General features: G+C 63.0%; 51 protein-coding genes and 1 pseudogene. 23 read left to right on the forward strand and 29 right to left on the reverse strand.

Features of this window, described 5'->3' with window-relative positions:
• Positions 1-107 precede the first annotated feature (107 nt).
• Together C477_RS03880 and fer are read left to right on the forward strand one after the other, a co-directional pair.
• Complete coding sequence (locus C477_RS03880) at positions 108-1292, forward strand: inorganic phosphate transporter (RefSeq protein WP_008893133.1); 1185 nt, start codon at positions 108-110, stop codon at positions 1290-1292.
• A gap of 297 nt (positions 1293-1589) precedes the next feature.
• Positions 1590-1979: a ferredoxin Fer gene (fer, locus tag C477_RS03885; RefSeq protein WP_008893134.1), complete on the forward strand. Its 390-nt coding sequence runs from the start codon at positions 1590-1592 to the stop codon at positions 1977-1979.
• 175 nt (positions 1980-2154) lie between these two features.
• Here fer and C477_RS03890 read toward each other — a convergent pair whose 3' ends face one another.
• From C477_RS03890 to C477_RS24995, 4 genes are all read right to left on the reverse strand, one after another.
• Positions 2155-2676, reverse strand: a complete 522-nt coding sequence (locus C477_RS03890) for a DUF7342 family protein (protein ID WP_049914222.1) — start codon at positions 2674-2676, stop codon at positions 2155-2157.
• A 922-nt stretch (positions 2677-3598) separates the two neighbouring features.
• Positions 3599-4576 carry a hypothetical protein gene (locus C477_RS03895; protein WP_049914224.1) on the reverse strand — a complete coding sequence of 326 codons (978 nt, stop codon included), beginning with the start codon at positions 4574-4576 and terminating at the stop codon, positions 3599-3601.
• Between the two features lie 239 nt (positions 4577-4815).
• Positions 4816-5229 (reverse strand): DUF7344 domain-containing protein, encoded by a 414-nt coding sequence (locus C477_RS03900; RefSeq protein WP_049914226.1) that lies wholly within the window; start codon positions 5227-5229, stop codon positions 4816-4818.
• Between the two features lie 66 nt (positions 5230-5295).
• A complete protein-coding gene (locus tag C477_RS24995) occupies positions 5296-5658 on the reverse strand; it encodes a DUF7344 domain-containing protein (RefSeq protein WP_449404391.1) in 363 nt (120 codons plus the stop codon).
• Positions 5659-6677: 1019 nt separating this feature from the next.
• Between C477_RS24995 and C477_RS03905 the strand changes: the two genes are divergently transcribed.
• The 3 genes from C477_RS03905 (at position 6678) to C477_RS23375 (ending at position 8689) form a co-directional block, all read left to right on the forward strand.
• Positions 6678-7100 (forward strand): hypothetical protein, encoded by a 423-nt coding sequence (locus tag C477_RS03905; RefSeq protein WP_152423259.1) that lies wholly within the window; start codon positions 6678-6680, stop codon positions 7098-7100.
• Positions 7097-8197 (forward strand): phage integrase SAM-like domain-containing protein, encoded by a 1101-nt coding sequence (locus C477_RS03910; protein WP_008893139.1) that lies wholly within the window; start codon positions 7097-7099, stop codon positions 8195-8197. Before C477_RS03905 ends, C477_RS03910 begins: the two co-directional genes overlap by 4 nt.
• Positions 8198-8335: 138 nt before the next feature.
• Positions 8336-8689: a hypothetical protein gene (locus tag C477_RS23375; protein ID WP_152423260.1), complete on the forward strand. Its 354-nt coding sequence runs from the start codon at positions 8336-8338 to the stop codon at positions 8687-8689.
• Between the two features lie 58 nt (positions 8690-8747).
• On the opposite strand, the gene C477_RS03915 is transcribed toward C477_RS23375, so the two are convergent.
• The 3 genes from C477_RS03915 to C477_RS03925 are packed head-to-tail and all read right to left on the reverse strand — an operon-like array spanning position 8748 to position 11055.
• Positions 8748-9320 carry an SLATT domain-containing protein gene (locus tag C477_RS03915; RefSeq protein WP_008893140.1) on the reverse strand — a complete coding sequence of 191 codons (573 nt, stop codon included), beginning with the start codon at positions 9318-9320 and terminating at the stop codon, positions 8748-8750.
• On the reverse strand, positions 9317-10279 hold the full coding sequence (locus C477_RS03920; RefSeq protein WP_008893141.1) for a CBASS oligonucleotide cyclase: 963 nt from the start codon (positions 10277-10279) through the stop codon (positions 9317-9319). Before C477_RS03920 ends, C477_RS03915 begins: the two co-directional genes overlap by 4 nt.
• Before the next feature lie 2 nt (positions 10280-10281).
• A complete protein-coding gene (locus C477_RS03925) occupies positions 10282-11055 on the reverse strand; it encodes a hypothetical protein (protein WP_152423261.1) in 774 nt (257 codons plus the stop codon).
• Between the two features lie 190 nt (positions 11056-11245).
• Between C477_RS03925 and C477_RS03930 the strand changes: the two genes are divergently transcribed.
• The 3 genes from C477_RS03930 (at position 11246) to C477_RS23380 (ending at position 13411) form a co-directional block, all read left to right on the forward strand.
• Positions 11246-11986, forward strand: coding sequence for a TrmB family transcriptional regulator (locus C477_RS03930; protein WP_008893143.1), 741 nt, complete (start codon positions 11246-11248; stop codon positions 11984-11986).
• On the forward strand, positions 11979-12434 hold the full coding sequence (locus C477_RS03935; RefSeq protein WP_008893144.1) for a type II toxin-antitoxin system antitoxin SocA domain-containing protein: 456 nt from the start codon (positions 11979-11981) through the stop codon (positions 12432-12434). Before C477_RS03930 ends, C477_RS03935 begins: the two co-directional genes overlap by 8 nt.
• A 200-nt stretch (positions 12435-12634) precedes the next feature.
• The gene (locus C477_RS23380) at positions 12635-13411 is read left to right on the forward strand and encodes a hypothetical protein (protein ID WP_152423262.1); all 777 of its coding nucleotides are present in this window, start codon (positions 12635-12637) and stop codon (positions 13409-13411) included.
• A gap of 54 nt (positions 13412-13465) precedes the next feature.
• Here the strand turns inward: C477_RS23380 and C477_RS03950 are convergent, their stop codons facing one another.
• The 7 genes from C477_RS03950 to C477_RS03975 all read right to left on the reverse strand — a co-directional run bounded on the left by C477_RS03950 (position 13466) and on the right by C477_RS03975 (position 23210).
• On the reverse strand, positions 13466-16492 hold the full coding sequence (locus C477_RS03950; protein ID WP_008893147.1) for a type I restriction endonuclease subunit R: 3027 nt from the start codon (positions 16490-16492) through the stop codon (positions 13466-13468).
• Positions 16479-17876 (reverse strand): restriction endonuclease subunit S, encoded by a 1398-nt coding sequence (locus tag C477_RS03955; protein WP_008893148.1) that lies wholly within the window; start codon positions 17874-17876, stop codon positions 16479-16481. The genes C477_RS03950 and C477_RS03955 overlap by 14 nt, the downstream gene beginning before the upstream one ends.
• The gene (locus C477_RS03960; protein ID WP_008893149.1) at positions 17869-19386 is read right to left on the reverse strand and encodes a type I restriction-modification system subunit M; all 1518 of its coding nucleotides are present in this window, start codon (positions 19384-19386) and stop codon (positions 17869-17871) included. The genes C477_RS03955 and C477_RS03960 overlap by 8 nt, the downstream gene beginning before the upstream one ends.
• A gap of 3 nt (positions 19387-19389) precedes the next feature.
• Entirely contained in the window at positions 19390-20076 is a 687-nt protein-coding gene (locus C477_RS03965) for a hypothetical protein (protein ID WP_239641840.1), read from the reverse strand.
• A gap of 364 nt (positions 20077-20440) precedes the next feature.
• Positions 20441-21331, reverse strand: coding sequence for a tyrosine-type recombinase/integrase (locus C477_RS22775; RefSeq protein ID WP_204366221.1), 891 nt, complete (start codon positions 21329-21331; stop codon positions 20441-20443).
• A gap of 158 nt (positions 21332-21489) precedes the next feature.
• Positions 21490-22176: a hypothetical protein gene (locus tag C477_RS22780; protein WP_083870239.1), complete on the reverse strand. Its 687-nt coding sequence runs from the start codon at positions 22174-22176 to the stop codon at positions 21490-21492.
• A 338-nt stretch (positions 22177-22514) separates the two neighbouring features.
• The gene (locus C477_RS03975) at positions 22515-23210 is read right to left on the reverse strand and encodes a hypothetical protein (protein WP_008893152.1); all 696 of its coding nucleotides are present in this window, start codon (positions 23208-23210) and stop codon (positions 22515-22517) included.
• A 173-nt stretch (positions 23211-23383) separates the two neighbouring features.
• Here C477_RS03975 and C477_RS03980 point away from each other — a divergent pair, with 173 nt between their 5' ends.
• Positions 23384-23677, forward strand: coding sequence for a hypothetical protein (locus C477_RS03980; protein ID WP_008893153.1), 294 nt, complete (start codon positions 23384-23386; stop codon positions 23675-23677).
• 105 nt (positions 23678-23782) lie between these two features.
• Positions 23783-24817 (forward strand): A24 family peptidase, encoded by a 1035-nt coding sequence (locus C477_RS03985; RefSeq protein WP_008893154.1) that lies wholly within the window; start codon positions 23783-23785, stop codon positions 24815-24817.
• A 554-nt stretch (positions 24818-25371) separates the two neighbouring features.
• Here the strand turns inward: C477_RS03985 and C477_RS03990 are convergent.
• The gene (locus tag C477_RS03990) at positions 25372-25605 is read right to left on the reverse strand and encodes a hypothetical protein (RefSeq protein ID WP_008893155.1); all 234 of its coding nucleotides are present in this window, start codon (positions 25603-25605) and stop codon (positions 25372-25374) included.
• 117 nt (positions 25606-25722) lie between these two features.
• On the reverse strand, positions 25723-26142 hold the full coding sequence (locus C477_RS03995; RefSeq protein ID WP_008893156.1) for an HIT family protein: 420 nt from the start codon (positions 26140-26142) through the stop codon (positions 25723-25725).
• Positions 26143-26752: 610 nt separating this feature from the next.
• Here C477_RS03995 and C477_RS04000 point away from each other — a divergent pair.
• From C477_RS04000 to C477_RS04010, 3 genes are all read left to right on the forward strand, one after another.
• Positions 26753-27739, forward strand: a complete 987-nt coding sequence (locus C477_RS04000) for a hypothetical protein (protein ID WP_008893157.1) — start codon at positions 26753-26755, stop codon at positions 27737-27739.
• A complete protein-coding gene (locus C477_RS04005; RefSeq protein WP_008893158.1) occupies positions 27727-28407 on the forward strand; it encodes an NTP transferase domain-containing protein in 681 nt (226 codons plus the stop codon). The genes C477_RS04000 and C477_RS04005 overlap by 13 nt, the downstream gene beginning before the upstream one ends.
• Before the next feature lie 127 nt (positions 28408-28534).
• Positions 28535-29236, forward strand: a complete 702-nt coding sequence (locus tag C477_RS04010) for a glycerophosphodiester phosphodiesterase (protein ID WP_008893159.1) — start codon at positions 28535-28537, stop codon at positions 29234-29236.
• An 84-nt stretch (positions 29237-29320) separates the two neighbouring features.
• Here C477_RS04010 and C477_RS04015 read toward each other — a convergent pair whose 3' ends face one another.
• Positions 29321-29989, reverse strand: a complete 669-nt coding sequence (locus tag C477_RS04015; protein ID WP_193366252.1) for a uracil-DNA glycosylase — start codon at positions 29987-29989, stop codon at positions 29321-29323.
• 86 nt (positions 29990-30075) lie between these two features.
• On the opposite strand from C477_RS04015, the gene C477_RS04020 reads away from it, so the two are divergent.
• The 3 genes from C477_RS04020 to C477_RS04035 all read left to right on the forward strand — a co-directional run bounded on the left by C477_RS04020 (position 30076) and on the right by C477_RS04035 (position 36697).
• Positions 30076-30318, forward strand: a complete 243-nt coding sequence (locus C477_RS04020) for a hypothetical protein (RefSeq protein WP_008893161.1) — start codon at positions 30076-30078, stop codon at positions 30316-30318.
• Between the two features lie 122 nt (positions 30319-30440).
• Positions 30441-33707, forward strand: coding sequence for an isoleucine--tRNA ligase (gene ileS, locus C477_RS04025; RefSeq protein WP_008893162.1), 3267 nt, complete (start codon positions 30441-30443; stop codon positions 33705-33707).
• Positions 33708-34600: 893 nt separating this feature from the next.
• Positions 34601-36697: a hypothetical protein gene (locus tag C477_RS04035; RefSeq protein ID WP_008893164.1), complete on the forward strand. Its 2097-nt coding sequence runs from the start codon at positions 34601-34603 to the stop codon at positions 36695-36697.
• Between the two features lie 104 nt (positions 36698-36801).
• On the opposite strand, the gene C477_RS04040 is transcribed toward C477_RS04035, so the two are convergent.
• From C477_RS04040 to C477_RS04050, 3 genes are all read right to left on the reverse strand, one after another.
• Positions 36802-37656, reverse strand: coding sequence for a ribose-phosphate diphosphokinase (locus C477_RS04040; protein ID WP_049914233.1), 855 nt, complete (start codon positions 37654-37656; stop codon positions 36802-36804).
• 89 nt (positions 37657-37745) lie between these two features.
• Complete coding sequence (locus C477_RS04045; RefSeq protein WP_008893166.1) at positions 37746-38255, reverse strand: hypothetical protein; 510 nt, start codon at positions 38253-38255, stop codon at positions 37746-37748.
• A gap of 82 nt (positions 38256-38337) precedes the next feature.
• Positions 38338-39225 (reverse strand): HVO_0234 family beta-propeller protein, encoded by an 888-nt coding sequence (locus C477_RS04050; protein WP_008893167.1) that lies wholly within the window; start codon positions 39223-39225, stop codon positions 38338-38340.
• 82 nt (positions 39226-39307) lie between these two features.
• Here C477_RS04050 and glmM point away from each other — a divergent pair, with 82 nt between their 5' ends.
• From glmM to C477_RS04065, 3 genes are all read left to right on the forward strand, one after another.
• Positions 39308-40672 carry a phosphoglucosamine mutase gene (gene glmM, locus C477_RS04055; protein ID WP_008893168.1) on the forward strand — a complete coding sequence of 455 codons (1365 nt, stop codon included), beginning with the start codon at positions 39308-39310 and terminating at the stop codon, positions 40670-40672.
• Between the two features lie 321 nt (positions 40673-40993).
• Complete coding sequence (locus C477_RS04060) at positions 40994-41482, forward strand: calcium-binding protein (protein WP_193366251.1); 489 nt, start codon at positions 40994-40996, stop codon at positions 41480-41482.
• Positions 41483-41484: 2 nt separating this feature from the next.
• Positions 41485-41814: a hypothetical protein gene (locus tag C477_RS04065; RefSeq protein ID WP_008893170.1), complete on the forward strand. Its 330-nt coding sequence runs from the start codon at positions 41485-41487 to the stop codon at positions 41812-41814.
• Positions 41815-41847: 33 nt separating this feature from the next.
• Here the strand turns inward: C477_RS04065 and C477_RS04070 are convergent, their stop codons facing one another.
• The 3 genes from C477_RS04070 to C477_RS04080 form a co-directional block, all read right to left on the reverse strand.
• The gene (locus tag C477_RS04070) at positions 41848-43704 is read right to left on the reverse strand and encodes a site-2 protease family protein (protein ID WP_008893171.1); all 1857 of its coding nucleotides are present in this window, start codon (positions 43702-43704) and stop codon (positions 41848-41850) included.
• Positions 43705-43875: 171 nt separating this feature from the next.
• A complete protein-coding gene (locus C477_RS04075; RefSeq protein WP_008893172.1) occupies positions 43876-44385 on the reverse strand; it encodes an HPP family protein in 510 nt (169 codons plus the stop codon).
• A 155-nt stretch (positions 44386-44540) separates the two neighbouring features.
• Positions 44541-44954 (reverse strand): universal stress protein, encoded by a 414-nt coding sequence (locus C477_RS04080; RefSeq protein ID WP_049914237.1) that lies wholly within the window; start codon positions 44952-44954, stop codon positions 44541-44543.
• A gap of 168 nt (positions 44955-45122) precedes the next feature.
• Here C477_RS04080 and C477_RS04085 point away from each other — a divergent pair, with 168 nt between their 5' ends.
• Positions 45123-46187 (forward strand): hypothetical protein, encoded by a 1065-nt coding sequence (locus tag C477_RS04085; RefSeq protein ID WP_049914239.1) that lies wholly within the window; start codon positions 45123-45125, stop codon positions 46185-46187.
• A 143-nt stretch (positions 46188-46330) separates the two neighbouring features.
• Here C477_RS04085 and C477_RS04090 read toward each other — a convergent pair whose 3' ends face one another.
• The 3 genes from C477_RS04090 to C477_RS04100 all read right to left on the reverse strand — a co-directional run bounded on the left by C477_RS04090 (position 46331) and on the right by C477_RS04100 (position 49259).
• A complete protein-coding gene (locus C477_RS04090; RefSeq protein ID WP_008893175.1) occupies positions 46331-47506 on the reverse strand; it encodes a DUF7118 family protein in 1176 nt (391 codons plus the stop codon).
• A 6-nt stretch (positions 47507-47512) separates the two neighbouring features.
• The gene (gene hisI / locus C477_RS04095; protein WP_008893176.1) at positions 47513-47887 is read right to left on the reverse strand and encodes a phosphoribosyl-AMP cyclohydrolase; all 375 of its coding nucleotides are present in this window, start codon (positions 47885-47887) and stop codon (positions 47513-47515) included.
• A gap of 265 nt (positions 47888-48152) precedes the next feature.
• On the reverse strand, positions 48153-49259 hold the full coding sequence (locus C477_RS04100) for a CARDB domain-containing protein (RefSeq protein WP_239641841.1): 1107 nt from the start codon (positions 49257-49259) through the stop codon (positions 48153-48155).
• Positions 49260-49594: 335 nt separating this feature from the next.
• Between C477_RS04100 and C477_RS25000 the strand changes: the two genes are divergently transcribed.
• On the forward strand, positions 49595-49723 hold the full coding sequence (locus C477_RS25000; RefSeq protein ID WP_449404392.1) for a DUF7577 domain-containing protein: 129 nt from the start codon (positions 49595-49597) through the stop codon (positions 49721-49723).
• 32 nt (positions 49724-49755) lie between these two features.
• On the opposite strand, the gene serA is transcribed toward C477_RS25000, so the two are convergent.
• Positions 49756-51342, reverse strand: a complete 1587-nt coding sequence (gene serA / locus C477_RS04105) for a phosphoglycerate dehydrogenase (protein WP_008893178.1) — start codon at positions 51340-51342, stop codon at positions 49756-49758.
• Positions 51343-51435: 93 nt separating this feature from the next.
• Positions 51436-52917: a hypothetical protein gene (locus C477_RS04110; RefSeq protein ID WP_008893179.1), complete on the reverse strand. Its 1482-nt coding sequence runs from the start codon at positions 52915-52917 to the stop codon at positions 51436-51438.
• Positions 52918-53136: 219 nt separating this feature from the next.
• Between C477_RS04110 and C477_RS04115 the strand changes: the two genes are divergently transcribed.
• Both C477_RS04115 and C477_RS04120 read left to right on the forward strand, forming a co-directional pair.
• A complete protein-coding gene (locus C477_RS04115; RefSeq protein ID WP_008893181.1) occupies positions 53137-53640 on the forward strand; it encodes a hypothetical protein in 504 nt (167 codons plus the stop codon).
• A 137-nt stretch (positions 53641-53777) separates the two neighbouring features.
• Complete coding sequence (locus C477_RS04120; RefSeq protein WP_049914244.1) at positions 53778-54608, forward strand: MOSC domain-containing protein; 831 nt, start codon at positions 53778-53780, stop codon at positions 54606-54608.
• A gap of 117 nt (positions 54609-54725) precedes the next feature.
• Here the strand turns inward: C477_RS04120 and C477_RS23780 are convergent.
• Positions 54726-55180: pseudogene (locus tag C477_RS23780) on the reverse strand (DUF6498-containing protein); the annotation flags it as partial.

Below are 55180 nucleotides of genomic sequence, written 5' to 3' on the forward strand. Positions count from 1 at the left end.
GGTCGTCGACTGCACTCGGTCGTCGCGTCTCGTTCGACTCGAGGTCGTCTCGGCAAGGGAATCGTGAATGGGCGCGTTTTTAGTATCGGATCGTATGACTACGGGACGTGAACGCGGAACCGCTGCTTATCGTCGGAATCCTCACCGCAATTTTCGTCGGCTATAACATCGGCGGCTCGACGACGGGGCCAGCGTTCGGTCCGGCCGTCGGCGCGAACGTCATCACGAAGGTGATGGCCGCCGGGCTGATGTCGATTTTCTTCTTTATCGGGGCCTACACCATCGGTCCGCAGGTCGTCACCACGCTCGGCGAGGAGCTCGTCACCGATACCTCGATCTTCACGCTGCGCTCGAACGTCGCCGTCCTCTTCTTCATCGGCGGCGCGCTGTTCGTCGGCAACTACGCCGGCGTCCCGGCCTCGACGTCGATGACCGCCGTCGGCGCCATCGCCGCGCTCGGGCTGGCGACCGGCGAACTCGACTGGTCGGTGCTGGGCGAGATCGTCGTCTGGTGGATCGTCGCGCCGATCATCGGCTTCTGGGTGGCCGGCGTCGTCGGCCGCTACTTCTACCCGCGGATCAACGCCTGGGTCGCCATCGAGGGGAGCAAGGGTGGCGAGCCGATGATCTCGGTCGATCGATCGAGCGCCGTGCCGCGGCTCCAGTTCGGGGCCGACGGCGACCGGCGGGAGATCACCGGCGCGTTCGTCGTCATCGGTATCGGCTGTCTGATGGGCTTTTCCTCGGGCACGAGCAACATCGCCAACGCGATCGCCCCGATCTACGGTACCGGCGACGTCGACATGGTACCGCTGATCCTGATCGGGTCCGCGGCCGTCGCCGTCGGCTGTTTCACCATCGCCCGCCGGACGCTCGACACGCTGGGCAACGACATCACGAACCTGCCGCTGACGGCCGCGATCGTCGTCGCCGTCATCAGTTCGACCATCGTCGTCGGCCTCTCCGCGATCGGTATCCCCGCGAGTTTCGTCGTCATCGCGACGATGAGCATCGTCGGGTTAGGCTGGGGTCGGGCAACGCGGACAACGACGCTGTCGGGCGTCAGAGCGGGCGAAGAGACCCGCGTCTCCGTCGGCGCGCTGACCGCCGAACAGGAGGGCGAACAGTCGCCCGATATCGGCGAGGAGGAGCCCGAAGACATCCCGAAGGCGTCGGACCTCTTCGACCCCTCGACGACCGCCCGCGTCATCCTCATGCAAAACGTCGTCCCGATCATCTCGACCGTCGGCGCGTTCATCACGTTCCGGTTCGTGCCGATATTCGGCTTCTAGTCGAGACGTTCGACGATCGATCGCAACCGGCACCCTCGAGTCGACGACGCTCCGGCAGCGATCGGATTCGACGACGGCTCGCCGTTCGACCCGTTCAGTGTGGTAGCAGACGGAAAAAGCGGCAATCGATGCAGGAACTGGGTGCGTTGGTTGAAACGTTTCTTTTTCTCTCCCACTTTGTAGACTAGTAGTTGCTAAATATGGACATTCTTCCCTTCGAACTTCCAAATTCCGATTCAAAGACAATTTAGGACTGAACAGCAAGCTATACCAGTGCGGGACGTGAATCACCGAGTGATGCCCACGGTAGAATACCTCAACTACGAAGTACTGGACGACCAGGGCTGGGACATGGACGACGACGACCTCTTCGAGCAGGCCGCCGACGCTGGCCTCGACGATGAGGACTACGGCACCCTCGACGTCGCCGAGGGCGAGTACATCCTCGAGGCCGCCGAGGCTCAGGGCTACGACTGGCCCTTCTCGTGTCGCGCAGGCGCCTGCGCGAACTGCGCAGCCATCGTCTTCGAGGGCGAGATCGACATGGACATGCAGCAGATCCTCTCGGACGAGGAGGTCGAGGAGAAGAACGTCCGCCTGACCTGCATCGGTTCCGCCGAGACCGACGAGGTCAAGATCGTGTACAACGCGAAGCACCTCGACTACCTGCAGAACCGCGTCATCTAATTAACAGCGTAAAACGCTCGTTAAACAGACGCGCCGTTTCCCGGAAGCAAATCGAATTCAATTCCGGGATTTTCGCACTCCCAAGAGTCTCTACTGCTGAATCTCTTTTCATTTAGGAACTGGATTCAGAACCTTTCCAGCTCTTCACGCTGTAACATACTCTCCACACCCATCGCTATGCAGATTCGATCTCGTCGCGGCTATAGGTTCTGTAGTTTTTGATAGTCTCCTCTACTATGCTGAGTCGGTACAGAACGTGTTTCCAGTCGCTCACAGTTTTAGCTATGTTGCTGGTTGCTTCGGCGCGGTCTGTCTCAACAACACATGCGTAGAGTTCATCGGGAGAATCGACCTCGTACTTGTTCTGCCAAGTGTCGATTTGTTCTTGTAACCCCGTCTTCAACTCGATGAGTTCATCGTAATCGTGTTCATTGAGTAGCTCCCGTATCGCTTGCATTCGGGTGTGGAGCGGGTCCGGTGCGTACCGTGTTGTGCCATCTACGTCGTATTTTAGCAGGACATTCAGATCGGCTAACCGTTCGAGTTGCGTTCTCGCAGTGTTCTCAGCGACGTGGGCTTCGGAGGCGATATAGGATGCTGGGCGTGGCTGGTTGACGGTGAGAGCAATTGCCTGTACTCTATCGAATGTGCTGGTGTGTGCTTTCCACGTTTCGACACTCGATGGGTCATCTGTCATAATTTGGCTAGTACAGTCTCTTAGTAAGCATAGTCTGGGATAGAATAGTCGAGCTAACCCGAATCGCTCTACGAGCAAATATGGTGTTCACTTAGTAGATGTCCAAGGTGGATTGGTTCTCTCTAATTTCGTTCGCTCTTTCTAACGAGATCTCTTCAGCTTCAAGCAAGAATGGGACCGTACACTGTGGCCCAGGGCACCCCTTCGGGCCCCGGTGAAGTTTTTCTGCTTCATCATTGTAGAGCCACGTAACCGTTGTACCGCAGGAGGGGCATTCGAGATTGATTTCTACTGGCATTGGTCTTGGGTGGGTTTCACAAGAAGATATGTCCCTGGGGTGGTGGGAACCGAGTGCGAGAGCGACATGTCTCCCGGAGCACTAAACCAGCCTGCGTGATTGCCGGAGATGTTCTCACCTCGCAGGTCGCTGGGTTTGCTCTCCTCCGGACACGCAATGAGTGTGTAGCTGCCTGGAGGATAGAGGTCTCCCATCACAATTCCTCCATCCTCTTTACGGATCAACCAACTGATGACGCGACCTTCGACGGGCAATTCTGGCTGGTCAGAGTCGCCTGTCTCACCCGATGTTTTGACCGTATTCGGCGTCACTGATCCCTCCCGAGAAAATTCTTGATCTGTTCCGTTGGACAACTGTTCGTGTTTTGCTCCCTGATTGTGATCTGCCACAGTAACCGCAAGGGAGAGTGTCCACATCAACAATGGCCGATTGTATGGTCTTAGGCGGATAGTCCGATACTTTGTCTTCACAGGGCTGTACTTACAGATCATCTCGGGCATACGCAATGAGCGATTGCAGGCAGAGAATCAGTACCAGTCGATTCTATGTGTACATTCGGTACAATCCGATAGCCATGATTGATGGAACGTCGCTTTCTCCGCCCTTTGACTTCTGGAGCCGATCTCAGTTCAGCGACCGCCGCTCATCGTAACACATCTCGTTGACTGCGATCATTGTTTCCATAATCGTCTCGAACGCATCTTTTAATTCCTTGATGTCGATATCAGCCACCGAATCACTCGGATCGACATGGATAATTCCGTTGTTCCGAGTACCACGAAGGTTGTAGAGGTCCTGATAGAGACTGGGATGCTGTGTTGGGAAGTGCTTTGATGTCACCGTTTTCAGCCCGTCCTTACACCGTTCCTCCCACGTCCAATTTCGCTCAAGGAAGTCTGTTATCGGGTTGTCGGTCCATCCGCCGGCCCGGAGTGTCCGAGATAGCTCCCGGCTAAGAAGGTTCTCGAACGCAGAGAACAGGAGCGAGAAGGTAGCAAGTCCTTGTCCGCGATGATAGTGTGTGATAGCGTCAGCAAGCAGCGTTACCCACGGCGGTTGCGGAACCTCGGAACGATGGATCAACACATTATAGGCTACCGTGACGGTGGACGAGGAACTGTTCAGGTCCGAGGCGATGAATCCGATCTCAGTGTCGCTTGACTGGGCAATATCTACGATCACGCCATTGATCTCCTGCGGACCGGGGTACCATTCAAGCGTGACGCCCTGTAACTGTCGTATTGTCTGCCCGGGCGGCTGGTTCGTTTCGGCTAGGAGGGCTAGATCGATATCAAGCGCTCCGCCACCGATCAGGCTCTCCTCCACGGTCTTGCCCACATCCAGTTCCTTTGTTCCGACAGTGGCAAATCCGCCGACACGAACAGGTCTCCCTGAGAGCTCCGCTGTAGGTGCAGCGCGAAAGTACGCGAATAGGGCATCCTCTGGATGGATGGCATCACCACAGCTGGGGCATGCGAAATCGTCCGCAAAAGAATTGTAATCGCTCTTGTCGAAGGATCGCATGTCGCCCTTGTTGAACTGATCATCACATTTCGGACAGACAAGATTGGGCCTGTCCTGGGGGATCGATTGTGTGCTCATACCGATGTGGATGCTTGGGCTTATGTTAATAGGTTTGTTTAAAAAACCCGGATTCTGTGGTTCGGAGGAAACTACATGACTTTGATCGCCAAGTAACAAGAAATCCTATAGGGTGGTAGCAGCAAATTGATCAGAGTGATGACGCACAAGGTTCGGCTTCTCAAACAAGATGGCGTCGACTCGATCTAGGTCGCCATTGAGCTGTTCAACAAGCCGAGAGAGGGTGGCGACCTCTCTTGTCAGGCCGTCATGTTATCGGCATTTGCAGATAACAGGAGCAGGTGGAGGAACACTCGACCCACCTCCGGTAAGCGAGCACCAGGTGCGATTCGTGTCTGCTTAGCATCGTGCTCGATAACACCGGCATCGGCGAGCGTCTTGAGATGCGTATGCCGGAGTGACTCACGGATATTTCTGTAGTCTGCTCCGGTAGCCTCTTCGAGAGAGTACCCTTGCTTGACAGCCGTGACCCATCGTGCAATCTCTTCCATTGAGATCCACTCATCCTCGTCGCAACCGAGTAGGTAGAGGATCACGAGTTGACGACGACGATTCGCCAGCAGAGCGCACATCGTGATCACCACCTCCTGATTCGCCTCTGCCGCCACAAAGGCAGAAATCGAAGCAAGCCACGGCGGTGAGCTGTTACTCATTTCTCACCTTACTGGCTCTAATTCTGCTCGCGGAGATGACACCCTTCTCAGTGGACGAGTCGGTCGTCATGCATCACCTCGTGTGGACTGGCAGTTCCGCTTCAATTGCTGGATGTAACTGGCGAGAGGTTGTGTTTCATCTGTCGCAGTCACTTGTTTCGTCCGGTCGTTGAATTCGATGACACCGAGGTCATCGAGAAGGCCCAAATGTGACTGAATGAGACCGATGTAGACCCTCGAACGTTGTTCTCCTGTGACCTGATCCGGGTCGATCTCATTCTCTAGGGCTGCGATTTCGCGTGCGAGCCCCCTGGCTGAGACTGCGTTCTCAGACTGAGAGAGTGAGAGTATTATCTGCCGACGCCGACTGTTTGACAGGGCTCTGAACGCGTCATCTGGTGTCAGATGGATCGTCTGGGACTCCAACATCGTCAGAGTCCCCCCTGTGCAAGAGACTCTCCTGTCAGCGTCAGCAAGACGATGCAACAGTCTTCGTCTTCGATTAGGTGGACGAAGTTGGCGTTGTCAAGTTGGGCAAGGAGTTGATTTACCGTCTGGAGGTCCCAGCCGCTTTTAATAGCAATATCTTTGCATGTGGTCGAACCACTAGTTTCGTTTGCGTAGCGGACGATTCGCCCGAGTCGTGGGTCACATTCTGGAGTTTGGGCACTCTCACCGTCACCATCCGTGTGACGGACAGAGTTATCACTCCGTGACCGAGTAGTATCTGGTGCTGTCATACCGGCAGCGTTGGTGCCCGGTGTTCCTGCACCGGGGGCCGCTTTCAGGCCACGTAGCCGTTGCTCACCTACTTAAAAATAGATTTGTATTCTCACTCACGGACTGCATGATGTACCAGCGATGATCTGGTTGGAAGTCATCGCTTGTCGGTCTACGTAAATAACACTCCAAAAGCGTGGTACTCGCTGGTCACTCCAGTTTCTAATTGTTCGTGTACCTATTCTCGCGGTCAGTCCGCCGCACAGGCAGCTAGCTGTTCCTCATCATTGCGTAATTTGCGTCTCTAAGATCCTAATACACGAAATCCAAGGGTTTAATATGGTATACTGTCAGACTGGGTATCCTGCTGACAGCACGACCATACTACAGGGCCTATAACACCACTTTTCGGCGCTTTACGTTATGACATTATCCTTATTCCTACGCCGAGGTTTTATACGTCTCTATCTAGAACTCTAATGTGTGGATCTGAAACGGCTATGTGGATACGGTAGCAGGCTTGTGCCGTGCGAATCGGCACAGAGCTATGCGAAAACCGGGACCAACATTAGCCTGATAAGCATGATAATGCCTGTATCATCGTGCCATCCACCCCGAAGGAGTCATGCGATTCATTCATCCCCCTCATTCAGTAATCCTGCAAAATTCATACTTCATCCTCCGCAGTACGGACTTTACCGGACTCTCTCAGAAGAACCGCCTAATAGATGCATAATAACAATACCAGACTTACAACACCAAAACAAATGATAGGACCAAACGCAGACCCGGACCCAGACGGGAATGGTGAGCAGGTGAAGCTCACTCTCTCGATGTACGGCTACCAGCGCGAGTGGATCGAAGAACGCGCCGAGGAACGCGATATGAATCTCAGCGAGTACATGCGCACAATGGCAACCGCCGGCGAACGCCAGCTGGTCGCCATCGAAAGCCTCGCTGATGAGGACGGTCGCGGAGAGATCGAGGCTGACATCGTTGAACGACTCCCGAACGACGAAGCCAACGCACTTGATCCCGACGAACTCCTCGAAGGCATCCTCACGCCGATTCGAGATACCGTCTATACGATCCTGAAGACGAACAGTCAGATCGAGTACAGCCCACAACACGAGGGGTACTACCTCGAATGACAGAGTTCGCAAACGGAGTTGACCCTGAACGACAGGGCTACCAGGACTTGACCAACCGTGACGATGAGATCGCCGCCTACATGAGGAACCGAAAGTCATCTGTGCGCACAAAGACCTGGCGGCAACACGGTACTGCGCTCCGACACTTCCGAGACTTCATCGACGAACGTAATTTGAGCCCGGGCGATCTCGTCGACGATGATGCTGACGACCTCGTGAACTGGTTCAAAGCCAAAGATGCCATCAATGACCAGACTGCGAAGGCATACCTCGGCCGGATCTCGCACATGTACGACTACGCGATTCGACGTCGCCGCAGTAACGAGTTTTCCGACATCGACTACAACCCCATCGCCATCGTCATCGAAGATGAATCGTTCGAGGAAGATGGAACCAGTGAACGCCGCGAGATTGGACACAAGGTGATGCGAGAAGCTGTGCAATCGATACACCATCCGTTGCTGCTATGTATGGTCGTCCTGCTGCTGAAAACCGGGATCCGAGCTGGCGAACTCGTGAACATCGATATGCGTGATGTCCACCTTGATCACCACTGGGCGAAAGAACACTTCCCCGAGTGCCGCGAGAATCTTGAAAAACGACCGGACACGCTGTACATTGCTCCACGTTCCGAGATGGAAGTTGGTAACGTCGTGAACGGCGAAGAGCGAAAAGATCCGAACAAGCGCAAGCGCGGAACCTACATCCCAATCGACAAAGAATTGAAAAGTGTAATGCTGCTGTGGCTGGCGATCCGCCCGCCCTCTCGATCACCCGCTGAACCGTTCTTCACACTCACGACCGGTGGGAGGACCACGATCCCTGGCGACCGACTTCGATCAGACTACGTGTGGTCGAAGATCACCGATTGGGCTCAAGAACAGGGCTGGTGGTCATCCGATGCAACGCTTGAATCCAACGTCTCGCCACACTACTTCCGCCACTACTTCCGAACAATCTTTGGCAGAAAGTCCGGCGACGAACTGCTGGTGAAGTACCTGCGCGGTGACAAGGGCGAGGCGATGGATGACTATATGCACTATTGGGGCGATAACGTCCGAGAGCCCTATCTACAGTCGATCTACAAACTCTTCTGACGTTCAAAGCGTATGATAGAATATGGGTATTCGGCGTCCCCATTTTACTTAGCTTTATAAATATCATCGAGAAACCATTCATATGACCGAAACGTCTGACCGGATAGATTGCGAGCAAGGTCCTTTAGGAGGGTCAAGATGACGTCGTCTAATGACGGAGATTGGGAAAAGGCCGATTCGCTCCCGACAAGGCCACTCCTCATAGAAGAACTCACACACATCGAGTCCCAATACGGTGCTAAGGCAACGACTTGGATCGAAGTTAACATTGGGGAAACGAAGCGACAACTCGGTCTCGACGATACTGACGATGAAATAATAATAAATTTCGTCATTATCACGGATAAGACTCGATACCAGTACCGATTCAATGGTGATTTGTGGGTGACTAAGGGTCCCTTCTCAAATGAATCCGGTCGAGAAACATGGATTTCCGAGGCTGGAAGCCTCTGGACTACGATAGAGAAATTAAAAAATAAAATACACGTATAGAACCAACAGATGAACCAAGTAAATACTATTAAGTTCAACCTTTGAAGCGATCTACAACTTAGTCTTTTGCCGCTTCAAAAGCCTTACCGGTAATCGCCTCTCGCATCTCTTTCGTCGTCGAAATCTGCTCTAACAGCTTTTCTTCCCCCCGTACGTACTTGATCCAATAATACCAGAGACTGCTCGCATCTGGACTGTCCATGTTCAACTCGCGGCGCCGTTCCGCCAGCTCGTCAAACCGATCCTGCACCTCATCGTCCGAACACGACCCGTCCGGCAGCCTCACCATCAGGAAGTCACGTAACTCGTCGAACAACGCATGATGGCGATTCGCTGACTTCCGGAACCGTTCTGACCGCTGATCCGGCTTCGCCGCACGCCGATACCCCGTGATGATGGCCATCACTCCCGGTATGGCGAACGTCGTCCACGCCGGCCACACCGTCCACAGGGCCTGCGACACCAGCAACAGACTCGCCGCGAACAGCACCGTGTCGAGAAACCGGTTCAGCCACCGGTAGAAGTTCGCCGCCAGGAAATGCTGGTTATACGTGTGGTTCAGCGAGTCGGCCTTGATCAACGCACTCCGCTCGATCCGATCCCGGACCGAGGCCGGTTCGTGGTCGCTCATTCGTCCACCTCATCGCCGACCGCCTCACTGTACGCCTCGTCCGCCGCGTCCGTGTTGCCTTGTCGGCGAAGCCGCTGTGCCCGCCGCACGTGTTTCCGTGCCTTTCGCGCCGCCTCGATGGCGTCACGCCGCTCCTGCGAGTCCATGTGCTCGTCCACCCGCTGGCCGTTCACGGGTTCGCGCGTCCCGTTCGAAATCCGGCGCGGCAGCTGCTCGAAGAAGCCCTCGACCAATTCTTCCGTCGACGCCTCCTTGTCTGGATGTGTGCGGACGTAGTGGTACGCCATCACCTCCGCGTGATAGGAGGACACCGGGGAGCCGTTGTTGTCGTTGAACTTCTTGGCGACCCGGGCCACCTTCTGCAGCCGCCCGCCACGCGCCTGGTCGACGGCATCGAACTGGTTCTTGTACTGCCGGGGATTCGTCTGCACCCACGACCGGCCCTCGCTGTACGAGTCCGGGATCACGTAGCCGTCACCGCTCCGGAACGCCGGCGCCACCTCGGCCGTGAAATCGTGGAACTTGATGGCGACCACGTTTCGGTCGATACTGACATCGGAATTCGGATACCGCTTCTCCAATGCCCGCTTCACCGCTTGCAGACAGTTCCGCGCCCCGTTCTCGTCCCGTCGCCACTGTCCGTGCTCGTTCTCGTCAAGCACGACCATGATGTCCGTGTCCGAGTCCTCGTCCAGCGGCCCGACCATGGTTCCCCGCGTATGCGACCCGAACTGGTGGCTGTCCTCGACCGCCAGCTCCTCGTCCAGCACGTCATCGAGGCGTTGCCGCCGCTCATCGATCACCTCGCCTTGCCGGTCCGTGATTCCGGCCTCGTCGGCGTAGTCGTCGATGGACGTCTGCTCCTCGTCCTGCTCCGCTGCGGACGATCCGGCACCGCCACTGCCGCCGCCGGGACCGGTGCCGCGGGACCGGGAGCGCGGCGAAATACCGCTGCCCATGGTTACGACCACCCCCGGACCGGGAAGTAGGCGTCAAGCGGTGCTTGTCCGATGCTGAGCGCGGACCGGACCGCGGCCGCCCACTGCTCGTACTGCCGGACGACCACCGCGGCCGGTTCCGATCCGACGTCAGTAGCACGGAGCCAGCGTTGTCCGGCAGCGCCCGACACGGCCGGCGGCAGCCGTGGCAGCAGGTTCTCTGACTGCAGGCCGATCATCAGGATATCGTCGGGGTCGTATTCGACCGCGATCTCCTGGATTCGTTCCAGCAGCGCCGGGAACCGGTACCCGTACGAGAAGTACTGCACGCCGTAGTAGGCGACCCGGTCGACGTCGTGGTAGTCGAACACCTCGTAGCAGATGTCGCGTTCGTACGGGGATTCGCCTTTCACCAACGGGATGGGTTCGATGCCGTGGTCACGGAGCCGTGGGATCGCGTTGGCCAGGTTCGCCGCGTAGTCACGAACCGTTTCGACGCGGAGCGTCCGCGGATCATCGCGGTAGACCGGGGTGTCGCACGGGACGATGGCGGTGGCGCCGTACTCCGTGGCGACCGAGACCTCCCGGTCCGGGAACCACAGTTCGAGCTCTTCGTCGTCGAACGTCGACGTGAGAATGACGTCGGCCCCGAGCTCGTCGGGTGTCCACCCGTTCTGCTGGAAGCGGTCGACGTACCGCTCGTCGATCATGACGGTCGGGATGGACGAGGTCTGTTGCGCCACAGCGACCTGTGCGGGTTTCGGTTCGAGCCGGGGAATGGGACCAGTAGCCTCCATCTACTGATCCACCTGCCAGGAAGCAAATCGGTCGAAAATCGGGGGGTGATGAGGCCTCAGCATGTGTTTTCTCGTGAGGTGCTTGCATATACGGGGGTAGGGGATATGAAAGACTAGCAGAACAACTGTACGTGGTAAGATAGCGTTTCAACTCCAAAGATTTACGGCACAACAATGTGAGTTGTTGTTAATGGCTGACCTCGACGATATTCTGCAGGACGTGATGGAGTGGGGTCAGTATCACGCGGCGGTGTACCAGACGCTGGTGGAACGCGGGGCGCTCGAACCGACCGACGTTTCCACTTGGTCGGACGTCCCGCAGGGTCGGGTCTACGATATCCTCGACGACCTGTACCGGGAAGGCGCGGTCAAGAAGCAGAGCGTCAATCCCACGGTCTACGTGGCCCAGCACCCCGAGAAGATCATCGACCGGAAAGAGGAGGAGTTCGTCGAGAAAGCGACCGAAGCCAAGCAACAACTGTTCCAGACGTACGAAGTCAACTTCAACGAAGATCTCGGGCGGAACCCTGCCTGGGTCGTGGCCGGTCGGTCCGGGGTCGTCGACCAAGTCCGGGAACAGCTCGAACTGGCTGAATCACGAATCGATGCACTCGAACGCGAACCCTGGTATGGAGACGACGATATCGATCTCCTGCACTCATGCGCGTCCCATGGATGTGACGTCCGGGTCGTCGGCAGGTCCGGCGCCGAAGGCGACCTCGAACCGCTGGCGGACTCCGAGGTCAATGTCCGGCACTCGACAGACGTGAAAACGTCGTTCTATCTCATCGATGACGACCGCGTGATCCTGAACATCGGCCGTGGCGACACCGGGGTGATGTTCCGGGATACAACCATAGCAACAGTTTTGGCGACGGAATTCGAGGATATATATAAGACGGCGACTGAGGTGACTGATCCCGATGCATAGAAAATTGCTCCCGCTGGCGTTGATGTACGCCAACGACGGTGAGCCGATTGAGGGACGCACGCGACTGCAGAAGATGGTGTTCCTGATGCAGAAGGAACTCAAGCAGCGCGATCAGTCGGGGGTCGTCGGGCTGGAATACGATTTCATCCCCTACGACTACGGGCCGTTCTCCAAGGAGCTCTACGACGACCTGGATGCCATGATCGACCAGGAGTTCGTGGAGGACACGGAGGAGCCATTGCATTCGGGGAAGGTGAAGTATATCTACGAGATCGAGGACGACGGCGAAGATCTGGTCGACTCAGAGGCTGAAACGTGGGATGACGTAGACGCGATTATGCAACTAGCGCAGGAGATCAAAGAAAAGTACAACGATGTGCTGCTCTCGGAGCTTATCGAGTACGTGTACTCGGAGTATCCGGAATACGCCGAGAAAAGCGTGTACTAACCAGTCCTGGGTCTCGAACGATCAGACACAGCTACGGTAACGAGGCGAGTTTTATGTATCTGTAATAGGGAGGAATCGATAATGGTGGAGCAAGCGGAATCGTTAGATAATGACCGTATTTGTATTATCTCACTCTTTGATGGGCCTGTTGTTGCGAATATTATGAGCCGAAGCCAGTCTGCAGGAGGGTTCTAAGCAATATGGAGGAACCGATTGGGATCAGTGCCGGCCGTCAAAAGGCCCTGCAAGCCCTCAGGGAAAAAGATTCTCTTGAACCGGTCGACAGCCCATCTTGTCTCCAGGACCTGACCGACGCCGTCAACGAGATTTCTGTCCCCGGAGTACTCTCCCCTCCCCGGGACATGGTAGAACGGCTTGAAGAGATACATAACGAGCTGTCGGACGACGCGAAGCCACACTATATCGGTGACACTCGATTACTCCGTCGGATCAACGCAGCCCGTCGCCAATGTAACGACTGGATGAGCAAACGGAAGCGGATGGCGGAGATGCCGTCTCCGACGGAGACCGGCCGTGCGAAATACCCAATGCGGCGAGCACAGAAATGCAGCCGACGCGAAAACGAGGCCCGCGAGGAGTTAGAGGCGAAACTAGACGGTGTCCAATCGACGGCCTGCGGTGCCCGGCAACGCGCACTCAACGCCATCGGATCGTCAGTCGCCGAGCAGACCGAACAGCAACGCGAACAGCAACGAAACGAGCTGTACGACCAGTTGACCGAGGGCGCCATCGTCAAATTCCGCAACCCCGAGCTACGGGCGGGCCGGGTCGTCCGGGTGAACAAGAAAAGCGTCCGTGTCCGGTATCCGAACCCGCGGGCTGGTTCGACGTGCCCGATCACCGGGGAAGAAGAACCCGACGAACGGGAGGACCGCATCCAACTGGACTCAGAGTACCTGGAGCAACTGGATGTTAGAACAATCGACGATGCCGCGGACGTACTCGACAGTCTATAGATCCGGGAACAACGGCAGGGAACCGGCACTACCGGTCACACGAGAAAACGTAAGTCAGGCGTCCGGATGGTTCTCGATCAGGTACTCGCGGGCGTCCTCAAGGAACCGGTCGTCCTTGCAGAGATCCGGCTTCTCAGCCTCGATTGCGACGACCTCCAACAGCAGTTTCTGGATGTCCTCACGAGTCCGCGTACTCGTTTTCCAGTCAGTGTAGGACGTGTCGACGCGTTCCGCGAGCTCTTCGTCGACGCGCTCCGCAATGAAGTCTGCCTCGTCCTCGTCGTCGATGTACTCCGCGAATCCCTCGTCATTGTCGTCCATCAACGCCGCGAACAGGGCGTGGCCAGATGGTGACAGTCCGCGTTCCTCGGCCTCGTCTTCGATCGACAGGATCTCTTCCTCCAGTTCGATCAGTTCCTCATATGCGCGGTCGGCAGTCACCTCGTCGCTCTCCCACTTATCGACGACCTCGTGGACGCGTTCACTCAGCCGCCGGTACCGCGGGTGGTGTTCGGACCGGTCGTCAAGATAATCGTCGGCGGCGCCGGCAACTTCGGTGATCCCCTGCTCCGCCTCCATATCTCGGACGCGTTCCAGGTGGTCGGCATCGAACTCGACAACCTCGAACTTCTCGTCAAGCCAGTCGGCATTGACCTCGACGTTGTTTTCAACGATTTCTTTCGTCTTCTCCCGCAACCGCTTCTCGGGTTCGCTCTCGCGGTTCATGCTGCGCTGGTACGCGAGGTACACCTGCGTCAGCCAGCCGTATTTCTGCGGGCGGCCGGTGTTCTCGTCTTCGAGTTCGCCCATCGGCGCGAGCGTATCGTACAGGTTTTCGACGTCCCGGTACAGTTCCTTGAACCGGCGGCGGGCCTCGGCGTCCTTCCGCAGGTACGTCAGGCACTCGACCACCGTCTCCGGGTTGTCGTCGACGTCGATGTGGTCGAATAGCGCGACCGCTTCATCGAGCTTCTCGTCGAACTCGCCCAGGAGTTCGTTGATGTCCTCTGCTGCCGCTTGCCGGACCTCGGGCGGATAGTAGTTCAACGCCTCCTCGACGTTCCCCTCCGCGAACACGCCGGCAAAGTCGACGATCTCGCCGTTCTCTTTCCCGTCGTCTGGCCGGTTCGTCCGGGCGATCGCCTGCAGCAGGTTGTGGTTCGTCAGCGGCCGGTCGAGATAGATCGTCTTGAGGATCGGGGCGTCGAACCCGGTGAGTAGCATGCTGCAGACGACCAGGATTTTCGGGTCGCCATCCTCGTCCTTGAACTCCTCAACGATGCGCTCGCGTTCGCTCTTCGAGGTGTGGTACGTGCGAGTGATCGGGTCGGATTTCCCGGCTGACGAGATCACGACCCTCACTTCCTCCGGGTCCAAATGCTTCTGCAGTTCCTCGCCGTAGAGTGCGGCTGCCTTCCGGGACGGGGTGACGACCATGCCCTTCCAGCCGCTGGGCGCCAGCTTTGTCCGGTAGTGGTCGACGATCTCCTCGGCGATGCTCTCGACGCGCGGACGGAGCTCGGCGAGCGTTTGTTGGTTGATCGTCTCCCTGATGAGCCGGTCCCGTTCCTCGTAGTCGAGGTCGCCTGTCGCGGCCTCGTGGGCTTTGTCCATCACGTCGTCGTTGATCTCCCAATCGCGGTTCCCGTGCCGAAGTTGGAAGTGTACCGGCAGGATCACGTCGTCGTTGATACCGTCCTCCATCGAGTAGTGGTGGAGGTACCCGTCTTCGTCTCGCGGCTCCGAGTAGTGCTGGAAGGTATTCCGGCCGGCCTCGGTGCTCTCGTTCACCGGTGTTCCGGTGAACCCGAAGTGGTAGTAGCTGTGGAGAGCGTTATCGAGTTTGCTGCCCAGTTTCGCTTCCATGAACCGGTGGGCCTCATCGGAGAGGACGACGGTTTCGTCGTTCTCCTGAATGTTCTCGTCGACGTCCTGGAACAGCTGGATGGTGGTGACGACGACTTGGCTCTGGCCCTCCTCGATCAGTGACTGCAGCTGGTCGGCACCGTCTGTGACGATCTCGTAGTGCTCGAAGTCGATGAGCTTCCCGAGGTCGTCCGACATCTGGTCCCGCAGGTTCTGACGGTCCACTAGGATTAGCACCTGCGGCGTCTTGATGATGTCCGGCCGGTACAGCAGGTTGCGCGCGGTGAAGAACATGGTGAACGACTTCCCGCTGCCCTGCGTGTGCCAGATCAGTCCATTCTCGAACCGGCCGCGACTGACTCGCTGCAGGATGGCGTTCGTCCCGTGATACTGCATATGCCGCGGGATAATCTTCGCGTTGCCGCCCGGCTGCCGCTGGTAGAACACGAAGTGCTTCACGATGTCCAGCAGTGCTCCCGGCGTCAGCAGCGAGTGCGCCATCTCTTTGAGTTCGCTGTGGGTGCCGATTGGGTCGTCGGGCTGCCACGGGTTGTAGTGCGTCTCGGGGGCATCGATGGCACCGTACCGTGCGTGTTCGTGGTCTGCGGCGACGTTGAACAGGACTGGGGCGAAGAGCCGAGGTGCGTCCTCCTCGTAGGTATGGAGGTCGTCGATCGCGTCGGCAACTGTGCTGTCCTGGGTAAGCGACTTGAGCTCTGTTACGACGAGTGGGATGCCGTTGACGAACAAGACAACATCCGGGATCACCAGTTCGTGCTGGCGGACGCGGAACTGGTTGGCTGCGATCAGCGAGTTGTTCTCCGGCGTCTCGTAGTCGACAAGGTCGACGATCACCTTCTCCGAGGTGCCGTCCGATTTGGAGAGATTCACCTGCCGTCCCTTCTGCAAACGTTCCTGGACGTTGCGGTTGGCTTCGAGCAGGCTGTCGCCGGTGAAGTCGCGGCGGAGCGACGTGATCACGTCGTCGACGTTGTGATCGGTGACCGGCTCGTTAACCGCGATCAGTTGCTCGCGCAGCAGCTCCCAGTAGATGACCTCGCTCTTATCGTCGCGGTCGTATTTCGCGTCGAGCTGTACGCCGCCGTCCGGTTCGTCGGGGCCGCCGTAGGTGTCCCAGCCGGCGTCGGCCAGCCAGTCGAGCAGCGCGTACTCGACCTTCTGCTCGTTGAATTCGGGGAAGCTATTCTGGCTCATAGTTTTTTACCTCGTCGGGGATGTCGATCTCTTTCCCTGCGGTGCGGACATCTCCCGAGAGTAGGTCCTGTTGCAGACCCTTTTTCAGACGTTTGAGACCGACGAGCTGTTCTTTGTTAGCGATGACGACGTCATCGACCGATTCGATCGCGTCCACGATCTTCTGCTGCTCGTCGAGGCTAGGGAGCGGGATCTCCAGATCAGAGAAGAAATGGAGCTGGATCTTATCGTGCGTACTTCCCGCTGACAGCCGTTCGAGCTGTGGAGTGGCGAACTCGAAGAGGTACATCAGGTACCGCGGAAGCACGACGCTTTCGTCGCACTCGAACGTCACCTGATCTTGGTCGGTCGCCATCTCCTTGCCGAGGATCGCCGTTTCTCCGATCGCGCCCGTACGGCAGAGGACGAGCGTTTCCTCCGGCAGGAGCTTGGCGCCCGAGTTCTCCAGTCCTTCTTCCGTGATCGTGTCGTCGGTCGTCTCGATGACGGTCTTCTCTAACTGCGTCAGGTCGTGGATGTCCACCCACGAGATATCGCCGTCCCAATATTCGTCGACAGACGTCGACGGCGTGTGACCCGTCTTGATGTCGGCGATTTCATCTGATTGACGAATCTCCCACTCTGCAGGAACCCTATCGGCCCGCGTCATCACGTATGCGTCCTGTTTATCGACCTCCTGCCACTCGGTGTGGTCGTAGTAGCCCTCGGAGTAGAACTCCTGAATGAGTCCCTTCTTTACTCTCTTCGCCTGCGAAACAACATCTTCCGTCGTTTCCAAAGCCTGATCGACGGTGTGGAGGACTCCCGCGATTTTACGCTGTTCATCCGGTGACGGAAGTGGTGTGCTGAACTTTTCGATCGAACTGATGCCCAGATTGTGGTTTCCTGCGGAGGTACTGATCCAGCCTGCCATCTCCTTTCTACCGAAATGGCAGTTCAGAAATTCCTTGACGAACACAGGATTGACCTCGTCTCTGTCCACTCGGATTCTGATTAAATAGGACGCGAATATCGCATCCTCCAGTTCTCCTGAAAATACGGCTGACTGGCCGACATAGTTGGGATTTCCGTTTGTCCTTATCAGGAGTATATCACCTTCCGCCAATTTCAGACGCTCGAACTCTTTGTCGTCTACCGGGGTGTACTTGAGATCCTCCGTTGTGATCTTACCACCGACTATGTTGGGGATCCGTAGTGTTGGATAGCCGTTGTTTTCTGTGTTCGATTTCGTATCAGTACCGTAACGGACATCGGAAATCAACGTCTGGAAGTTGACTACCCCCCATTCGTTTGGGTAATCAACATCGCTTACTGTGCTCTCCTCGGATTTGCTTTCGCTCGAATCACCAGCGAACTGGTCCAGCGTTATCTCCTGTTCACTCATAGTTGAGAGCCCCCATCTGATGCGTCATCCGAGCTTCAACCTCATCACGCTCGTTCTGTGATTTACGGAGGAGCTCCAGCTCGTCACGGACACTCACATCTTCTTCCGGTTCGGTGGTGTCGACGTAAATCGAGGTGTTGAGATTGTAGTCGTTACCAGCGATTTCCTTCACCGAGACCGTCCGGCACATCCGGTCCTCGGTGAGCCACGATTCATACGCTGAAACGATGCGGTCACGGCCTTCCGGGGTCAGATCGTTGTGGTTGCTCCGCTCCACGTAGAACCGCTCGTCGGCGGCGTGGATGAATTGGACCTCGCCATCGCGTTCCGGTCCTTTGTCGCGGTTAAACACGATGACTGCGCTGGGAAGGCTGACGTTCTGGAAGAGGTTACTGGGCAGTTCGATGATGGCCTCGATCAGATCCTCTTTGATCATGGCTTCCCGGTACTTGCTCTCGTGCTTCCGGAAGAGGACGCCGTGCGGGACGACGACCGCTGCCCGTCCCTGTTTGTTCAGCAGCTTCGCAATGTGCATGAGGAAGGCGTAGTCGCCGCGGTCCGCGCGCGGCAGCTTGTCGGCCCAGTCGAATCGGTCCCATTTGTCGTCCTTTAGGTCGTCTTTGGGCCAGTCGGCCGAGAACGGGAAGTTCGCAAGGACGTAGTCGAACCCTTCGTCCTCCGACAGGTAGTTCGGGAACTGTGGGTTGGCGAGGGAGTCCTCGCGTCGGATTTCCGCTTCCATCCCGTGCATAAACGTGTTCACCTGTGCGATCGATGCGATGTCGGCGTTCAGTTCCTGCCCCGTGACGGTCCACGTGCTCGGATCGCCGCCCTGCTCGTTGCGGAAGTAGGAGGCGGCGTGGACGAGGAAGCCCGCGGAACCGGCGGTGGGGTCGTGGAACGACGCGCCCTTCTTGAAGCCATCCGTGCCGCCACTCTTTGCGAGCACACGGACTATTAGGTCGATGACGTCCGGCGGAGTGAAGAACTGGCCGCCCTCCTTGCCCTCGTCCTTGGCGAACTCGCCGACCATGTACATGTAGGCCTCGCCGAGGAAGTCTTTCTCGACCTTCTCCGTGCTCAGCTCGAACCGGTTGATGCGCTGGATCAGGTCGCGGAGCCGCTGATCGTTGAGTGCTTCTTCGTCACTGTACGTGACGCGGACGACACCGCGGAGTTGGTCGTTCTCCCGCTCAAGAGCGTCGAACGCCTCGTCGAGGTAGGGAGCGATGTTCTCGCTGCGTTCGGTGACGGACTCCCAACGGTAATCCTCGGGGACCGACATACCGGTGATGGCCTTCCGCGCGAGTTCTTCGTCTCCGGCGAACTGTTCCTTCTGTTCCTCCAGCCGGTCGGAGAAGGTGTCGTCGATGCTCTTGTAGAACACCAGGGGGAGAATGTAGTTCTTGTACCGGGTTTCGTCGACTGCGTTCCGGATCGCGTCTGCACATTTGTACAGCTTCTTACCGAGCTCTTCAGGCGTGACGTCGTGATATACGTTCTGTGTCATGTGTTACTGGGTCGTCAGGTAGTCGATCATCTGCTCTTCGGGCGGTGCTCCAGGAAGGTGGTCTTCCAGTTCGTCGTGGGCTGCGCGAAGGCGGGCCAGCATCGCGTACCCGCGGTCGAGCGTGACGGCGATGAGGAGTAGTAGCCGGATCCCGTCTGAGTGGGCGACATCTGTACCGTCGAAATTCTGGCTGGTGGTGATGTGGGCGGCGAGCGTCCGGACGAGGTGGTCGACCGCGAACAGGTAGTCGCGGAGTGTCTGGATCTCGCGGAAGGACAACGCGTACACAAGCACCTCACGCAGGATGTCGATCATCATGCGGCGGCGGCCGTCGTCGCCGTCGGTGACGAGTTGCCGAAGTTCGCCTTTCAGTTCGATCCGGAGCTCGTTCCGTGCCTCGACGAGGTCCGCGAACCCGTTGTTCGCGGAGTCTCGGATGAGGTAGCTCTCCAGATGTTCCTTGTAGATAAGCAGGAGCATCTCCTCGTTGACGCGGTATTCTCCATCGTCGAGGAGTAGCTGTCCTTCGTCGACGAGCGCGCTGCACGTCTTTGAGACAGTACCGCGTGTCACGCTGACCTGTTCTGTGATGTCTTTCTGGCGGGGCGGCGTCTCCTGCTCGCGTTCGAGTGACGCGACTGCAGCGAGGATTTCGAGCCGCGTTCCGCCTTCGCGCATGTCCACCGCCACGATAAGTTGTGTGACCGCACATCACTTAGGAGTTATGGTGCAACAAGCGCATCATCTTCTAGTGTTTCGGTCTTTCAACACGCGCGTAGAGGTTCTGAGAATGGTAAAAATGGCGAAAAGGCAGAAAATATAGATATAACTGACATATGCCCACTCGTTTTGCTATACGAGTTGCCCGGCAGATCAGACCCCTCCACGCATACCGGATCTAAAACAAGTTGCCTGGATCGCAGAGAAACAAGAATGACTCGACGAATTAAACCCTATCTCTGAGGGATGGGGCAACTTTCGAGGGCGCAAAAGGAGGGCCAGTTTTACAAAGTCTCTTCCAGTTCAACGGCAAAGGGGTCTCAGACCGCATTCACTAATCTGGTCCATATTTGTGGAGATGTTCTAACCCCGCTCGTGGGTCATCCTCGACGTATATTCGCTCAGTTATTTTCACCGAAGAGTGGCCCATAGCTTTGGACACTTCCCAGAGTCCTGCATCGGTTTCATTTACCATGTAGGTCCCGAACCCATGTCTAATATTGTGTGCGCTGATCAGCCATCTGTTAGGAATCCTATTTCCGTCTTCATCGACGGGAGCATTAGCGTCGGCGTAGATTTTTCGGTTAATTCCTGCCCGATCAGCGGCCTCAATGACTATATCGTTAATACGATCACCTGATAGTGGAGCTCCTCGTTCACCAACGAAAAGTCGATTATGCTCCGCTGTGGCTGCCTTCTCTTCTCGATATCCGTGCTCCAACCATTCCCTTAACAATCCGTCAAGTGACTGCTGATAAGCCACTACTCTTTCCTTATTGTTCTTCGCAACTGCTTCACGGATCGTGATCTCTCTTGCCTCTTGTTCGAGATCGCTGATCAACAGTCCAGATGCCTCACCTCTCCGCAGGCCCGTTTGCCAAAGCAACCTAGTGATGAGCTGATCTCGAATCCGGTTCCTTCCTACGTTCTCTTCCATCGCTCTGATCTCTTCTTGTGAGACGGCGTACTGTTCCCCCTCTTTCAGCCGACTTGACTGCTCAGAACTTTTCGTGAACCCAAACGTCTCGTCTTTGTCCTCGTTCCACCGCTCGAAAGGGTTCGATTCAGCAAGATCCATTCTGACCAACCAATCGTGGAACGCGTTTATTCGGTCCCAGCGATACAAATCAGTCGTTCCGTTGAACTCTCTCGCTAATATCTGTCCGACTTCATTGGCTTGAGCAGGCGTCACATCCGCTGGTGAATCTACTTCGGCGTCGTCCAACCAGTGATCGTACCACCGGAGGTCCTGTTTGTATCTGGTAGTACTTCCTGTGTTACGCAAATCGGGATTGTCGTCGTCAGTCCCGGTCTCCAACTGTCCGATATATTGCTCAATTTCTGCTCGGCAGTCTTTGACGGGTTTGTACCGTGGTGGCACAGTCAGTCACCTGATTCCTTGTAGTAACGACGGACTGTACTCTGATCTCGGTCCCGTGTTCTCTGCTCCCGAGTTGACGAGCTATTCTGATCATGGAACGAATCAGTGTGGCTTGGTACATGTCCAACGTTGATGTCGTCATGACTGGGAATATGACTATCTGAACCTCCTGTCTTGTCTTGGACGTACTTTACGTCCGGGTAGTACTCCAGCATTCGGGCACAAGCACGGCGCACATCCGCGAGATCCTCGTCGTAATACTGGGCCCAAATATCTGGCGTTGAGATTGCCTGAGCTAACGCTAAATCGCTGGGTGTCTCGAACTGCCCGACTTCATCGAAATCCGGTAGTCCGTTAGTTCCAGAGTGCGTTGGCAGTGACGAGTAGATGTCTCGTGCTAGGCGGTCAATTTTATCGTCGTTTGTGACGTTCGAATCGATCGAAAGGACGTGATCTTCAACCCTTTCGAGTCGTTCTGAGATCGGTGTGACCGCTGAATCCACGGCGTCAATGATCTCTTCAGGATCGATGGTTGCGTCTTCGTCGTTAGTAGCAATATGCCGATGTGCGGCGACACGGAAGAATCGGCTCATGCTGTCGAACTCATCTTCTCCACGCAAGAAATCCTCAAACTTCTCACGCTCTTCTGGTGTGAGCCGAACACCGACGATCTCGCTTCTATCCGTCATGGTAGTAGTGATTATGAGGGAGATTGTGTTAAACGTGTGTATTACAGCAGGAACTAGAACCGCGTCATCTAAGCCAGTCGCTGGCCCGAACGGGCCAGGTTACAGAGACGCAGGTTGTCACCACCTGCGAGGCGAATTTTTAGGTGGCCGATCGTTCCGCGCCTCGAGAGCTATCGACGGGTGGCGGAGTCTCCCGTTCTGAACGGACCGCCCGTTCCAAACGTGCTACCCGCACTGGACGGTCGTCGTCCGCTTCCGTCCGGCGTCCGCAATATCGGTCCTCTCCGGGATCAGTCTTCAGCGGGAACCTCCCTCGCGTCGCCGCGCAGTCGCGGCCGTCAGGAGAAGTCCGCGACGGCCACGTCGAAGCCGCGAGCCTCGAACTCGCGAACCATCCCCTCGAGATGTTTCGCGCCCACGACGACGCAGACGTTCCGGTAGCCGTGTTCGGTCACGTCCTCGACCGTCCGGGCCACCATGTCCTCGTTTCGTCGCTCGAGGGTTTGCCGGAGCACGAGCCCGTGGGCGGCCAACCCGACGAGTATGACCGCGGTCGGAACGGGCCCCGTTACGAGCAGCAGTATTAGTCCTCCCCAGCCGAGGACGGGGGAGAGCGCTCGTTCGAACGTCGATCGCCGCCGGAACATCGCGACCAGACTCGCTGTGATGAGCAGGAGTAACGCGACGGTACGTCCGGTAGCGATCGGTGCAAAGAACGCGAATATTCCGATTCCGATCCAGGAGAGGACCGTCCAGAGAGACGAGAGCCGGGGAACCAGTAGTGAGGGATGGGTGTCGATTCGTTCGGACGGTATCGACGTCTCCGACGCGACGTCCGTGACGGCGGACACTTCGACGGCGCACTGCCGTCCGGATCGAACCGCGTAGATCGGTCCGTAGAGCATCTGTGACACGCACATCCCGAGTACGTAGAGCGGATGGTGGACCGCAGCCAGACCGTATTGCAGCAGCGTCGGTCTCTCGGCCGGTAACTCGAGGTAATACGCGTCTATCGACGCGTTCGTAGATAGCATCGTTACTGACTGCGTCACAGCGTCGTACGAACGCAGGTGCGTTTCCCCCTGAAGGTAGATCGTACGGGAAGGTTCGGACTGCTCACTCTGGGATACGCTTTCCATCGTGGTCCGTTGTATGTGCCGAAATTATAACAGCAATTATATAGATATCTGCGATAGTTAGTCGTAGAATGCCTCTCACTCAGTTTCCTCCATTCGACGCCAACGTCCCTGAAGGCGTCCTCCTCGGGTTCATACTGCTCTTCGTCGCTATCTTCGGTGGGATGCGCGTGTTCACGTGGTTCAGTCGGTTTCGGCGGGAATCTCAAAACGAGACGGTCGGTCCGCACGTCGTCGAACCGCACCAAAAGTGGTACGGAAACACCCCGCACACGGTCTACCGCTGCAAGTTCTGCGGAAAGGAACGCGAATTGAAGGCGTACTTTCACTCGGAGGACTGCGAGGAGTTCGACGCCGTCGAGTGACGGGCGACTCCCTCGCGGTGCGGCCGAGAGCGTCGACCGGGAGTCCCCGCCCGAAGGTCCGGAGGGCCGAAAGGATAACACTCCCCCGCTTCGAGAGCACCACCTGTGACTCTCACTGACGTCGCGACGGCCCCGGATCTCCTGCGGCTCGTCGCCGTTCCGGTCTTCGCCTGGGTCGCCGTCCGCGACATCAAGACCAGACGCGTCTCGAGCGCCGTCTGGATTCCCCTCTCCCTGCTCGGCGCCGTCCTGCTCGTCTGGGACGGCTGGCTCGCCTGGACGGCCGGCGGGACCGCCTGGACCTACGAGTTTCTCCTGCCGACGACGGTGAGCCTGGGATTCGTCGTCCCCATCGCCTACCTGTTCTGGTGGATCGGCGGGATCGGCGGCGCGGACGCGAAGGCCTTGCTCGTATTGGCCCTGTTCGTCCCGGTGTACCCGGAGTACGCGGTCGGCTCGTGGACGTTCCCCCTGACGTCCATGCCCGTCGAGGCGTTCGCCTTTACCGTCCTGGTCAACACCGTCTTTATCGGTCTCGCCGCCCCGATCTTCCTCGCCGTCCGCAACGCCGCTGCCGGTCGGTTTACCGGCGTCATGTTCATCGGCTGGCCCGTCTCGTGGGACGCGATCCCCGAAACCCACGGCCGCCTCCTCGAGACGCCCGACGGCCCCTCTCGGGGCGGCCTCGACCTCGACGCCCTCCGGATGTACCTCCGCTGGCGCGGCCTGACGCTGGCCGACGTCCGCGACGACCCCGACCGCTACCGCGATCCGGCGACCCTGCCCGACGAGCCCAACCCCCCGACCGACGGCGCCGTCACCGCAGCGGTTCGCGGCGACGGCGGAACGGCGCTCGAAGGTGAGGGTGAGGACGAAGGCGAGAGCGACCTCGAGACCGATTCTACCACCGACGGGCTCGAGGTATCGACCGACGACCCGTGGGGCGCTGCGGCCTTCCTCGAGGACATCGAGGGCTCGGCCTACGGAACCCGGCCCGCCGAACTCCGGGAGGGCCTCGAGGTGCTCGCGACCGAGGAGACGGTCTGGATCTCGCCGGGCACGCCGTTTCTCGTCCCGACGTTCCTCGGCCTGCTGGTCGCGCTGGGCTACGGGAACCTGTTCATCGGACCGCTGTTCTGAGACGAGACAGTCCCTCTACGGACCCGTTCTGATCAATCGACGTGCGGTGGCGCGCGCTGTCTCGTGGTGAGCGAAATCGAGGCGTGAACGGAGTGAACGTCTCGAGAAGCGAATGGAAGCGAAGCGACTCATGAGCCGAGCGAACCACGAGCGACGTCGCGCGAGGGATGAGCGAACGGAGTGAACGAATCGGCTGGGGAGGATGTGGGATTCCCCGTTGCCAGCGCGAGTAGTCTGCTCACTCCGCTGGTCCAGTAGTAGTAGTAGTAGCAGCGTTTTCGCGGTAACCGCTCGGTCGAGAGTCAACCGATAGGGGGAACCTGAGGAGGTCAATACGAAACGAACCGTTCTGCTGCTCGTGGCGGCTAGGGTTTCCACCCCCTCCCCAGCCGATTCGCTCCCGATAGTCGCTCACCCCTCGCGCAGTATCGTCGATCGCACCTCGCGTCGCTCGGTCGCGATCGACAGCGCGCGCCACCGCACACCGATTCTGTCGTTCAGAGCGGAAGGAGAGTGCGATTCACCGGGTACGGATCAACGACACTGACCGCTGATCACGGCTCGTACACGAATCGCTCGTACAACGGCACCAGCGCGGTCCAGAAGACGACGAACACCGCGCCGACGCCGATGAGGGCGAGCCACGGATCCCCCCGACCCGTCGGGAGCCCGGTGGAGAACAGCGCGAGCGTCCCCAGAAACAGGAACAGGCAGACGACCACGCTCCCCACCTCGAGGAACGTGGCGACGGGATGGGCCCGAAACTGGGCGACGATATCGGCGAGCATACGCGAGAGTGACGGGCGACGATCAAAAACGTCACGGCAGTTCGGCGTCGGGTCGGTCGCTGCGCTCTCACCGACGCGTTCATCGCGATCGCGGACCTGCGAAGACGGGCCGCAGTCTCAGGCTCGAGACTCGATTTCGTCGGCGATCTCGTCGAGTCGGTCGTCGTCGATGTCTTCCTGGCCGCCGAACATGGCGTGGATCGGCCCGGCGCCGTCGCTCTCGAACCGCGGGACGATGTGACAGTGGACGTGGGGCACTTCTTGGCCGGCTTCCTCGCCGTTGTTGAACGCGACCGTCGAGGCGTCGGCGTCGACGCTCTCCTCGACGGCGGGCACCAGCCGGTGGACCGTCGCGTAGAGGTCCTCGGCGACGTCGTCGGGGACGTCGTTCAGCCGCTCGTACTCGTCCTTCGGAATGACCAGCGTGTGCCCCGGCGCCAGGGGATTGGCGTCGAGGAAGGCGATCGTCGTCTCGTCTTCGTACACGACTCGAGCGGGGATCTCCCCCTCGACGATCTGGCTGAAGATCGTACTCATAGGCGAGTGTGTGTCGGCCGGCTGTAAGAAGCTTACTCGCCTGCCTCGCGGTCGAGATCGCCATCGATCGGCGACCGTCACCGCCCGCGAACAGTGTGAACTGGCGTAAAGTCCGGCTAGCTGTGCTTACGTGTCGAGAATCGTGATGGACGATCGGGGCCGTTCAATACCCCGCGCCGCCTCGGTGAGAACGCCCAGCGGGGGCCTGTCGTATCGCGCCGATGGGGAACCTCGTGCGACATCGCACACCTGTACCGGACCGACACCGTCACGCTGGTCACACCGGGTCGACCGCACGACCGTCGGCAGCCACGACGTCACGAACCTCGACACACCACCGCCGACGGTTTTCGGCGATGCTCCGAACCGACGAGCCGCGACGCCGCGTTCGACCCAACGGTTCAGCGGACAGTCCCGAATATCCCACAGTCAAGGGAAAACGTTCTCCGATAGTGAACGGTCGACCTACGTAGCGGCGGCAAGCTGCAAGTATTAGTACGTTGCCCTCCCTATTCGTGGGTATCATTCGCACGGCGATCGAACGGAACCGCTGTGTCGGCACGCAGACCGAGACGCTACCGCTCGAGACGGGGGCTCGGGAGACTGCGAGATGGTAGCGGTACTGTACGCCATCGAGCGACCGTTCATGCGGAAGACGTTCGAGGCGATCGACCGGCACGTGGACGTCGAATCGGCGTTCGTCCCGGTCAGAGCGGACGCGCGCGGCTGTAGCGACCGTATCACGGAGATCGAAGTCCGTGACCCCGGCGCGGTCGACGAGAACGTGCGAGCGATCGATCCGGCCGTCGTCGTCTACAATCATCGGTTCGGGATCGAGCGGTTCTCCTTCTACGAGGAGTACCCGCTCGTTCACCTCCGACACGGCGCCTCGATCGGCCGCGGCGAGATTTCCGTGACGACCGAGACGATGCTCGAGCGCGTCGCCGCCGCCCTCGCGCCCGGCGAGCGGTGGGCCAGGGCCTACCGGGCCGCCGTACCGCCTGACGTGACCGTGGCCGTCGTCGGCCTCCCGGAAGCCGACGCGCTGGTCGACGCGCCGCCGCCCCGTGAACGACGAGTGCTGTACGCGCCGACGAACTACATGGTCGGCCGCGGCGCGTACGCGAACACCGCCCGTTCGGTCGTGGAGTGCTTCGCCGGCACCGAGTACGAACTGCTCTTTCGGCCCCACCCGACCGACAGACGCGAGGGCCCCGGACTGGCCGTGACGCGCGAGTGCAGGGCCCGAATCGCCGAGCTACCGAACGTCGTCTTCGACGAGACCGCGACGCCGACCGAGAGCATGCGGCGGTCCGATATCCTCGTCTCGGACTACTCGGGGTCGATCGCCGAGTGGCTCCACACCGGACGGCCGCTCGTCCAGCTGACGGACATCGACGCGCCGGACCGCGCGGTTCCGGAGATCGGCGTCACGACGGACGCGATCGATCTCGCGCTCGTCGACGACCTCTACCGCAACGGCGAGCCCGAACCCGTCGCCCGCCGTCGCCAGTCGTGGCTCGAGGACCTCGGGATTCCGATGGACGGCCGGGCCGGCGAACGCGCCGCCAGCGAGGTGCTGCGATGCAGGGCGTGATCCTCGCCGCGGGACGGGGCCGGCGGATGCGACCGTACACCGACGACGTTCCGAAAGCCTTCCTCGAGTTCGACGGCCGGACGCTGTACGATCGACAGCGCGACCTGCTCGAGCCGTACGTGGACGGGACGAGCGTCGTCCTGGGATACCGCCACGAGACCGTTCTCGAGCGGTACGACCCCAGCGATCCGATCGTCCTCGAGGGGTGGGACCGGTACGAGAACGCCGCGTCGCTGCTCCTCGCGCTCGAGCGGATCGACGACGATCTGCTGGTGATAAACGGCGACGTCCTCGTCGACGAGCGGGAGATCGGCCGGCTGGCGGGAGCGTTCGACGCCCTCGACGGCCGGCGCAACCTCGTCGGATGCATTCCGGGGCTCCAGAGCGCGGAAACGGCGATTCGGTGGGACGAGACGGGACGCGTCTCGGCGTACGGACTCATCGAGGGCCACCAACACGCCGGTTTCGGCGTCGTGAGCCGCGACCACCGAACGGCCGCGATGCGAATCCTGCGCGAACGGCTCCACGACTGGTACCCCTGCGTCTACCCGCGGACGCCGACGCGGCCGCTGTTGATCCCGGCCGAGCGACACGTGGAGCTCAATCGACCGACCGACCTCGACCGACTGCGAGCGTGGCTCGCCTCCGACCGGATTCGGTGTGCGTGACCGGAACCGTCGCGTCTGATCGGCAACCGAACGCACCGGTCAACGCTCGATACATTCTGGACGATTGTCCGGAATAACACACCGGAACCAAAATGTTGATTGTCGGTGGGTGCCGGGACCCGGATAGATGGAGATAATCGGCCATCGCGGCTGTGCGGATCAGTTTCCGGAGAACACCCTCCTCGCAATTCGCGAAGCCGCCCGTCGGCTCCCCGCGGTCGAAGTCGACGTTCGGCGGTGCGGTTCGGGCGAACTGGTGGTATTTCACGACGAGACCCTCGAGCGCGTCACCGGCGCGTCCGGCCGCGTCGCGGAGACGCCGTGGACCGAACTCCGCGACCTGACCGTCCTCGAGTCGGGCGAATCGATTCCGCGCCTCGAGACGGTCCTGCGGGCCGTCCCGGACGACGTCACCCTCCAACTCGAACTGAAAGAACGGGGGATCGCCTCCGAGACGTTGCAGTCGGCGATGACGGTCGGCGCCGACGTCCGCGTCACGTCGTTTCTCCCCGATGCACTGGCCGAGATCGAGACGAACTACCTGGACGTCCCGAACGGGCTGCTCTTCGGCGACGACCCCGAGGAGAACCTCTCGCGCGCGGTCGAACTCGACTGCACGCACGTCTTCCCGCACTACGACCTCTGTGTCGAAACCGACGTCGTGTCCGCCGCCCGCGATCGCGGGTTCGACGTCATCGCGTGGAAGGCCGCGCGGACGACCGACGACGTCCGCGCGCTGCGCGAGGCCGGCGTCGACGGCGTCACCGCGGATCGGTGGGACGTCGCGCCCGCCTCGCTCCGAGCGAGTGCCGAATCGCAGCGGTCGTAGCGGGGCGACGGCCGTTCGGCGTCTCGGTAGCGGGCGACGACTGGTCGACGTCTCCGGCAGCGATGCGAGACCGCGGTCGGGGCATTACTCGCCGACCGGACCACACAGTTCCTCGAGCGCCTCGCCGATCGCCGCGAGGTACTCGTCGGGTTCGTATCCCAGCCGGCCGATCCAGACGTCCTGGTACGACGGATGCAGGATCGGCAGGAGCGTCGTCTCGAGTCGCTCGCAGTCCACGGGCTCGAGGACCGTGTCGATGAAGCCCTCGAGCTCGCGGTCTTCGGCCGCGAGGACGCTCGTCGTCGCGTGTTTTCCGGTCGCGAGGACGACGTCGGGGTCAACGGTCTCGATCTCGGTCAGCAGGTGGCCGCGACAGTTCGTCCGCTCCGCGGGCGTCGGCTCCCGATTACTCGTCGGATCCGCCGGATCGGCTGGAAAACATTTCACCGCGTTCGTGTAGTAGGCGTCGTCACCGTAGCCGACCCGCTCGAGCATCCGGCGGATGCGCCGACCGGAGTGACGGGAGGTGTATGCCTTGCCGGTCCAGTTACCGCCCTTCCAGCGGTCGGCGTCGGTATTGCCTGGACCAGGCGCCTCGCCGACGACCAGCACGCTGGCCTCGAGCGGGCCGGTCCCCCACGAGATGCACTCGCGGTGCTCGGCGAGCGCCGGACAGCGCTCGCAGCCGGGTTCGATGACGTTTCGTTCGCTCGGGTAGGCCGGATCGGTGTCGGAGGGAGACACGTCCGTCAGGTGGGCCGGCGTCGGGTTAGGTCGCTCGGATTCGCGTCCTCCTCGAGCAGACAGATTTACCTTCCCCCGGGGGTTTTCGATAGGTGATGGGAACGGCAATTCCGGAACTCCTCGCAGAACTGCTCCCGATGGCGGCCTACACGATCGCCGCGGGCCTCCTGACGATCGGTGGCTTCGCCGCCGAGTACGCGAGCATGCAACACGTCGGCGCGGGCGAGACGACGGTCGCGTTCTGGCTCGCGGCGATCGGTTGCGTCATGCTCTACGCCGGCGTCTACGGCCTCGGCTATCAGAAGGTGCTCGCGCGAGCGTTCGGCATCGAGCAGTAGCGTCACCGACGGTCGATTTTCGCGGCTGCGCTCAGAGTGTCGTCAGCGCCCCGGCCGCCTCGAGTTCCGCGGCCGCCAGCGGGACCGATTCCCCTTTACTCTCGGAGTGAGATTGCTCCCGTATGAGCAGATTCGGCGAGGTCGACGACCAGTACGATCCGCACGAACTCGAGGGGCGGATCTTCGACTACTGGGACGACGTCGACGCCTACGAGCAGACGGTCGAGCACCGGTCGGACGGCGAGTCGTTCTTCTTCGTCGACGGGCCGCCGTACACGTCTGGGTCGGCGCACATGGGAACGACCTGGAACAAGTCGCTGAAGGACGTCTACCTGCGGTTCCTGCGGATGCAGGGGTACGACGTCACCGACCGGCCGGGCTACGACATGCACGGCCTGCCGATCGAGACCCGCGTCGAGGAGCGACTCGGCTTCGAGAACAAGAAGGACATCGAGGAGTTCGGCGAGGAGAACTTCATCCAGGAGTGTAAGGACTACGCCGACGAGCAACTCGAGGGGCTCCAAGAGGACTTTCAGGACTTCGGCGTCTGGATGGACTGGGACGACCCCTACCGGACGGTCGAACCGGAGTACATGGAGGCCGCCTGGTGGGGCTTCTCGAAGGCCGCCGACCGCGGGTTAGTCGAGAAGGGCCACCGCTCGATCTCCCAGTGTCCGCGCTGTGAGACCGCCATCGCGAACAACGAGGTCGAGTACGAGGACGTCGAGGACCCCTCCGTCTACGTCAAGTTCGACCTCGAGGAGCGCGAGGCCGACGGCGAGGAGGCCTCGGACGGAGCGAACGGGGACGAAGGGCCCGTGAGCAGCGAGGGCAAGCTCGTCATCTGGACGACCACGCCGTGGACGATCCCGGCGAACACGTTCGTCGCCGTCGACGAGGAGGGCGACTACGTCGGCGTCCGAGCCGAAAAGGACGGCGAGGAAGAGCTACTGTACATCGCCGACGCGAAACACGAGGAGGTCCTCCGAGAGGGGCGCTACGACGACTACGAGGTCGTCGAGGAGCTGTCCGGCGAGGAGCTGATCGGCTGGTCGTACGAGCACCCGCTGGCCGAGGAGGTGCCCGACCACGTCGACGCCGACGGCGCGCTCGAGGTCTACGCCGCCGACTACGTCGACACGGACGGCGACGGCACCGGGCTGGTCCACTCCGCGCCCGGCCACGGTGAAGTGGACTTCGAACGCGGCCGCGAACTCGGCTTCCCGATCTTCTGTCCCGTCGGCGGCGACGGGGTCTACACCGAGGAGGCCGGCAGGTACGAGGGCCAGTTCGTCAAGGACGCCGATCCGGAGATCACGGCCGACCTCGAGGACAACGGCGCGCTGCTCGCCTCGGGTACGGTTCAGCACAGCTACGGCCACTGTTGGCGCTGTGACACGGGCATCCTCCAGATCGTCACCGACCAGTGGTTCATCACGATCACCGACGTCAAGGACGAACTGCTGGACAACATCGAGGACAGCGAGTGGCACCCCGAGTGGGCCCGCGACAACCGTTTCCGGGACTTCGTCGAGGAGGCGCCCGACTGGAACGTCTCCCGGCAGCGCTACTGGGGCATTCCGCTTCCCGTCTGGACTCCCGAAGACCGGGACGACGACGAGGACATGATCGTCGTCGGCGACCGCGAGGAACTCGCCGAGCGGGTCGATCAGGACATCGATTCCGAGGACGTCGACCTCCACAAAGATACGGTAGACGACTTCACGATCACCGAGGACGGAACCACCTACACGCGCGTTCCCGACGTCTTCGACGTCTGGCTCGACTCCTCGGTCGCCTCCTGGGGCACCCTGAACTACCCCGAAGACGACAGCGAGTTTGACGAACTCTGGCCCGCCGACTTCATCCTCGAGGCCCACGACCAGACGCGAGGCTGGTTCTGGTCCCAGCTGGGGATGAGCACCGCCGCGCTCGGCGAGAGCCCGTATCAGGAGGTCCTGATGCACGGCCACGCGCTGATGCCCGACGGCCGCGCGATGTCCAAGTCCAAGGATATCCTGATCGACCCCCACGAGGCCATCGACCGCCACGGCCGGGACGTCATGCGCATGTTCCTGCTGTCGAACAACCCGCAGGGCGAGGACATGCGCTTCGACTGGGACGGGATGCAGACGATGGAGAACCACCTCCGGACGCTGTGGAACGTCTTCCGGTTCCCGCTGCCGTACATGCGCTTGGACGAGTTTGACCCCACTGAAACCACCCTCGAGGACGTCGATTCCGACCTCGAGCTCATCGACGAGTGGGTGCTCGCCCGTCTCCAGTCCACCAAGGACGAGATGACCGAGGCCTTCGAAGACCGCCGGCAGGACCGCGCCCTCGACGCGCTCATCGAGTTCGTCGTCGAGGACGTCTCCCGGTTCTACGTGCAGGCGGTTCGCGAGCGTATGTGGGCCGAGGAGGACAGCGGCTCGAAGCGGGCCGCCTACGCGACGATCTATCGGGTCCTCCGGGAGAGCGTTGCCCTGCTCGCGCCGTACGCGCCCTTTATCAGCGAGGAGATCTACGGGACGCTGACCGGCGACGACGGGTTCGACACCGTCCACATGGAAGACTGGCCCGCCGTCGACGAGTACTGGCAGGACGAACAGCTCGAGGACGACGTCGCCATCCTCCGGGCCATCGAGGAGGCCGGCGCGAACGCCCGCCAGCAGGCCGGCCGCAAGCTGCGCTGGCCCGTCCCGCGGGTCGTCGTCGCCGCCGGCGACGAGCGCGTCGTCGAGGCCGTCGAACGCCACACGCCGCTGCTCGAGGACCGGCTCAACGCCCGCGAGATCGAACTCGTCTCGGCCGAGAACCGCTGGGAGGAACTGCAGTACAGCGCCGAGGCCGACATGAGCGAACTCGGACCCGCGTTCGGCGACCGCGCCGGGCAGGTCATGAACGCGCTCAACGAGGCCCGCATCGACGAGCCGAGCCTCGAAGCGATCGAGGACGCCGTCGCGGACGTGCTCGAGGACGGCGAGGAGATCACCGACGAGATGGTCTCGTTCGTCACCCAGACGCCCGACGGCATCGCCGGCACCGCGTTCGGTCTGAACGGCGATGACCGCGGCGTCGCCTACGTCGACGCCTCGCTGACCGACGACATCGAGAGCGAGGGCTACGCCCGCGAGGTCATCCGCCGCGTCCAGGAGATGCGCAAGGACCTCGATCTCGACGTCGAGGAGCGCATCGCCTTGGACCTCGAGATCAGCGACGACCGCGTCGCCGACCTCGTCGCCGAGCGCGAGGACCTGATCCGCGAGGAGGTTCGGGCCGACGAGATTGGCGAGATCGACGACGGCCACCGCAAGGAGTGGGAAGTCGAGGACGTGACGATGGAGATCGGGGTCGAGCCGCTGGCAGCTGCTGAAGCGTCGGACTAATACCGTACGTTTCCGGAACGGGCGACGAAGTCGACCGTTCCGATCTTTTTAGTCCAGATTTTTACGTGAGTGGTTCGCTCGCAACGCGAGCGAATCCCGAGGCGGAAAAGGTGGGGAACGAGTCGCTGGCGACGGCTAACGCGTAACCGGCCACCGAGAGTCGATGATCGCGGCTGCAAACCAAACGATAGCTCAAAGAGCCGTTTGAGCCACGAGAGAATATTTACACCCCCATCACGTAGCATTTATTGTGGATCGTCGGACGCTCCTCTCACGTGCAGCGACTCTTTCGTCTATCGGTTTCACCGGATGTCTCGATCGACCGGCGGCTACCGATTCGGACTCTCGATCACTGCCCGCTGCGGTATCGGACCTCGAGTTCGAGATCACCGATACCGATCTCGATCCGCGGGATGAGCCCGCGATCTCGGTTACCGAGGAAACCGGCGAAGCGACGGTCGAAGGAGCGATCTGGGTCGGGTCGAAGAAGTGTAAGGAAGCGACGCTCGCCGACATTTCCGCCGACGAGTCGGACGGGTCCGTAGAACTCCGTCTCAGTCACGGGAAGTCGGGCGACCATCCCGACAATCGACTTCTCGGGGGTTCTTGCGACGAGGCGATGAGCGCTGACGGTTACGAGGTCACGATGTCGATCGACGAGGAGGTTCGAACGATCGCCGTCGTCGAGCGAGATGCGGACGGTAACGAACGAAAGGCAGCGATCGAAATCTAACCCCGCTCGACGGACGAAGCGTTCGTACCGCGATTTCACGGCGTGGTCTTCGATCCGAACCAGTCGCGTTCAGTTGACAGTATCCCTGCCACAAAAGTCATGGTGACTGATTTACCAGCCGTAGGTAGTGACATCTCGGGCTACCGTTCTCGTCGTCGTAGTGCTCCTCCTCGGAACCGTTCCGGCCGGCATCGCCGGCGCCGGCGCCGGCGGGGGTCCGACAGCGAGCGATCCGGGATCCGATAGCGTCGGGGCGCTCGAGTCGGCCGCCGTACCGACTGCTACCGCCGAACCGAGCGCCGCAACGAAGACCGACGCCGAGGCGGCCGCGATGGCCGAGGCGGACGATATCCTCCACCGAACGATCGAACTCCGGCACCTGCCCGACCGGCCGGACGTGTACGAGGCCGAGTTCACGTTCGATATTCCGGAACCGATGAGCAGTCTGACCGTCGACCTCGAGGACGAGGCGACGGTCAGGTCGACCGACGGGTTCGAGGCGACCGACGAGGGAACGTACCGGTGGACCGGCGACGGCGAGGCGCCGTCGATCCGGGTCCGGCTCCCGGCCGATCAGACGGAAACCGGCGGCCGCGTGGGCTCGAGCCGGAGCGGCTACAGCTTCGTCGATACCGGCGAGTGGGGCGTCGTCCCCGTGCCAGGCGTCGGCGTCTCCTACCGACGGGAGGCCGACGTCAGCATCGGGATCGAGGAGACGGTGACCGTCGACGGCCCGGGAGCGACCGGGGGCGATATCGCCGTCTTCGGACCGGTGACCGAGTACGAGCGGACCGAAAACGGCGAGACCGTCAGGCTGGTCGTCTCCGACGCCGCCGACCTCCGCGAGGACCCCGACGACATCCTCGAAGCGCTCGGCGACGCGAGCGAGCGCCTCTCGATCGCGCCAAGCGACGAAACGGTGTTCGTGGCCGCGGTGCCGAGCGACGCCGACTGGGGCCCGCGGGGGCTCCAGTACGGCGCGGCCGACGCGTGGGTCCGCGCCGACGCGCCGCTCTCCGAGGCGTCGAACGTCTGGCTCCACGAGTACGTCCACGTTCACCAGCGCTTCGCCAACGACGAGGTCGCGACCGACGCCTCCTGGCTCGTCGAGGGCGGGGCCGAGTACCACGCCGCGTTGCTCGCCTACGAGCAGGGGCTGATCTCGTACAGCGAGTTCCGCGACCACCTCGAGCGCGGCGAGCAGTCGCCGTACGCCGACGGCGTCCTCGCCGAGCCGGGGACGTGGAGCCACCACCGGACCGATTACGCCAAGGGCGCGCTCGTCTACGGCGAACTCGACCGGCAGCTTCGGGAAGCGACCGACGGCGACCGACGGCTCGAGGATATCGTCCGAAGGCTGAACGCGCAGGACGAGCGGGTGACGGCAGCCGACTTCCTGACGGCGCTCGAGGAAGCGGGCGGGAAGGAACTGCGAGCGAGCGCCGAGCGGTACGCGCACTCGAGGTCGACGCCCGAGATGTGGAACTACTTCGAACACCAGTCGACGTTCGGACAGTCCCGCGCCGCGACCGCGTCGGGACTGGGCGGGGAGCCCGTCACGGTCGACGGACAAGAGTGGGAGCGCTGGGATCGCGCGAATCTATCGGGGCTCAGCGCCGACATCGGCGCCGGCGACGTGCTGGCGGTGCCGGCCGGCGAGCGCGTCACGGTGCCGGTTGCACTCGAGAACGTCGACGACCGCGCGGGAACCGCCGACGCGACCCTGCAGGTCGACGGCGATGTCGTCGCGACCGAACGGCGAGTGCTCGAGGCCGGCGAGACGGCGACGACGGCGCTCGCGTGGACGCCGACGAAGCCCGGCATCTACGACGTTCGCGTCGGGAGCGACCGACTGACCGTCTACGTCCGGTCGACCCCGAGCCTGACCGTCACCGACCTGCGGGTCGAACCCGCCGGCGTCGACCCCGGCGAGACAGTGACGGCGACTGCGACGGTGACGACCGCCGACTCCCTCCCCGCGGCCGGACGCCTCGCGTTCCGGACCGCATCGGAGACGAAGACTGGAGCGCCGATCGCGCTCGCACCGGGCGAGACCGGGAGCGTCGCAGCCGAACTGACGTTCGACGACGCCGGCGACTACGAGATCAGCGCCGGCGAGCGGACGACGACGGTCTCCGTCGGCGGGATCAAATCGACGGTCGAATCGATGCCCGGCTTCGGCGTCGCGGCCGCGGCCGTCGCCTTCGGACTCGCGGTCGCGGTCGCGATCTCGACGGTCGGTCGGCAGCGCCGCTGAGCGTCGATTGTCTCTGATACGGTCGGACGGTCGTCTCGAGAACGGACGTTCGAATCGACGGAACAGCCGCGCAAAACCGTGGCGGCGCGGCGTCGGCGGGCCGGCTACAGTTCGTCGGCGATCGCCGGCGCGACCGAGACGGCGCTCACTTCGCGTTCGATCGTATCGGTGCCGTAGATCGTCTCGACGCCCGCGCGGCGGAGCTTCGTCACCGCGTTGCGCGCCAGCAGCGGGTGGACGCAGGTGACGAAGACGCGCCCGACGTCGCGGTCCCGGAGGACGCCGACGGCCTCGCTCATGGTCGATCCCGTCGCGATGATGTCGTCGGTCACGACGACGTCGCGGCCGGCCACATCGACGTCGCTGGGGGAAATTTCGACTTCGGTACCGGAGTGACGAGTCTTCTCGAAGTAGTCCGTCTCGCCGTCGCCGTAGGTATCCCGGACCGTTTCGGCGAGTTCGATCGCGCCCGCGTCGGGCGAGAGGAAGACGGGGTCCGCGAGGTCGGCGGGCAGCGGATCGGCCAGCCGGCCCGCCGCGTCGACGGCGGTCGCCGTCGGTTCGAAGAACTCGCAGACGGCTTCCTCGTGGGGGTTGACGGTCACGACGCGGTCCGTTCCGGTCGAAATCGAGCGAGCGACGGCGCGAGCGGAGACGGGATGGCCCGCCTCGAAGGCCTCGTCCTGGCGGGCATAGCCCATGTACGGCAGGACGGTGACGACGTCCTCGGCGCCGGCCTCGCGGACGGCGTCCTGCAGCTGGAGCAGTTCGAGGTGGGCGTCGCTCGAGACGGTCGAGCCGACGATAATCGCCCTGTCGTCGTCGAAGTCGGGAGCGGCCGCGAGCAGTTCGCCGTCCGGGAATCGATCGTACTCGACGGCGGCGAGCGATACCTCGAGTTCGTCCGCGAGGGAGGCGGCCAACGTCTGGGAGGCCGACCCGCTGACGATCGTAGTCATACTCGAGCAGAGCGGGCGGGAGGTAAACCCGTTTTCGTTCTCGGGTTCGACGCGTCGACGCACGATCGCGAGGAAACGGATGCAGCCGACTACTCGGAGTCGTCGTCCGACGCGGTCCCGCAGTGGCCGGGGTCGGTGTTGCTTGAGTGCGTCATGGTCTCGCCGTCGGTGATGCGGACGAAAATGCTGAGACAGGACGACTCGTTCCAGTTCGACGGAGTGATGTTCACCGGCTCGCCCTCGTTGAGCCGGGCGGTCACGCGGAACTGCTCTCGGTCGGCCGACCAGTCGTGATCGAAGGAGAGCGTCTCGTCGGCGCCGGGGGATCTGGTCTCCCAGTGTTGAATCTGCCCGTCGTACTCGACGAGGATGTCGAACGTGTGAGACGCGTCATCGAGGTTGTCGACGACGATCGTGCCGGAGACCGACTCGGCGGTCTCGTCGGGTTCACTTTCAGTCTCGTTTTCGTCGCCGGTTTCGTCCCCGTTCTCGTCGCCGTTCGCGCCGCCGCTCTCGTCGCTTCCCAGACAGCCGGCGATCGCACCCGTCAGACCGACACCGGTCGCGGCGAGGAGTTGGCGGCGTTGGATCCCACTCATACGAAATGTTGAAAGTATCCAGTACAGATAAATGTCCGTCAGACGGTCGAACCGCGGCCGGGATCGCACGTGTAAGCGGTCGCTACTCGTCGCCGGGAACGGCGAGCCCCGTCACGCCGCTGACACCGATCGTTTGGGACCGCCATCGGTTGGCCCCGTCGTCCGGCGTCGCCGAGAGGAAGGTTCCCCGTTCGGTGACGGCGTAGACCGTGCGTCCGTAGCCGATGCCGACGATCGGCGCGCTCGAGCGATCGTACTCGGCCCAGGACTCGTCGTCGGCGTCGTAGGCGTAGACGGCGTCGCCGCCGACCGCGTGGGCGCGCGTCAACTGCCCGCGCTCGCTGTGCGGGTCGGCGGCGACGGTCTCGAACTCGCCCTCGAGGACCTCCATCCAGCCGTTGCCGAGTTTGTAGAGGCCGTCTTCGGTCGCGGCCAGCGGAACGCCGGCTGCGGAGACGTCCCGCACGTCCGAGAGGCCGGCGTGGTCGAGGCGGCCCTCGTGGACGCGGTAGACGCCGCTGTCGGTGCCGACGAGGTCGCCGTCGATCGCCCGCACCGTCGCGATGCCGTCGCTCTCGAGGGGCGTCCACTCGCGGGCGCTCCCGGCGTCGCCGAGGCCGACCGAGGGCGACTCGAGGCGGGCGACGTCGCCGTCGGGACCGGCGGCGACCAGCCCGGAGCCGTCGGCGCCGACCGCGACGGCGGGCCCGAAGCCGCTGTCGACGACCGTCGCGTCGTCAGCGTCGTCGCCGTGCTCGAGGTCGAGCAGGCGAACATCCTCGTCGGTCGCGACCGCGACGACGCCGTCCGTCGCCGCGATGTCGCGGGCCGTACAACGGTCACAGAGGCCGAACTCTCCGACGGTGTCGTCGGCGACGCGGACGCGAACGACGCCGATCGAACTGGCGACGTAGGCCTCGAGGGCCCCGTCGCGGTCGCCGTAGACGCGCTTTTCCTCGATGGAATGCATACGTCCACGGTCGGGGTCGCGCGCCGAAAGCGTTCCGTCTGCTCCGGAATCCCTTTGAGGGGACCCATACGACTAGCAGGTGATGCAAGTGTTCGGATCGAGCGGAACGCGCGGCGTCGCCAACGAAGAGCTGACGCCGGCGTTCGTCCTGCGCGTCGCGAAAGCGGCCGGGACGGCGTGGGGGGTCGACCGGGTCGGTCTCGCGCGCGACACGCGATACACCGGGCGGATGCTGGCCGACGCGGCCGCGAGCGGACTCGCGAGCACGGGGACGGACGTCGATCGGCTTGGGGTCCTTCCCACACCGGGTGCACAGGCCTACGCCGAGCGAGCGGGGGTCCCCGTCATGGTGATCACGGCCTCGCACAACCCGCCCCAGTACAACGGCGTCAAACTCGTCGGCAGCGACGGGATCGAGCTCGCGATCACGGACTTGGAGGAGATCGAGAACGTGTTGCTCGCCGAAGCGTTCGACGTCGCCTCCTGGGACGAGACCGGCCGCGTCCGGGAAGTCGACGACGTGCGGGCGTCGTACATCGACGAACTGCTCGGGGCGGCCGACTACGAGACGATCGCCGACGCCGAACTGACGGTCGCGCTCGATCCAGGCCACGGCGCCGGCGCGATCACCAGCCCCGAGTTCCTCCGCGAACTCGGCTGTCGCGTCGTCACCGTCAACGGCCAGCCCGACGGCCACTTCCCCGGCCGAGATCCCGAACCCGTCCCGGACAACCTCGTAGACCTCGGGGAGCTGGTCCGGGCCACCGACGCCGACGTCGGCATCGCCCACGACGGCGACGCCGATCGGGCCATCTTCTTCGACGAGACCGGCGAGTACGTCGAGGGCGACGCCACCCTCGCCGCGCTCGCCGCCGCCGAACTCGAGCCCGGCGACACGACCGTCTCGGCGGTCAACGTCTCCCAGCGGCTCGTCGACGTCGTCACCGAGGTCGGCGCCGACCTCGAGCTGACGCCGATCGGGTCGACGAACATCATCACCCGAATCGAGGAACTCGAGGCGAACGGCGAGCGCGTTCCGATCGCGGGCGAGGGCAACGGGGGGATCTTCTTCCCCGACTTCCGGCTCTCGCGAGACGGCGCCTTCACCGCGGCTCGCTTCCTCGAGCTCGTCGCCGAGCGGCCGGTCAGCGAGATCGTCGCCCCCTACGGCGGCTACGCCAACGTCCGCCACAATGTCGCCTACGAGTCGACGGCCGAGCGCGACGCGATGCTAGACGCCGCGGCCAACCACGCCCAGTCGGCCGACGCCGAACTCAACACACGGGACGGCTACCGGCTGGATTACGGCGACGCGTGGGTGCTCGCCCGCCCCTCCGGCACCGAACCGCTCGTCCGGGTCTACGCCGAGGCCCGCAACAGAGAGCGCGCCGACGAACTGGCTGACGAGATGTTCGAGACGCTGACCGAGGCGAAGGCCGAGGTCTGAGTCGACTGACCCTTCTCGTTCGAATCGCTTCCCGAGTCGCGTTTCGCGACGTGCGCGGTGAGTAGAGCGGTATATAAGTCAGAGATATTGTATCGTCGCGCACACATTCCGCGAGGACCGCTTGTATCACACCGTGAACGAGGATCACAGCGTGACCGAATATCGAAAGATGACTTGATGAGAGTGGTTCACCAATGATACCGTGCCCACCGACTACGCCGAACACGGTGGGATCAGTGCGTGGAGAAGAGCCGTACGGCGGGCGACAGGGACAGAATCATGGCCAAACGCGAATCAATAGGCGACCCGAGACGGTCGTTCATGGCGAAAGGGGTCCTCGCGGTAGGGGCGCTGACGCTTGGAGCGACGGCGTTCGGGACAGCCACGGGGAGCGCACAGCGAGAGCAAACAGCGGTCTTCTCGAATAAGTACTATCCCGAAGCGAGCTTCGACGTCGTTTCGCCTCTCCAGACGAGTGCGACGGTCGAGATACTACAAGCGGACGGGGAGCCGGTTCCCGAGATCTCCCAACCTGACGAGTGGACCGGATACATCATTCGCTACGACATCGGCGACGTTCGGGAGGCGGGGATCACGACGTTTCTATTCACGCGCGGGCAACGACTGAGCGCCGGTAGCAGGGGTACGATCGGTGGAGACGCGTCAGTACTGAGTTCCCAGTTGAACCTGCTCAGTACGTCGGTTACCGAAGAGACGGAGACCGGACCGCAACCGCTCGAGGAGGACGAGATCGACGCCTTCGAGGAAGCGATCGGGGACGATGACGACCCCGAGAACGGAGGAGAGTAACGATGACACAGGATATCAACGGACGAACGCTCGTCTTCTCGTACGACTACAAACCCGGCTCGGAGTTCGAGACGATCGCACATCTGCAAACGGGGACGACGATACGGCTCCTCCGGACCGTCGACGGGGAGACCGTATCGGAGATCTCGCAACCGGACGAGTACACCGGTCACGTGATCCGGTACGAATCCTCCGGCGGGGCGTCGGAGCCGACGACGATCCTGTTCGTCCGCGAGGGGCGCATCAGTACCGGCGAAAGCGCGTCGTTGGATACCGACGCGTCGATGTTCAGTTCGCGACTGAATCTCCTCGCCACGACGGTCGAGCAGTGATCTCCAACTACTTTTCAGCGACGGGACGAGAACTCAGCCGAGGAACGGACTCGAGAGCACCAGCAGGATCGCGACCACGACGACCGCGCTAGCGCCGACCATCGCCGCGGTCGCCGCCCGATCGGGCCGCTCGAGTCCCGCCCTCGAGCCGGCGGCCTCGACGGTCGTCCGGAGGAGTTTGCCGCCGTCGAGCGGGTAACAGGGAATGCAGTTGAACACGCCGACCAGCAGGTTGAGCCACCACGTCCAGAAGAGGACGTTCGCCGCGGCGAAGACGCCGCCGCCGAGGACCGAGAGCGGCCCCGTCACGGCGTAAAAGCCCGCGACCGGCCCGACGAACCCGCCGAAGTTCGCCGTCGAGAAGCCGTCGATCAGCCCGGCGAAGGGGAGGGCGAACGCCGCGAACCCGCGCGCTACGGGCGACGATCCGAGCCCGTCCGCGACCGGCTGCCCCCGCAGGATGCCGAGGTGTTGGGCGCTCGGATACGGATCGACGCCGAGGTCGGTCACCGTCGTCCCGCTCGTTCCCGGCACCGTGGTAATCCCGAGAACCGCCTCGCCGTTCCGATCGCCCAGCGTTACCGCGTACGCCCGGCGCTCGCCGTCGACGACGGCCTCGAGCGAGACAGTCTCGCCGGGGGAAGTCTCCGCGAGCGTCTCGAGGAGGTCGTCGCTATCGACGATTCGCTCGCCGTCGAGACGCGTCACGACGAGCGCTCGCAGATCGCCGTCCGGATCGGGGACGCCGGCGGCCGCGAGCGGGCCGTCGGCGTCGACCGCGGCGACGGCCGCGCCGGCGACGACCGTCGTGGAACCGTCTTCCGTCTCGAGCGTCGCGACCGTGCGGTTCTCGAGGGCCGCGCGGAACTCGCACTCGGTGCGGACCGAGGTGCCGTCGACCGCCGTAATCGTCTCGCCGGGTTCGAGTGCGTTCGGCTCGCCGTCGGTACTGCCGGTCCCGGCGTCGCTACTGTCGTTTGCCACCCCGTTCGCCCCCGCTCCCGTTCCCTCGAGCGTGCTGGTGACGACGACCGATCGCTCGAGCGTGACGGTCTCGGCGTCGTCGCGGTCGCCCGCGACCGTCAGTTCGACGCTCCCGTCGGTCGCGTCGAGGGTCGCGCGCAGATCGTCGGCGTCGCCGATCGGCCGCCCGTCGACGGCGGTGACGACGTCGCCGCGCTCGAGGCCGGCCCGGTCGGCCGGCGTCTCGGGGTAGACGCCGCCGACGGCGACGCCGGAGACGGCGGCGATCGAGGTGGAGACCAGCAGGAACAGCGCGAGGAACGCGACCAGCGCCACCGCGAGGTTGTTCGCGATCCCCGCGGCGTAGATCCGGTTGCGGTCGGCCGTCGAGGCGGCGGTCTCGTCGTCCTCGTCGATGCCGACGAACGCGCCGAAGGGGGTGAAGGCGAGAAAGATCAGGCCGGCCGACTCGACGGCGACGCCCTCGACGCGAGCGAGCAGCCCGTGGCTGAACTCGTGGACGACGACGGCGACGGCGAGACCGACGAGAATCGCCGGCGTCGCGGCCAGTGGCAAGAAGTCGTTGACTCCCGGAATCGCCAGCACGTTCCGGGGCTGATTCACCTGCGTGGCGGCTTCCCGCGTCAGCGCGACGTAAGCGGCGAACAGAACCACGGCGGTCATGACGACGAGCAACGACAGCGAGACGGCGACGCCGGCGCTGGTCCACCGCCGCCAGAAGCGCCGATAGCGCGGCCGGGCCAATCGGTCGAGCGCGCCGAGCCCGTTTTCCGTCTCGAGGGTGACGACCGGCCCCCAGACGCCGACCCACGCGGGGAGGCGTCCGCGGGCCTCGAGCGCCATCGCGACGGCGGTGGCGCCCGCGACGATGAGACCGAGCAGGAGCAGCGTCGTCAACGCGTCCACCGCCAGACACCTCCGCGCGTCGAGCCGACCGCTCGCGATTCGATTACGTCCGGCCGTTCGCCCGTAGCAGCCGCCTGCATCGTGTTCGATATCGAGAACGTATCGACGGCGTATCAATACCGCGGTCGCGCGAGCGCCGTCGGTTCGGGACCGGAGTCGGTCCCCGCCAGCTTACGATCGGAGCCGGTCCCCGTACCGCGCGCCGACCCGTTCGGTCGCCAACAGGAGTTCGTGAGCGACGACGAGCACGACGACGGTGACGACGATCAGCGCCCCCTCGAGGGGAGTCGAGAGCAGTCCCAGCGAGACGATCAGCGTCGTCGCGCAGGCCGGCGGGTGGCGGGTCTCGGTCCAGAGCATGCCCCCGGCGGTCAGCATCGTCGCGACGACGCCGCTGGAAACGAGTCTGAGCCCCGCGAGGGAGCCGGGATCGGTCGCGGCCGTGATCGACAGCGTGACGCCGAAGGAGTGGTAGGCGAGCAGGCCGGCGACGACGCCGATCGCGTGGCCACCGATCACGCGCCGCGGGGACGTCGCGTCGCTGTCCTGGAACAGCGCGAGCACGAACGCGGAGGGACCGAGACTCGGGAACAACATCGGGAAGCCGGAGAGCCACGCCAGCACCGCGGTCGTCGAGAGCAGGAGTCCTGTGTGAAGCGTCGTCCCCAGCCGGTCGTCCATGGCTCGTCCTTGCGTCTTCGACGAAAAAACACCCGCGATTCCGCAGACGGTCGGTTCTCGAGGGTGCCGTCGATCGACAGCGGACGAACGTTCGGTTCTCCGACCGGAATCCCGGGAGCCGCGGATCGCTGGACGGGGCGTCGAATCCGATCCGCCTACGGGACGATCGTCACCGGCACCGACGCCTGTCGCGTGACGGCCTCGGCGACGCTGCCAAGCAGCATTCGGGAGACGCCCGACCGGCCTTCGCTGCCCATCACGATCCCGTCGACGTCGTTGTCGCGGACGTACTCAAGGATCGCGTCCGCCGACGTGCCCTCGACGACGGCCGTCTCGACGCGCCGGTCGCGCTCGGCGGCGATGTCGCGCACGTCGGCGAAGAACTCCGGTTCGTCCGCGTCGGTTCCGCCGCTGTCGGTCACCGGCGGTCGGCCGCCGTACCCCGCCTCGAGTTCGTCGACGACGTGCACGACCGTCACCTCGTCGTTCGGAAACACCGACAGCGCGTGCTCGAGGGCCGCGCGGGCCGGCTCGGAGTCGTCCATCGGAACGAGCAGCTGTCTGGTCATACCGATCGTACGACGGACGGGGACTTCAGTCGTGGCCTCAAGGCCGCCGCCTCGACGGTCGGTCCGAGTCGCGGGCGCTCGAACGCGCGGAGCGAAACGACGTTCGAACGTCACGTAACGGGGGCGTCCGCATGCACACTTTTCCGACGCTGTATCGACGGCGATGCCATGAGCGCGGACGAGTCCGGTATCGACGAGGACGAACGGATCGACGAGTCGGTGAGCCGGAGCGATCTCGTTCACGAGCGCCTTCGCGAGTCGCCGGTCAAACGGTGGCTCCTGCTGGACGGGAACCGATACGTCATCACGGGGCTGTTCTCGCTGGTCGTCTTCGTCGCGTGTGCGAGTATCGGCTTCGCCGGGTACATTCCGGTCACCGACCCCGACACCGCGACGACGCTCGTCGCGGCGGTCGTCGGCGGGACCCTCCCGTTCATCACCATCGTGCTCGCGATCAACCAGCTGGTCCTCTCGCAGGAACTGGGCTGGCCGGGCGACCTCTCGGATCGGTTCGAGGAGATGACGGTCTTCCGGCGCGAGGTCGAGTCCCTGACTGACACGCCGGTCAGCCCGGCGGCGCCGGCCGACTTCCTGCAACTGGTCGTCGACACCGTCGTCGAACGGACCGAACGGCTGGAAGCGGTCGCCGATCGAATGACGGACCCGGACCGCGCCGCCGTCATCGACGAGTTCATCGAGGCGGTCGAGACCGAGGGAGAACTCGTCTCCGCGTCGCTCGAGAACTCGGACTTCGGAACCTTCGAGACGCTGTCGGCGGTGCTCGGCCGCTTCAACGGGGCGCACCTGTACGCGGCCCGGCAGATCCGGGCCCACTACGCCGACGAGCTCTCGGAGGCGGACCTCGAGACGCTCGACGACCTCGTCGAGTTACTCGGTCAGCTGGCGATCGCTCGCCAGACGTTCAAGACGCTGTACATGCAGTACGAACTCGCGTACCTCTCGAAAGTGCTGCTGGTCGTCGGCTTCCCGACGCTTCTGGGCGGCGGGATCTTCATGATGACCTACTCGACGATTATCGAGACCGTCGAGACGACGGCGGCACTCGTGCTCGTCGTCAGCACCGTCGTCACCTTCGTCTTCCTCCCGTTTACCGTTCTACTGGTCTACACGTTTCGAATCGCCTCGATCGCGTCGCGAACCGCCGACTTCGGCCCGTTCGTGCCGCGCGTGGACTTCGACGAAGCGGCGGAACTCGAGGAGGGCAGGGAGTGACGCGATCGAACGGCTCGTTCGTTCGGTGAGTTACAAAATCGCGAATCACTGGTCGAGAACGAGCGTTCTGCTTTCGTGGCAACGGGGAATCGCCACGCCCTCCCCAACCGATTATTCGACGGGATAGGAGGGCACTGACCCAGTCAGATCGGGTCCTCGACCTCGAGCGCTTCTTCGAGCCGCGCCCGCTCGTCTCGCAGCGACTCGAGTTCGTCGGCGACACGGCCGTCGGCCAGCCGCTCGCGCTCGTCGGGGGAGAGCTGTGCGACCGCCTGCGCCGCGGTCTGGAGTCGGTCGTACTCGAACTCGGGATCGGTTGCGAGCCGCCGGACCGACCGCAGGTTCGCGACGACGTCCTCGCCGGCGATGCGTTCGACGAACGGCCGGATCTCGCGGACCCGGTGGCGGAGCGCGCCCGCTTCGCTCGGCGGCCACGGGATCGTCAGCGGGTCGGCGTCAATCCCGTCGAGGAACGTCTGCTGGGTCGCCACCCGGCGCTTGAGTTCGTCCGCGCTCGAGACGTAGTGCTCGAGTTTCGATCGCGAGTAGTTCGCGTACTCCAACAGTTCGGGGATCGTGTACTCGCCGGCCGAGTCCTGGCGGACATACGTCGCGAGGTCGTCGGGGGGCTGCTCGTAGTCGACGAACGGGTACCAACGACTCCGCTCGAGCAGTTCGAACACCTCGCGAGCCGACGCCTCGACGCGGTACTCCTCGAACGCCGTCTCGATCGCCTCGTTGTAGGCGTCGATCGGCTCGCGGAGTTCCTCGACCGGCGCCTCGAGGTCGGCTTCCCCGAGTTCGACCAGTCGTTCGCGCTCGGAGATTTCGTCGACGAGCTCCCGTCGGCGCTTAGCGGCGGTGGTTCGGGCCTCGTCGATCGCCTCGCGAGCGGCCTCGCGTTCCTCGAGCAGTTCGGCGTACCGGGCCGCCGGCTCGAGGGCCTCGTGGGCGCGCTCGAAGTCCGACTCGCTGAGGCGGCGCTTGTCGATCGCGTCGAGGGCCTCCTCGAACGCCTCGTAGCCCTTCAGATTGTCGGGTAGCTCCGAGACCAGCGAGTCGAATCGTCCCTCGAGTTCGACGTAGGCCTTGAAGTTCTCCCGGCCGGTGCCCGTCGCTCGATCGACGTACTCCTCGAGTAACTCCGTCGCGTCCCGGTAGGCCTCGGCGGCCTCCGCGACGGCGTCGCCGCCCGCGTCCGCGATCCGCTGGTCGGCCTCCTCGAACCGCCTGCGGGCACCCTCGAGGGCCTCGAGCGGGGACCGTTCCGCGGACCCGGTTCCGGCGGCGTCGCTGCCGCGGTGGGCGCGTTCACTCATGATCGGTTACTCGTCGCCGTAGACGGCGTCGGGGTCATAGACCTCTTCGCCGACGTTTTCGCCCTCGATCGTCCGATAGAAACACGACCGGTGGCCGGTGTGGCAGGCCCCGCCTTCCTGCTCGACCAGGTAGAGCAGGGTGTCGGCGTCGCAGTCGACGCGCACCTCCTCGATCTCCTGGACGTGGCCGCTCGTCGCGCCCTTCTCCCAGAGCTCGTCGCGGCTGCGCGAGTAGTAGTGGGCCCGTCCCGTCTCGCGCGTTCGCTCGAGGGCCTCGGGGGAGACGTAGGCGAGCATGAGCACCTCGCCGGACTCCGCGTCCTGTGCCACGGCGGGGACGAGTCCGTCCTCGCCGAAGTCGACCGAAACGTCGTCGTCCATGTACGAGCGGTTGGTTGGAAGGGCGATAGGTCTTTTGCCGTGGCCCTCGCCCGCGGCCGCTCGAGAGCGGCGTACCGGAGGACGGCGGCGGCAGACTCGAGGGGGACGGACCGTTGCGGGCGGCCGAACGGCGACGTGCGCACGAGGCGTCCGCCGGCGGTCCCAGCTGTCGATAGCATCACGTCCCGGTACGCTCGAGTACGGTTTCAGAAACGGGGCGGATTCTTACGCCGCGGGAATCGGCCGGATGCCGCGCTCGCAGTTACTAGACGCCGCGGACGCGCACCGTCTGTTGGTCCGAATCGTCGGCCGTCTCGACGCGGACGGGGAACTGCTGGTCGGACGCGACCGGCGGTGTCTGGTAGCTCATCGTGAACGTCGTCCGTTCGCCGGCCTCGAGCGACACCGACCGCGATTCGACGGTCGTCGGATCGTGGCCGACCACGAGGTCGACGGTTGCGGAGCCGGCCGCGCCGCCGGTGTTCCGGACCTCCACGGTCCCCTCGAGGTAGCCGCCCGCGTCGACCGGGGAGTTGGTACTGAGGATCGAGACCGCGAACGACGCCGCGGCGTCGCCGCCGGACCCGTTATCGTCGCCATCGGATCCGTTATCGTCGGCGTCGGATCCGCTATCGTCGCCATCGGACTCGCTATCGTCGTCGGTCTCGTTCTCATCGCTGCCGTTGTCGCCGCCGCCGGCCTCGGCCTCGAGTTCGCTGAGACAGTCATCGGCGTGCGGGTTCGGCGTCGTCGGGGCGCCCGCGGCGTAATCGGCCTGTTCGGTCGTCAGCGACGTGATCACGGTTCCGACGCCGCCGTAGTCGGGAACCGTGACGACGATCTCGTCGCTTCCCTCGGAGACGCCCGACCCGCCACCGATCTCGAACGCGACCGTGCCCGAGAAGGGGGCGTCGACGTCGTCGCCGAAGACGACGCCGTCTTCGATCACCGTGTTGCCGAAGAGACCGTCCTCGTCGTAGAATCCCGTGCTCGCGAAGGCGACGTCGCCGTCCGCGAACGATCCGGACACCGTCGCTCGCTCGCAGGATTCGAACGACGTCGTTCGCCCCGACGGGTCGTCGGTCTCGTTCTCATCGCCGTCCGTTTCGTCGGTGTCGTCCCCAGTCGAGTCGTCGGACTCGTTGGGCTCCGAATCGGCCGAGGACTCGTTGCTGTCGTTCTGACTCCCGTTCCCGTCGGTACCGGGATCGCTCGAGTGGCTTCCTTCCTCGGTGTCGTTTACGTCGATATTCGCGTCGTTCGTGCCGTCGTCGTCGGTTCCGTTGTCACCGTCATCGGTTCCGTTCCCGGTGAGACAGCCCGCCATTCCGACACCGACACTCGTCGCCGCGATGAATTTCCGACGATTCATATCGAGAAGCGCAATATCCCGGCTCATAAAAATGTATGCTACCCGTCATATCCGATTACAATCATCCGGTCGTGAACGTCTCGAGACGGTGAGTCGATACCGACCGCCGACGCGGCGGGATCCGGTATCGGTACCCGACGAAAAGAGCGTCGCTCGCCGGTTACGTCCGGGGATGGAACAGTCGGACGGACTGAGCGACGAGCCAACCTCCCACCGGGCGTGAGTGCGGCGTCCGGCGGCACCGACTTGACCGAAGTATGATATATCCCCGTTTGGGGGCTGGGCTTGCAAACGTCAGCGCGTCGGGTATGACCCTCGAGGGCTGAACACCGACGATGAGTTCACAGAGACGGCTCGAGAAACCGGTCACCTGTCGCGTCTGCGGAACGGAAAACGATCACTGCTACACGTACTGCCGGAACTGTCTCCAGACGCTTCCCGCGAGAGCGGACGCGAAGCCCTGAGTCGCGAATCGGACGAATCCCGTTCGACCGGCTCAGGCCTGGCCGTTCAGCGTGATGTAGTTGAGGCCGATGATGCGGTCGTCGGCCTCGAGTTCCTCGCGGGCCCCATCGGGGATTTCGCTGTCGACGTTGTAGACGGTCAGGGCCTCGCCGCCGATGGTCTCGCGGGCGTTGAACATGCCGGCGATGTTGACGTCGTGGTCGCCCATGACGGAGCCGATGAGGCCGATGACGCCGGGCTCGTCGGTGTTTCGCGTGACGACCATCTTCCCGTGGGGGATGGCGTCGACGCGGTAGCCGTCGACGCGGACGATCCGCGGGTCGTCGCCGGCGAAGAGGGTGCCGTCGACGGAGACCTCGTCGTCGTCGTTGCTGACGGTCACCGAGATCAGGCTCTGGAAGTCCTCGGCCTGCCGCGTTTTCGATTCAGTCACGTCGACGCCCCGATCCTCCGCGATCTGGGGCGCGTTGACGGCGTTGACCTGCCACTCGAGCGGTTCGAAGACGCCCTTCAGGGCGCTGGCGGTGACGAACTCGACGTCCTCGTCGGCGATGTCGCCCTCGTAGGTGATCTCGACGTCCTCGATGCGACCCTCGAGCAGCTGGGCGGCGACCTTGCCGGCGGTCTCGGCGATGTCGATGTAGGGCTCGAGACGGGGGAAGGCGCTCTCGTCGATCGAGGGGGCGTTCAGGGCGTTCGCGACGGGTTCGCCCTCGAGTGCGGCGTTGACCTGCCCGGCGGTCGAGGTCGCGACGTTCTCCTGGGCGGCCTCCGTCGAGGCGCCGAGGTGGGGCGTGACGATGATCTCGTCGTGCTCGAGCAGCGGCGAGTCCGTCGACAGCGGCTCCTCGGCGAAGACGTCGAGCGCGGCGCCGGCGAGGGTGCCGTCCTCGACCTTCGCGGCGAGGGCGTCCTCCTGAATGATGCCGCCGCGGCCGACGTTGACGATGTAGCCGTCCTCGAGGAGGTCGAGTTCCTCTTCGCCGATCATCCCCTCGGTCTCGGGGGTCAGCGGCGTGTGGATCGTCAGGAAGTCGGCCCGAGCGAGGCAGTCCTCGAAGTCGACGAGTTCGGCGCCGAGGCGGTCGGCGCGCTCCTCGGAAATGTAGGGGTCGAAGGCGACGATGTCCATGCCCAGCGAGTCGAGTTTCTTGGCGACCTCCTGGCCGACGCGGCCGAGGCCGACGACGCCAAGCGTCTTGCCGTCGAGTTCGGCGCCGAGGTAGTCGCTTTTCGCCCACTCGCCGTTCTTCAGGCGGATGTGGGCCTGCGGGATCGAGCGCGCGGTCGCGAACGTCATCGCGACGGTGTGTTCGGCCGCCGCGCGGACGTTGCCCTCGGGAGCGTTGGCGACGATGACGCCCTCGTCGGTGGCGGCGTCGATATCGATGTTGTCGACGCCGATGCCGGCGCGGCCGACGATCGTGAGCTCCTCGGCGGCCTCGAGCACCTCGGTGGTGACCTCGGTCCCGGAGCGAACGATCATGCCGTTGGCGTCCGATACCGCCTCGAGGAGGTCCTCGCCCTCGAGCTCGTAGCCTGTCTCGACCTCGTGGCCGGCGTCTCTAAGTACGTCCAGACCCGCGTCGGCGATCGGGTCCGTGACCAGTACTTTCATGCGCGAGACAATCGTGCGCAGCACGTAAACCCTTCCGTTGTTGCCAGCGGGGGCAAAAACTACCGCTTCGACGAGACCGACTCGCGGGACGGTTCAGTAGCCGGACAGTCGCATCGTCGCCTGCGTTTCGAACGACGTGGTCCCGGTCGGGTGAGGGAGTCGTGCCGTCGCGGCCTCCAGCAGGAGCCAGGCGACGACGCGTTCACCCTGGATCGGTTCGTCGCCGATGTACTGCGCCGGATGGACGAACGCGGTTTCGATCTCCCGGTTCTCGAGTCGCTGGGCGCCCGGTATCTCCCCGGCGCTGCGGCGGACGACGACGACCTCCATGCCGTCCTCGAGCGGAACGCCGATCGTTTCCGGGCCCTCGGGGTTGGAAAACCGGACGGCCGTCCCGGGCTCGCCGACCAGGTAGAACTCCGTTTCCGGCGTCGTCCACTCGGCGCCGTCGGAGCGTTCGATCTCGACGCCGTCGGTGGTCCCGGGGGTGACGTCCATCGCAACCGTTGCGATCGAGTGATGGGGAACGCCGTTCTCGATCGCGTCGCCGTCGACGCCGGCGTCCGGATCGGTCTCGGGATCCGTTCCGGTGTCTGCGGACACCCCGTCAGCTATCGTGGCCGCATATTCGGTAACGAACCCCGGCCCCTGGCGGCGCCAGATCGGAACGACCGTCCCGTCGTCCCAGAACTCGGTGGCGAGTTCGTGACTGGACTGCCCGAACCGGTAGCCAGAGCGGTGGTCTCGACCCTCGGCGCCTCGAGCACCGGTCTGATAGTGGGCTCTGAACCGGAATCCGGCCGGTCGGTCCGCGCCTCCGGGATAGGTCACGGTACCGAGCAGTCCCGGTCCGCCGACCCCGACGCCGTGGACGTCCCAGACCAGCACGTCGCCGCTGAACACGGACCCGTCGTCCGGAAAGAACCACTCCAGCGTGTTCTCGCCGTCGCGTTCCGGGAGGCCGTAGCCGCTGAGGGTCGCGGGCGACTCCAGGCTCGCGAACACCGGGCGATTCCGAAACTCGGCGGCAATCTCGACGCCGTGGGTTCCCGAGTCGTCCCACCCGATTCGCCACCCGTCCCGATCGAACGGCTGCGACGGGTCCTCGATCCGGTGGCCGCCGTCGACCGCGGTGTACCACGGTCGCCGCTCGAGTGGGACCGACGGAAGGGTTCCGAGGACAGTGTCGTCCGCCGGCACGATGGTCGCCGCCAGTTCGTGCAGCGGGACCTCGACGAACCGTTCGACTCGCGTCACGTCACTCACTTCTCCGACGTCGTCGTTCCGCACGTCGAGATCGACGACCAGGGCGGTGATCGCTTCGGCCTCGTCGACGAACAGGACGATCGGGATCACGCCGCCGCGTTCGATCTCGCCGGTCGCGGTAATCGATTCGGCGATCGGCAGCGACGGAAACCAGTCGTTGCCGTCGGCGTACTCCTGTACGCGGGTGTCTTCGAAGAGCCGTCGGAGCCGCGCTTCCTCGAGCCCCGCGTCGTCCGCCTCCGACGAGTACGTCGGCCACGTCGTGCGGTACCAGGTCGACGGCGGCCCGGTAAGTCCCACGACGCTCATGTTCATCCGCGAGGGGACCATCAGTAGCGGCGAGAGCGCGACGCTCGGCGAAGAAGCGACGATGTTCAGCCCGACGCTGAACCTCCTCTCGACCGACGTCTCGTAGCGCTTCCGTCGCGTACTCCTCCGTCGATTATTTTTGATTGGGTTCGGGAAGCGGGTCCGAATCGACGCCGGTAGAGGAACGACCGACAGAGACCGCCACTACCACACCGTCACATGACCGCCGAACGGAGTCAGAATCAGTCGAACAGGTCGTCGGCCGCAGCGGGCGAGTCGTCGAACGCATCGAAAGCGCGGATCGACACCGCCAGTATCGTCGTCGTCGGTACGTCCGCCTCGATCGAAGCCACCGACGTCGAGACCGAGTCGTCCGAGGCGGACGCGCAGTCCGAAGACCGTCATCTCGTGCTGGTATCGCTCGACGACTACCGCCCGGGGTTGACCGTTCGCCTCGTCGATCGACTGCCGGCGACGACCGTCGTTCGGCTTCTTCGAACGCCCGACGGCGAAACGGTGCCGGTCCTCACACAACCCGACGAGTACGCGGGCTACGTCGCCCGCTCGACGCTCGAGGGCGGGGCGGTCGGAACCACGACTCACCTCTTCGCGCGCGAGCAACTCGAGACGGGCGCGGAGTACGAACTCGTCGGCGACGCGCAGGTGTTCAGCACGCGGCTGAACCTGTTTCGGGTGACCGCCCGTCGCGTCGATGAGGAGTGACGCGACGGGGAGCGCCCGCCGGCAACCCGATCGAACCGTCGTCCGAACGATCGGCTACCGGCGCCGACCGGCGGACCGTCGCCGCCGATGACGTTCGAACGAACAACTATATGTGCGTCTCGTGTCACATTTTACCAATGGCACGACTCGAGCGGCTCAGGGTCTATCCGATCAAGGGACTCGACGGTATCGAACTCGAGACCGCCGAACTTCTCGCGGGCGGCACGCTCGCGTCCGATCGGGAGTTCGCCCTCTTCGACGCGGACGGCGAAGTGCTCAACGGGAAGCGGACGGAGCGGGTCCACGACCTGCGGACCGATTTCGATCCGGGCGTTGCGACTCCGTCGCAACGACGTGGAGGCGGTGAAGCCGCCGAAACGGCGGTCCTCGAGGTCGAAGCGCCCGACGGCGAGGTCGTCCGGTTCGAGCTCGAGACGGAAACCGGCCGCGACCGCGCCGCGGACTGGTTCGGCGACTTCTTCGACGTAGAGCTGACCCTCGAGCGCGACCGAACGCTCGGCTACGTCGACCGCCGCGAGATGGGGCCGTCGGTGATCAGCACCGCCACGCTCGAGACCGTCGCCGACTGGTTCGACGACGAGGGGATGACCGTCGAGGGGGCTCGTCGGCGCCTCCGCGCGAACGTCGAGATCGGCGGCGTCGAACCGTTCTGGGAGGACCGCTTCGTCGGCGAGGACGCTCCGGCCTTCGAGGTCGACGGCGTCCGGTTCGAGGGCGTCACCCCCTGCGGTCGCTGTGTCGTCCCCCGACGAGATCCCGAGTCCGGCGAGCCGATCGAGGAGTTCCGGCAGCGATTCGTCGAGAAACGCGAGGAAACGTTCCCCGACTGGGCCGACGCGGACGCCTTCGACCACTACTACACGGTGATGCTCATCTCCCGCGTGGCCGAGGCCGACCGCGGCGAAACGCTTCGCGTCGGCGATTCCGTGCGCGTCGTCGACGACTGACTCGAGCGCATAGAGCCGGTAGCGTAGCTGTTTTTGTCCGTTAGGCGCACCCGCGTACGTGTGCGATAGTGCGCCGGCGACCGAAGGACGTCGACCGCGAGGCGCCGAAACCCATCGTCACGCGGTCGGTTTCGAGGCGGACGGTATCTCGAGCGCTTCGGCGACACGTATCACGTCCCGTACCGGGCCGATTTCCCGCGCGGGCGCGTCGTCGTCCCAGCCGACCGTCAGCCGGAGCCGCCCGGCGCCGAGGAGTCGCTCGTCGAACCAGTCGGTGGCGACCGTCACGTCCCGGATTTCTTGCACCGGCGCCGCCCACTGGGGTTCCTCGAGGAACGTATCGTAGGCGACGATCGCCTCGTCGTAACGCCGGTACTCGAGGGTACCGTACCGAAGGAAGTAGGCAGCGAGCTGGACGCCGAACGCGAGCAGCACCGCGGCGACCAGCGCGGCGGCGCCGACGGGGACGACCAGCGACGAACCGGTCGCGCTCGCGAGGACGGAGACGACCGCCAGCCAGAGCAGGCCGAACAGCGGCGCGCCGCCGGCGATCCGAGCGAGCGCGCGGAGGG

This window comes from Haloterrigena salina JCM 13891 (assembly GCF_000337495.1).
Lineage (GTDB): Archaea > Halobacteriota > Halobacteria > Halobacteriales > Natrialbaceae > Haloterrigena > Haloterrigena salina.

What these genes read in the sequence shown, in the direction of transcription:
- fer (WP_008893134.1), top strand. Translation starts at nt 1,590, where the DNA reads ATGCCCACGGTAGAATACCTCAACTACGAAGTACTGGACGACCAGGGC.
- C477_RS03890 (WP_049914222.1), bottom strand. Translation starts at nt 2,676, where the DNA reads ATGACAGATGACCCATCGAGTGTCGAAACGTGGAAAGCACACACCAGC.
- C477_RS03895 (WP_049914224.1), bottom strand. Translation starts at nt 4,576, where the DNA reads ATGAGCACACAATCGATCCCCCAGGACAGGCCCAATCTTGTCTGTCCG.
- C477_RS03900 (WP_049914226.1), bottom strand. Translation starts at nt 5,229, where the DNA reads ATGAGTAACAGCTCACCGCCGTGGCTTGCTTCGATTTCTGCCTTTGTG.
- C477_RS24995 (WP_449404391.1), bottom strand. Translation starts at nt 5,658, where the DNA reads ATGTTGGAGTCCCAGACGATCCATCTGACACCAGATGACGCGTTCAGA.
- C477_RS03905 (WP_152423259.1), top strand. Translation starts at nt 6,678, where the DNA reads ATGCATAATAACAATACCAGACTTACAACACCAAAACAAATGATAGGA.
- C477_RS03910 (WP_008893139.1), top strand. Translation starts at nt 7,097, where the DNA reads ATGACAGAGTTCGCAAACGGAGTTGACCCTGAACGACAGGGCTACCAG.
- C477_RS23375 (WP_152423260.1), top strand. Translation starts at nt 8,336, where the DNA reads ATGACGTCGTCTAATGACGGAGATTGGGAAAAGGCCGATTCGCTCCCG.
- C477_RS03915 (WP_008893140.1), bottom strand. Translation starts at nt 9,320, where the DNA reads ATGAGCGACCACGAACCGGCCTCGGTCCGGGATCGGATCGAGCGGAGT.
- C477_RS03920 (WP_008893141.1), bottom strand. Translation starts at nt 10,279, where the DNA reads ATGGGCAGCGGTATTTCGCCGCGCTCCCGGTCCCGCGGCACCGGTCCC.
- C477_RS03925 (WP_152423261.1), bottom strand. Translation starts at nt 11,055, where the DNA reads ATGGAGGCTACTGGTCCCATTCCCCGGCTCGAACCGAAACCCGCACAG.
- C477_RS03930 (WP_008893143.1), top strand. Translation starts at nt 11,246, where the DNA reads ATGGCTGACCTCGACGATATTCTGCAGGACGTGATGGAGTGGGGTCAG.
- C477_RS03935 (WP_008893144.1), top strand. Translation starts at nt 11,979, where the DNA reads ATGCATAGAAAATTGCTCCCGCTGGCGTTGATGTACGCCAACGACGGT.
- C477_RS23380 (WP_152423262.1), top strand. Translation starts at nt 12,635, where the DNA reads ATGGAGGAACCGATTGGGATCAGTGCCGGCCGTCAAAAGGCCCTGCAA.
- C477_RS03950 (WP_008893147.1), bottom strand. Translation starts at nt 16,492, where the DNA reads ATGAGCCAGAATAGCTTCCCCGAATTCAACGAGCAGAAGGTCGAGTAC.
- C477_RS03955 (WP_008893148.1), bottom strand. Translation starts at nt 17,876, where the DNA reads ATGAGTGAACAGGAGATAACGCTGGACCAGTTCGCTGGTGATTCGAGC.
- C477_RS03960 (WP_008893149.1), bottom strand. Translation starts at nt 19,386, where the DNA reads ATGACACAGAACGTATATCACGACGTCACGCCTGAAGAGCTCGGTAAG.
- C477_RS22780 (WP_083870239.1), bottom strand. Translation starts at nt 22,176, where the DNA reads ATGACGGATAGAAGCGAGATCGTCGGTGTTCGGCTCACACCAGAAGAG.
- C477_RS03975 (WP_008893152.1), bottom strand. Translation starts at nt 23,210, where the DNA reads ATGCTATCTACGAACGCGTCGATAGACGCGTATTACCTCGAGTTACCG.
- C477_RS03980 (WP_008893153.1), top strand. Translation starts at nt 23,384, where the DNA reads ATGCCTCTCACTCAGTTTCCTCCATTCGACGCCAACGTCCCTGAAGGC.
- C477_RS03990 (WP_008893155.1), bottom strand. Translation starts at nt 25,605, where the DNA reads ATGCTCGCCGATATCGTCGCCCAGTTTCGGGCCCATCCCGTCGCCACG.
- C477_RS03995 (WP_008893156.1), bottom strand. Translation starts at nt 26,142, where the DNA reads ATGAGTACGATCTTCAGCCAGATCGTCGAGGGGGAGATCCCCGCTCGA.
- C477_RS04000 (WP_008893157.1), top strand. Translation starts at nt 26,753, where the DNA reads ATGGTAGCGGTACTGTACGCCATCGAGCGACCGTTCATGCGGAAGACG.
- C477_RS04005 (WP_008893158.1), top strand. Translation starts at nt 27,727, where the DNA reads ATGCAGGGCGTGATCCTCGCCGCGGGACGGGGCCGGCGGATGCGACCG.
- C477_RS04010 (WP_008893159.1), top strand. Translation starts at nt 28,535, where the DNA reads ATGGAGATAATCGGCCATCGCGGCTGTGCGGATCAGTTTCCGGAGAAC.
- C477_RS04020 (WP_008893161.1), top strand. Translation starts at nt 30,076, where the DNA reads ATGGGAACGGCAATTCCGGAACTCCTCGCAGAACTGCTCCCGATGGCG.
- ileS (WP_008893162.1), top strand. Translation starts at nt 30,441, where the DNA reads ATGAGCAGATTCGGCGAGGTCGACGACCAGTACGATCCGCACGAACTC.
- C477_RS04040 (WP_049914233.1), bottom strand. Translation starts at nt 37,656, where the DNA reads ATGACTACGATCGTCAGCGGGTCGGCCTCCCAGACGTTGGCCGCCTCC.
- C477_RS04045 (WP_008893166.1), bottom strand. Translation starts at nt 38,255, where the DNA reads ATGAGTGGGATCCAACGCCGCCAACTCCTCGCCGCGACCGGTGTCGGT.
- C477_RS04050 (WP_008893167.1), bottom strand. Translation starts at nt 39,225, where the DNA reads ATGCATTCCATCGAGGAAAAGCGCGTCTACGGCGACCGCGACGGGGCC.
- glmM (WP_008893168.1), top strand. Translation starts at nt 39,308, where the DNA reads ATGCAAGTGTTCGGATCGAGCGGAACGCGCGGCGTCGCCAACGAAGAG.
- C477_RS04060 (WP_193366251.1), top strand. Translation starts at nt 40,994, where the DNA reads ATGGCGAAAGGGGTCCTCGCGGTAGGGGCGCTGACGCTTGGAGCGACG.
- C477_RS04065 (WP_008893170.1), top strand. Translation starts at nt 41,485, where the DNA reads ATGACACAGGATATCAACGGACGAACGCTCGTCTTCTCGTACGACTAC.
- C477_RS04075 (WP_008893172.1), bottom strand. Translation starts at nt 44,385, where the DNA reads ATGGACGACCGGCTGGGGACGACGCTTCACACAGGACTCCTGCTCTCG.
- C477_RS04080 (WP_049914237.1), bottom strand. Translation starts at nt 44,954, where the DNA reads ATGACCAGACAGCTGCTCGTTCCGATGGACGACTCCGAGCCGGCCCGC.
- C477_RS04085 (WP_049914239.1), top strand. Translation starts at nt 45,123, where the DNA reads ATGAGCGCGGACGAGTCCGGTATCGACGAGGACGAACGGATCGACGAG.
- C477_RS04090 (WP_008893175.1), bottom strand. Translation starts at nt 47,506, where the DNA reads ATGAGTGAACGCGCCCACCGCGGCAGCGACGCCGCCGGAACCGGGTCC.
- hisI (WP_008893176.1), bottom strand. Translation starts at nt 47,887, where the DNA reads ATGGACGACGACGTTTCGGTCGACTTCGGCGAGGACGGACTCGTCCCC.
- C477_RS04100 (WP_239641841.1), bottom strand. Translation starts at nt 49,259, where the DNA reads ATGAATCGTCGGAAATTCATCGCGGCGACGAGTGTCGGTGTCGGAATG.
- C477_RS25000 (WP_449404392.1), top strand. Translation starts at nt 49,595, where the DNA reads ATGAGTTCACAGAGACGGCTCGAGAAACCGGTCACCTGTCGCGTCTGC.
- serA (WP_008893178.1), bottom strand. Translation starts at nt 51,342, where the DNA reads ATGAAAGTACTGGTCACGGACCCGATCGCCGACGCGGGTCTGGACGTA.
- C477_RS04110 (WP_008893179.1), bottom strand. Translation starts at nt 52,917, where the DNA reads ATGAGCGTCGTGGGACTTACCGGGCCGCCGTCGACCTGGTACCGCACG.
- C477_RS04115 (WP_008893181.1), top strand. Translation starts at nt 53,137, where the DNA reads ATGACCGCCGAACGGAGTCAGAATCAGTCGAACAGGTCGTCGGCCGCA.
- C477_RS04120 (WP_049914244.1), top strand. Translation starts at nt 53,778, where the DNA reads ATGGCACGACTCGAGCGGCTCAGGGTCTATCCGATCAAGGGACTCGAC.